Origin of the sequence: Ancylobacter sp. Lp-2 (genome assembly GCF_020523795.1) — a bacterium.
In the GTDB taxonomy this organism is placed as follows: domain Bacteria; phylum Pseudomonadota; class Alphaproteobacteria; order Rhizobiales; family Xanthobacteraceae; genus Ancylobacter.
The window spans coordinates 57,508-114,151 of sequence record NZ_JAJALI010000004.1; the positions used below are offsets into that span (position 1 = coordinate 57,508).

General features: G+C 68.8%; 52 protein-coding genes (1 of these 52 cut by a window edge). 22 read left to right on the plus strand and 30 right to left on the minus strand.

Translation table 11 applies throughout. The features are described 5' to 3' along the window. The first annotated feature begins 174 nt into the window (after window positions 1-174). From LGR54_RS11675 to LGR54_RS11690, 4 genes are all read left to right on the plus strand, one after another. The gene (locus LGR54_RS11675) at window positions 175-753 is read left to right on the plus strand and encodes a CvpA family protein (RefSeq protein ID WP_230362488.1); all 579 of its coding nucleotides are present in this window, start codon (window positions 175-177) and stop codon (window positions 751-753) included. 169 nt (window positions 754-922) lie between these two features. Next, the gene (gene purF / locus LGR54_RS11680; protein WP_230362141.1) at window positions 923-2,434 is read left to right on the plus strand and encodes an amidophosphoribosyltransferase; all 1,512 of its coding nucleotides are present in this window, start codon (window positions 923-925) and stop codon (window positions 2,432-2,434) included. 220 nt (window positions 2,435-2,654) lie between these two features. Next, complete coding sequence (locus LGR54_RS11685) at window positions 2,655-3,074, plus strand: VOC family protein (protein ID WP_230362142.1); 420 nt, start codon at window positions 2,655-2,657, stop codon at window positions 3,072-3,074. Window positions 3,075-3,226: 152 nt separating this feature from the next. Next, entirely contained in the window at window positions 3,227-3,982 is a 756-nt protein-coding gene (locus LGR54_RS11690; RefSeq protein WP_230362143.1) for an SDR family NAD(P)-dependent oxidoreductase, read from the plus strand. On the opposite strand, the gene LGR54_RS11695 is transcribed toward LGR54_RS11690, so the two are convergent. Beyond that, entirely contained in the window at window positions 3,957-4,904 is a 948-nt protein-coding gene (locus tag LGR54_RS11695) for a DMT family transporter (RefSeq protein WP_230362144.1), read from the minus strand. The genes LGR54_RS11690 and LGR54_RS11695 overlap by 26 nt on opposite strands. 115 nt (window positions 4,905-5,019) lie before the next feature. Here LGR54_RS11695 and LGR54_RS11700 point away from each other — a divergent pair, with 115 nt between their 5' ends. After that, the gene (locus LGR54_RS11700) at window positions 5,020-5,481 is read left to right on the plus strand and encodes an Lrp/AsnC family transcriptional regulator (RefSeq protein ID WP_230362145.1); all 462 of its coding nucleotides are present in this window, start codon (window positions 5,020-5,022) and stop codon (window positions 5,479-5,481) included. A 474-nt stretch (window positions 5,482-5,955) separates the two neighbouring features. Here LGR54_RS11700 and der read toward each other — a convergent pair whose 3' ends face one another. The 5 genes from der to LGR54_RS11725 all read right to left on the minus strand — a co-directional run bounded on the left by der (window position 5,956) and on the right by LGR54_RS11725 (window position 10,008). Beyond that, entirely contained in the window at window positions 5,956-7,305 is a 1,350-nt protein-coding gene (der, locus tag LGR54_RS11705) for a ribosome biogenesis GTPase Der (RefSeq protein ID WP_230362146.1), read from the minus strand. A gap of 73 nt (window positions 7,306-7,378) precedes the next feature. Further along, window positions 7,379-7,696, minus strand: a complete 318-nt coding sequence (locus tag LGR54_RS11710; protein WP_230362147.1) for a hypothetical protein — start codon at window positions 7,694-7,696, stop codon at window positions 7,379-7,381. Window positions 7,697-7,710: 14 nt separating this feature from the next. Next, complete coding sequence (locus LGR54_RS11715; protein WP_230362148.1) at window positions 7,711-8,421, minus strand: tetratricopeptide repeat protein; 711 nt, start codon at window positions 8,419-8,421, stop codon at window positions 7,711-7,713. A gap of 146 nt (window positions 8,422-8,567) precedes the next feature. Continuing rightward, window positions 8,568-9,389 carry a 3-methyl-2-oxobutanoate hydroxymethyltransferase gene (gene panB / locus LGR54_RS11720; protein WP_230362149.1) on the minus strand — a complete coding sequence of 274 codons (822 nt, stop codon included), beginning with the start codon at window positions 9,387-9,389 and terminating at the stop codon, window positions 8,568-8,570. 46 nt (window positions 9,390-9,435) lie between these two features. Further along, window positions 9,436-10,008: an NnrU family protein gene (locus LGR54_RS11725; RefSeq protein ID WP_230362150.1), complete on the minus strand. Its 573-nt coding sequence runs from the start codon at window positions 10,006-10,008 to the stop codon at window positions 9,436-9,438. 636 nt (window positions 10,009-10,644) lie between these two features. Between LGR54_RS11725 and LGR54_RS11730 the strand changes: the two genes are divergently transcribed. The 3 genes from LGR54_RS11730 to LGR54_RS11740 all read left to right on the plus strand — a co-directional run bounded on the left by LGR54_RS11730 (window position 10,645) and on the right by LGR54_RS11740 (window position 15,085). Further along, a complete protein-coding gene (locus LGR54_RS11730) occupies window positions 10,645-13,104 on the plus strand; it encodes a tetratricopeptide repeat protein (RefSeq protein WP_230362151.1) in 2,460 nt (819 codons plus the stop codon). 141 nt (window positions 13,105-13,245) lie between these two features. Beyond that, the gene (locus LGR54_RS11735) at window positions 13,246-13,683 is read left to right on the plus strand and encodes a L,D-transpeptidase (RefSeq protein WP_230362152.1); all 438 of its coding nucleotides are present in this window, start codon (window positions 13,246-13,248) and stop codon (window positions 13,681-13,683) included. Between the two features lie 208 nt (window positions 13,684-13,891). Next, window positions 13,892-15,085 (plus strand): diguanylate cyclase, encoded by a 1,194-nt coding sequence (locus LGR54_RS11740; RefSeq protein WP_230362153.1) that lies wholly within the window; start codon window positions 13,892-13,894, stop codon window positions 15,083-15,085. On the opposite strand, the gene LGR54_RS11745 is transcribed toward LGR54_RS11740, so the two are convergent. From LGR54_RS11745 to LGR54_RS11765, 5 genes are all read right to left on the minus strand, one after another. Continuing rightward, on the minus strand, window positions 15,057-16,667 hold the full coding sequence (locus tag LGR54_RS11745; protein WP_230362154.1) for a peptide chain release factor 3: 1,611 nt from the start codon (window positions 16,665-16,667) through the stop codon (window positions 15,057-15,059). The two genes, LGR54_RS11740 and LGR54_RS11745, sit on opposite strands and share 29 nt — an antisense overlap. Window positions 16,668-16,777: 110 nt before the next feature. Beyond that, entirely contained in the window at window positions 16,778-17,128 is a 351-nt protein-coding gene (locus LGR54_RS11750) for an ArsC family reductase (protein ID WP_230362155.1), read from the minus strand. A gap of 32 nt (window positions 17,129-17,160) precedes the next feature. Next, window positions 17,161-17,967, minus strand: a complete 807-nt coding sequence (locus tag LGR54_RS11755) for a xanthine dehydrogenase family protein subunit M (RefSeq protein ID WP_230362156.1) — start codon at window positions 17,965-17,967, stop codon at window positions 17,161-17,163. 10 nt (window positions 17,968-17,977) lie between these two features. Then, window positions 17,978-18,475 (minus strand): (2Fe-2S)-binding protein, encoded by a 498-nt coding sequence (locus LGR54_RS11760; RefSeq protein WP_230362157.1) that lies wholly within the window; start codon window positions 18,473-18,475, stop codon window positions 17,978-17,980. Window positions 18,476-18,582: 107 nt separating this feature from the next. Next, a complete protein-coding gene (locus LGR54_RS11765) occupies window positions 18,583-19,059 on the minus strand; it encodes a CoxG family protein (RefSeq protein ID WP_230362158.1) in 477 nt (158 codons plus the stop codon). A gap of 429 nt (window positions 19,060-19,488) precedes the next feature. Here LGR54_RS11765 and LGR54_RS11770 point away from each other — a divergent pair, with 429 nt between their 5' ends. From LGR54_RS11770 to LGR54_RS11810, 9 genes are all read left to right on the plus strand, one after another. Continuing rightward, complete coding sequence (locus LGR54_RS11770; protein WP_230362159.1) at window positions 19,489-20,724, plus strand: amino acid ABC transporter substrate-binding protein; 1,236 nt, start codon at window positions 19,489-19,491, stop codon at window positions 20,722-20,724. Window positions 20,725-21,228: 504 nt separating this feature from the next. Then, entirely contained in the window at window positions 21,229-22,092 is an 864-nt protein-coding gene (locus tag LGR54_RS11775) for a branched-chain amino acid ABC transporter permease (protein ID WP_230362160.1), read from the plus strand. Beyond that, window positions 22,089-23,051, plus strand: coding sequence for a branched-chain amino acid ABC transporter permease (locus LGR54_RS11780; protein WP_230362161.1), 963 nt, complete (start codon window positions 22,089-22,091; stop codon window positions 23,049-23,051). Before LGR54_RS11775 ends, LGR54_RS11780 begins: the two co-directional genes overlap by 4 nt. Continuing rightward, window positions 23,048-23,806 carry an ABC transporter ATP-binding protein gene (locus LGR54_RS11785; RefSeq protein WP_230362162.1) on the plus strand — a complete coding sequence of 253 codons (759 nt, stop codon included), beginning with the start codon at window positions 23,048-23,050 and terminating at the stop codon, window positions 23,804-23,806. Before LGR54_RS11780 ends, LGR54_RS11785 begins: the two co-directional genes overlap by 4 nt. Then, window positions 23,799-24,515 carry an ABC transporter ATP-binding protein gene (locus LGR54_RS11790; RefSeq protein WP_230362163.1) on the plus strand — a complete coding sequence of 239 codons (717 nt, stop codon included), beginning with the start codon at window positions 23,799-23,801 and terminating at the stop codon, window positions 24,513-24,515. The genes LGR54_RS11785 and LGR54_RS11790 overlap by 8 nt, the downstream gene beginning before the upstream one ends. 101 nt (window positions 24,516-24,616) lie before the next feature. Continuing rightward, window positions 24,617-26,110 (plus strand): pyridoxal-phosphate dependent enzyme, encoded by a 1,494-nt coding sequence (locus tag LGR54_RS11795; protein WP_230362164.1) that lies wholly within the window; start codon window positions 24,617-24,619, stop codon window positions 26,108-26,110. 3 nt (window positions 26,111-26,113) lie between these two features. Then, a complete protein-coding gene (locus LGR54_RS11800; RefSeq protein WP_230362165.1) occupies window positions 26,114-27,091 on the plus strand; it encodes a CoA transferase subunit A in 978 nt (325 codons plus the stop codon). Next, window positions 27,081-27,893: a CoA-transferase subunit beta gene (locus LGR54_RS11805; RefSeq protein ID WP_230362166.1), complete on the plus strand. Its 813-nt coding sequence runs from the start codon at window positions 27,081-27,083 to the stop codon at window positions 27,891-27,893. The genes LGR54_RS11800 and LGR54_RS11805 overlap by 11 nt, the downstream gene beginning before the upstream one ends. Before the next feature lie 34 nt (window positions 27,894-27,927). Further along, a complete protein-coding gene (locus LGR54_RS11810) occupies window positions 27,928-28,872 on the plus strand; it encodes an LLM class flavin-dependent oxidoreductase (protein ID WP_230362167.1) in 945 nt (314 codons plus the stop codon). A 107-nt stretch (window positions 28,873-28,979) separates the two neighbouring features. On the opposite strand, the gene LGR54_RS11815 is transcribed toward LGR54_RS11810, so the two are convergent. After that, window positions 28,980-29,819, minus strand: a complete 840-nt coding sequence (locus LGR54_RS11815; RefSeq protein ID WP_230362168.1) for a Hint domain-containing protein — start codon at window positions 29,817-29,819, stop codon at window positions 28,980-28,982. A gap of 438 nt (window positions 29,820-30,257) precedes the next feature. On the opposite strand from LGR54_RS11815, the gene LGR54_RS11820 reads away from it, so the two are divergent. Further along, on the plus strand, window positions 30,258-30,647 hold the full coding sequence (locus LGR54_RS11820) for a hypothetical protein (RefSeq protein WP_230362169.1): 390 nt from the start codon (window positions 30,258-30,260) through the stop codon (window positions 30,645-30,647). Window positions 30,648-30,711: 64 nt separating this feature from the next. Here LGR54_RS11820 and cofH read toward each other — a convergent pair whose 3' ends face one another. Both cofH and LGR54_RS11830 read right to left on the minus strand, forming a co-directional pair. Beyond that, entirely contained in the window at window positions 30,712-33,171 is a 2,460-nt protein-coding gene (cofH, locus tag LGR54_RS11825; protein ID WP_230362170.1) for a 5-amino-6-(D-ribitylamino)uracil--L-tyrosine 4-hydroxyphenyl transferase CofH, read from the minus strand. Window positions 33,172-33,176: 5 nt separating this feature from the next. Beyond that, window positions 33,177-33,953 (minus strand): LamB/YcsF family protein, encoded by a 777-nt coding sequence (locus tag LGR54_RS11830; protein WP_230362171.1) that lies wholly within the window; start codon window positions 33,951-33,953, stop codon window positions 33,177-33,179. Between the two features lie 163 nt (window positions 33,954-34,116). Here LGR54_RS11830 and pxpB point away from each other — a divergent pair, with 163 nt between their 5' ends. From pxpB to LGR54_RS11845, 3 genes are all read left to right on the plus strand, one after another. Further along, window positions 34,117-34,875 (plus strand): 5-oxoprolinase subunit PxpB, encoded by a 759-nt coding sequence (gene pxpB, locus LGR54_RS11835; protein ID WP_255607561.1) that lies wholly within the window; start codon window positions 34,117-34,119, stop codon window positions 34,873-34,875. Then, window positions 34,872-35,912 (plus strand): biotin-dependent carboxyltransferase family protein, encoded by a 1,041-nt coding sequence (locus tag LGR54_RS11840; RefSeq protein ID WP_230362173.1) that lies wholly within the window; start codon window positions 34,872-34,874, stop codon window positions 35,910-35,912. Before pxpB ends, LGR54_RS11840 begins: the two co-directional genes overlap by 4 nt. Window positions 35,913-36,007: 95 nt before the next feature. Beyond that, window positions 36,008-36,760: a GntR family transcriptional regulator gene (locus LGR54_RS11845; protein ID WP_230362174.1), complete on the plus strand. Its 753-nt coding sequence runs from the start codon at window positions 36,008-36,010 to the stop codon at window positions 36,758-36,760. Window positions 36,761-36,800: 40 nt separating this feature from the next. Here LGR54_RS11845 and LGR54_RS11850 read toward each other — a convergent pair whose 3' ends face one another. The 3 genes from LGR54_RS11850 to LGR54_RS11860 are packed head-to-tail and all read right to left on the minus strand — an operon-like array spanning window position 36,801 to window position 41,184. After that, a complete protein-coding gene (locus tag LGR54_RS11850) occupies window positions 36,801-37,976 on the minus strand; it encodes a 2Fe-2S iron-sulfur cluster-binding protein (RefSeq protein ID WP_230362175.1) in 1,176 nt (391 codons plus the stop codon). Beyond that, a complete protein-coding gene (locus LGR54_RS11855; protein WP_230362176.1) occupies window positions 37,973-38,806 on the minus strand; it encodes an FAD binding domain-containing protein in 834 nt (277 codons plus the stop codon). Before LGR54_RS11855 ends, LGR54_RS11850 begins: the two co-directional genes overlap by 4 nt. Continuing rightward, window positions 38,803-41,184: a xanthine dehydrogenase family protein molybdopterin-binding subunit gene (locus LGR54_RS11860; RefSeq protein ID WP_230362489.1), complete on the minus strand. Its 2,382-nt coding sequence runs from the start codon at window positions 41,182-41,184 to the stop codon at window positions 38,803-38,805. Before LGR54_RS11860 ends, LGR54_RS11855 begins: the two co-directional genes overlap by 4 nt. A 168-nt stretch (window positions 41,185-41,352) precedes the next feature. Here LGR54_RS11860 and LGR54_RS11865 point away from each other — a divergent pair, with 168 nt between their 5' ends. After that, window positions 41,353-43,659 (plus strand): xanthine dehydrogenase family protein molybdopterin-binding subunit, encoded by a 2,307-nt coding sequence (locus LGR54_RS11865; RefSeq protein WP_230362177.1) that lies wholly within the window; start codon window positions 41,353-41,355, stop codon window positions 43,657-43,659. A gap of 198 nt (window positions 43,660-43,857) precedes the next feature. Here the strand turns inward: LGR54_RS11865 and LGR54_RS11870 are convergent, their stop codons facing one another. The 13 genes from LGR54_RS11870 to cofE all read right to left on the minus strand — a co-directional run. Beyond that, window positions 43,858-44,577 carry a phosphoribosyltransferase gene (locus tag LGR54_RS11870; protein ID WP_230362178.1) on the minus strand — a complete coding sequence of 240 codons (720 nt, stop codon included), beginning with the start codon at window positions 44,575-44,577 and terminating at the stop codon, window positions 43,858-43,860. Window positions 44,578-44,666: 89 nt separating this feature from the next. Continuing rightward, entirely contained in the window at window positions 44,667-46,229 is a 1,563-nt protein-coding gene (locus LGR54_RS11875; RefSeq protein WP_230362490.1) for a GMC family oxidoreductase, read from the minus strand. A 26-nt stretch (window positions 46,230-46,255) separates the two neighbouring features. Beyond that, window positions 46,256-46,759: a hypothetical protein gene (locus LGR54_RS11880; protein WP_230362179.1), complete on the minus strand. Its 504-nt coding sequence runs from the start codon at window positions 46,757-46,759 to the stop codon at window positions 46,256-46,258. A gap of 12 nt (window positions 46,760-46,771) precedes the next feature. Beyond that, a complete protein-coding gene (locus LGR54_RS11885; RefSeq protein ID WP_230362180.1) occupies window positions 46,772-47,938 on the minus strand; it encodes an LLM class flavin-dependent oxidoreductase in 1,167 nt (388 codons plus the stop codon). 11 nt (window positions 47,939-47,949) lie between these two features. After that, window positions 47,950-48,903 carry an acetamidase/formamidase family protein gene (locus LGR54_RS11890; RefSeq protein ID WP_230362181.1) on the minus strand — a complete coding sequence of 318 codons (954 nt, stop codon included), beginning with the start codon at window positions 48,901-48,903 and terminating at the stop codon, window positions 47,950-47,952. 12 nt (window positions 48,904-48,915) lie between these two features. Then, on the minus strand, window positions 48,916-49,752 hold the full coding sequence (locus LGR54_RS11895; RefSeq protein ID WP_230362182.1) for a carbohydrate ABC transporter permease: 837 nt from the start codon (window positions 49,750-49,752) through the stop codon (window positions 48,916-48,918). A 13-nt stretch (window positions 49,753-49,765) separates the two neighbouring features. Then, a complete protein-coding gene (locus LGR54_RS11900; protein WP_230362183.1) occupies window positions 49,766-50,689 on the minus strand; it encodes a carbohydrate ABC transporter permease in 924 nt (307 codons plus the stop codon). Between the two features lie 150 nt (window positions 50,690-50,839). Further along, on the minus strand, window positions 50,840-52,261 hold the full coding sequence (locus LGR54_RS11905) for an extracellular solute-binding protein (protein WP_230362184.1): 1,422 nt from the start codon (window positions 52,259-52,261) through the stop codon (window positions 50,840-50,842). Between the two features lie 50 nt (window positions 52,262-52,311). Next, window positions 52,312-53,469, minus strand: a complete 1,158-nt coding sequence (locus LGR54_RS11910; RefSeq protein WP_230362185.1) for an ABC transporter ATP-binding protein — start codon at window positions 53,467-53,469, stop codon at window positions 52,312-52,314. Continuing rightward, the gene (locus LGR54_RS11915) at window positions 53,466-54,563 is read right to left on the minus strand and encodes an ABC transporter ATP-binding protein (protein ID WP_230362186.1); all 1,098 of its coding nucleotides are present in this window, start codon (window positions 54,561-54,563) and stop codon (window positions 53,466-53,468) included. The genes LGR54_RS11910 and LGR54_RS11915 overlap by 4 nt, the downstream gene beginning before the upstream one ends. A 170-nt stretch (window positions 54,564-54,733) precedes the next feature. Beyond that, complete coding sequence (locus LGR54_RS11920; protein WP_230362187.1) at window positions 54,734-55,477, minus strand: alpha/beta fold hydrolase; 744 nt, start codon at window positions 55,475-55,477, stop codon at window positions 54,734-54,736. A gap of 14 nt (window positions 55,478-55,491) precedes the next feature. After that, a complete protein-coding gene (gene cofC / locus LGR54_RS11925) occupies window positions 55,492-56,187 on the minus strand; it encodes a 2-phospho-L-lactate guanylyltransferase (RefSeq protein ID WP_230362188.1) in 696 nt (231 codons plus the stop codon). After that, on the minus strand, window positions 56,184-56,644 hold the 3' portion of the coding sequence (cofE, locus tag LGR54_RS11930) for a coenzyme F420-0:L-glutamate ligase (protein WP_230362189.1). The gene runs 313 nt beyond the window's last position; the window shows 461 of its 774 coding nt (coding positions 314-774); the start codon falls outside the window, past its right edge — the gene reads right to left on this strand; it ends in the stop codon at window positions 56,184-56,186. Before cofE ends, cofC begins: the two co-directional genes overlap by 4 nt.

Here is a 56,644-nt window from a genome sequence, read left to right on the forward strand (position 1 = left end):
CGGGCGGGGCACCGCTGCGATGGCCGGGGACGACGCGTCGGTCCTTCCACCAACAGGGATGACGCGGCAGGCGGCTCGCGCTATACCTCGCCGGCCCGCGCAGGGTACCGACATTGCAGATTCGCCCCCGCGGTTTTGCCTGCGGGCCATCGCTTCGATCACGGTGTGCTAGATTTGACGCTGCTCGACATCATCCTCATCGCCGTGATGGTGGTCTCCGGCCTGCTGGCCATGGTCCGCGGCCTCGTGCGCGAGGTCTTCGCCATCGCGTCCTGGATCGCGGCGGCGGTGGTGACGCTGTACGGCTACCCGCACCTGCTGCCCCACGCCAAGCAGTACATAAGCAACGACACCTTCGCCATGGCGGCGACGGTGGGCGGCCTGTTCCTGGTGACGCTGCTGATCGTCTCGATCATCACCGTGCGCATCTCGGATGCGATCCTCGACAGCCGCATCGGCGCGCTCGACCGCACGCTGGGTTTCCTGTTCGGTCTCGCACGGGGATTCCTTATAATGGTGGTCGCCTTCCTGTTCTTCAACTGGCTGGTCCAGAACGAGCAGGGGCAGCCGGACTGGATTCGCAATGCGCATTCGCGGGTGGTCTTGCAAAGTGCGGGCGACTGGCTCATTTCCGTGTTGCCGGAAGATCCCGAGAAGCTGATACGCGACATTCGCAGCCCGAAGGACGCCGAACCGACCGAACCTCCCCCGGAGCCCGTGGCACCGGGACCGGCCGCTCCTCCGGCACAGTGAATTCGTACGCAGCGCCGGAACGGGATCGTTTCCGGCGCTGTGGCGTTCGGATCAAGACGCCGGAGCGTTTTGGCGAGCGGGAACCCGTTCCCGTTCAACAAAAAGTGCTTCGGAACACACCACGCGGATGCGTGCGCAGCCGGGACTGCGTGAAGCGGAGCAAGGTCACATGACCCATAGGACCCTTGAGAATTCGGCCATCGACCTCGCGGACAAGCGCGCGCCGGGAACCGACACTTTCGATCCCTATGGCGACACGCTGCGCGAGGAATGCGGCGTGTTCGGCGTGTTCGGCCACCCCGACGCCGCCGCCATCACCGCGCTCGGCCTGCACGCTTTGCAGCATCGCGGGCAGGAAGCCGCCGGCATCGTCACCTTCGACGGCCAGCGCTTCCATTCGGAACGCCGGCTCGGCCTGGTCGGCGACGCCTTCTCCGACGGCGAGGCGATCAAGCGCCTGCCGGGCCACATCGCGGTTGGCCATGTCCGCTATTCCACCACCGGCGAGACCATCCTGCGCAACGTGCAGCCGCTGTTCGCCGAGCTCGACGGCGGCGGCTTCGCCATCGCCCATAATGGCAACCTCACCAACGGCCTGACGCTGCGCCGGCAGATCATCCGCGACGGCGCCATCTGCCAGTCCACCTCCGACACCGAGGTGATGCTGCACCTCGTCGCCCGCTCCAAGCGCCCGCGCTTCACCGAGCGCTTCATCGACGCGCTGAAGCTGATCGAGGGCGCCTACGCCTTTGTCGGCCTCACCAACAAGAAGCTGGTCGGCGCGCGCGACCCACTCGGCATCCGCCCGCTGGTGCTCGGCGAGCTCGACGGCCACCCGATCCTCACCTCCGAGACCTGCGCTCTCGACATAATCGGTGCGCGTTTCGTGCGGGACGTCGAGCCCGGCGAGGTAATCGTGTTCTCCTCCGACAAGGTTGAGACGCTGCGCCCCTTCCCGGCAGTGGCGCCGCGCCCGGACATCTTCGAGTACATCTATTTCGCCCGACCGGATTCGTTCGTTGGCGGCCGTAGCGTCTACCAGGTGCGCAAGCAGCTCGGCCTGCAGCTGGCGCTGGAGTCGCCGGCCAATGCGGAAGTCGTGGTGCCGGTGCCGGATTCCGGCGTGCCCGCCGCCATCGGTTACGCGCAGGCCGCCGGCATCCCCTATGAGCTCGGCATCATCCGCAACCATTATGTCGGGCGCACCTTCATCCAGCCGACCCAATCGGTGCGCGACCAGGGCGTGCGCATGAAGCACTCGGCCAACCGCTCGGTGGTCGAGGGCAAGAGCATCGTGCTGCTCGATGACAGCCTCGTGCGGGGGACGACGTCGGTCAAAATCGTGCGCATGATGCGCGAGGCCGGGGCGCGCGAGGTGCATTTCCGCATCTCCTCGCCGCCGATAACCCATCCCGACTTCTACGGCATCGACACGCCGGACCGCGACAAGCTGCTCGCCGCCACCCACGACGTCGAGGGCATGCGCCGCTATATCGGTGCCGACAGCCTGTCCTTCTTGTCCATCGACGGCGTGTACCGCGCCATGGGCTATGAGGGCCGCGACCCGGTGACGCCGCAGTTCACCGACCACTGCTTCACCGGCGAATACCCCACCCCGCTGACCGACCGCACCGGCGAAGTGCCGTCGCGCCAGCTGTCGCTGCTGGCCGAGGCCAGCTGAGCGGGTGCTTCCTTCTCCCGAACCCAGCTGTAGCCGGGTTCGGATCCGACAGGGTCGAAGCCGGAAACATCCGGCTTCGACGGAGAAGTGGCCAGCGCAACGTGTCGAGTGAGGGGTGCAGAGGCTTCAAGGCCGGAGCGCAACGCCCCCTCACCCTCCCCTCTCCCCGTCGGGGAGCGGGAAACGCCCATCGTCCCCGTCGATTTCGAGGAGCCGGAACATGGTCGAGCTGAACCAGTGGCATCGCGGGCGGCTCATCGACCATGTCTCGCTGGTGGTCGCCGACTATGAGGGTTGCCGCCGCTTCTACAAGGCGGTGCTGGCGGTGATCGGCGTGCCCGTGGTCGAGGGCGAGGACTATTTCTACGCCGACGAGCTGTTCGTCTCGCCCGGCGAGCCGAAAACCGGGCGCGCCCACCTCGCCTTCCAGGCGGCGGACCGCGAGACCGTCGAGCGCTTCTACGAGGCGGCGCTTGCCAATGGCGGGCGCGACCATGGCGCGCCGGGCCCGCGCGACTATCATCCGGGCTATTATGCCGCCTTCGTCCTCGACCCCGAGGGTAATAATATCGAGGCCGTCACCCACGGCCCGGCCAAGCGCTCGGCACCTTCCGTGGTGCTGACCGACGACAGCCACTAGAGCATGTTCTCGTCGCGGAGGCCTTTCAGCCCTCGCGACGAGAACATGTTCCAGCCTATTGAAACGAGAGCACTTTCTTATCGATCAGGTGATTCCAGCTGATCGGAATGGGCTCTAACCCCTCCCGACAACGATCTGCCGAGGAAAGCCGGATGACCGACCCCCAAGCGCGGCCGCTGGAAGGCCGCCTCGCCCTCGTCACCGGCGCCACCCGCGGCATCGGCCGCGCCACCGCGCTGGCACTGGCCGCCGCCGGCGCGCATGTCGTCGCCACCGGCCGCACCCAGGGCGCGCTGGAGGAACTTGACGACGCCATCGTCGCCACCGGCTCCACCGCCACGCTGGTGCCGCTCGACATTCTCGACTTCGCCGGCATCGACCGCCTCGGCGGCGCGCTCTATGAGCGCTTCGGCAAGCTCGACATCCTCGTTGGCAATGCCGGCGTGCTCGGGCCGATGACGCCGCTCGCCCAGATCGATCCGAAGGATTTCGAGGGCCCGCTCAACGTCAACCTCACCGCCAATTGGCGGCTGATCCGCTCGATGGACCCGCTGCTGCGGCAGTCCGACGCCGGCCGCGCCGTGTTCGTCTCCTCCGGCGCCGCCCACAAGGCGCGCGCCTTCTGGGGGGTCTATGCGGTGACCAAGGCGGGGCTGGAGGTGCTGGCCCGCACCTGGGCGGCGGAGACCGCCAATGTCTCGGCGCTGAAGGTGAACCTGATCAATCCCGGCCCGATCCGCACCCGCATGCGCGCCCGGGCGTTCCCCAGCGAGGACCCGAACACCTTGCCGGCACCGGAAGAGGTGGCCCAGGCGATCCTCGCTCTGTGCCTGCCGAGCTTCACCGAGACCGGCAAGCTCTACGACTTCCCGACCCGCGCGCTCAAGGAATTCCCGGTTCCGGCGTGACCGGCCGGCCCGGCCCGGCGCGGCGGGCGAAGATCGCCACCGCCAGCGCCACACCGACCAGCTGAAGCAGCGTGCCGACCAGCTCGGGCGAGGTCGGCAGGCGGTGCTCATAGGCGAGGCCGTAGCCGAGGCCGAACACGGTCTCGGCGACGATGAGCTGGCCCGACAGCGCCAGCGGCAGCAGGCGCGACGCCACCACCCAGCAATAAGTGCCGAACCACGACACCACCGCGCCCATCACCAGCACCCAGGCGAGGAAGCGCAGTACGTCCTCCCCGCCCTCCGCCGGCGACGCGCCGGGCAGCATGAAGGGCAGCGCCAGCAGCGAGGCGGCGCCGGCGCCGAGGCCCTGCAGCCCGGTCCAGCGCAAGGCCGAGGGCGCGCGCTCGCCGCGCAGCACGGCGGCGTTGATTAGTCCGTACACCACCCAGATCGCGAGCGACGCCACCGCCAGGCCGATGCCGGCCAGCATCGCCCCGCTATCGGCCGAGCCGGCCTCGCCGAGCCCGGCGGCGTTCACCACCACCAGCCCGGCGGCGACGAGGCCGAGCGGCAGCAGCAGCCGGCGCCAGCGGACGGCGGGTTCGCGCAGATTGCCGACCACGGCGAGCACGACCGGCGCGGTGCCGGCGATCAGCGGCGGCACCACCGCCCCGGCCAGCAGCACGGCATAGGAGATGGCGAGGAAGTAGCCGAAATAGCCGAGCATCCCGAGCCCGAAGCCGGTCAGCAGCTGCCGGCGGGTGAGGCCGAGCGGCCGGAAGCGGGCATCCGCCATCAGCAGCACGCAGACCACGCCGAACAGCAGATAGCGGGCGACCGAGAGCTCCAGCGCGGAGAATGGCGCCACCGCCCGCGGCGCCACGAAGGACAGGCCCCACAGCGCGCCGGTGGCGAGCCCGGCGAGGATACCGATGAACATGTGTCGGAGGATCCGATTCGAGAGGCGGCGAGAATGCCACCCGCCTGCGTCGATTCGAATGGAGGATCGAAGGCAATTCGTCGAAGATGGCTCCGGTTCAAAGGAGAAACCGGCGATGCGGCTGCAACCCGCGGCTTCGGGGCTCGACGCGCTCGACGCCCGCATCCTGAGCGAGCTCGACCGCGACGCGCGCCTTCCGATGAGCGAGCTCGCCCGGCTGGTCGGCATGTCCGCCCCCGGTGTCGCCGAGCGCGTGCGACGGCTGGAGGTGGCGGGGGTGTTGAAGGGGTTTTCCGCCGAGATCGACCCGCGCGCGATCGGCTACGCCATCCGCGCCATGGTCCGCATCCGGCCGCTGCCCGGCAAGCTGCATCTGGTGGAACGGCTGATCGACGACTGCCCGCATATCGTCGAATGCCTGAAGATCACCGGCGACGACCCGTTCCTCGCGCAGCTGGTGGTGCGCGACGTCGAGGAGATGGACACCGTGCTGGAGGCGCTGGCCGAGCACGCCGTGACCTCGACGGCGGTGATCAAGTCGCAGGCGGTGCGCCGGCGATTGCCGCCGCTGCGCTGAGGGACGGGTCCGCGCTTTGCGCTGCTGCTCCTTAGGGAGAGGTGGCGGCGCGGGTGGGGCGGCAACGGATGCCGGAGCGCGGAGCCCCCCTCACCCCAGCCCTCTCCCTCTCGGGGAGAGGGGGCCTGGCGCGCCGGGTGGGCGGGAATCTTCGGTCTTCGTTGTCCAGCACGACAATGCGAGATCGCGCGCTTTCCCTCCCCAATCGGGACCGAGAGTCCGTCGTTCCAGCTACACGATTCTCGCGGCCATACGCCGCGAGCGGGGATGCACGCTCCCCCTCCTCGTTGGGGAGAGGTGGCCCGCGCGTTGGGTCGGTAAGGGGCGACGTCATTGGGAGCCGTGGAGCCCCCTCACCCCATCCCTCTCCCCCTCGGGGCGAGGGAGCGGCCTTCATCTGGCGGATCAGGACGTTCCGACTTCCCCATGGAGGAGGCACGCGGCCGGCAAGAGGACGTCACCGACGGGCGGTCCTTAGTCCTTGTCGGCGTAGGGGTTGTCCTTCTCGCGCAGCGTCAGCCGGATCGGCACGCCGGGCAGGTCGAAGGTGGCACGCAGCCCGTTCACCAGATAGCGGATATAGCTCTCCGGCAGCGCGTCGGCGCGCGAGCAGAACAGCACGAAGCTCGGCGGCCGGCTCTTGGGCTGGGTGATATAGCGCAGCTTGATGCGCCGACCCGACACCGCCGGCGGCGGATGGTCGGTGGTCGTCTCGATCAGCCAGCGATTGAGCGGGTTGGTGGCGACACGGCGGTTCCAAACCTCGTGCGCCTCGCTGATCGCCCGCACCAGCCGGTCGAGGCCCTCGCCGGTGAGGCCGGAGACCATCACCGCCGGCATGCCGCGCGCCTGCGGCAGCCAGTGATCGGCCTCCTCGCGCATCTTCTTGGCGATGCCGGCCTGATCCTTGACCAGGTCGCTCTTGGAAATCGCCAGCACCAGCGCCCGGCCCTCGCGCACCACCAGGTCGGCGATGCGCAGATCCTGCTCCTCGAAGGGATGGGTGGCGTCCATCATCACCACCACCACCTCGGCGAAGCGGGCGGCGCGCAGGCCGTCGGCGACGGAGAGCTTCTCCAGCTTGTCCTCGACGCGGGCGCGCTTGCGCATGCCGGCGGTGTCGAACAGCTTCAGCCGCACTCCGGCTCGCTCGACATCGACCGCGATGGAATCGCGGGTGATGCCGGCTTCCGGGCCGGTGAGCAGCCGGTCCTCGCCGAGCAGGGCGTTGATCAGCGTCGACTTGCCGGCATTGGGGCGGCCGAGCACGGCGACGCGGATGCGGCGATTGCCCTCCTCCGCTTCCGGCTCCTCCTCCTCGTCGGCGTCGTCGGGGAAGCACGGCATCAGCGCGCGCACCAATTCGCCCATGCCCTCGCCATGCTCGGCGGAGAGCTCCACCGGATCGCCGAGGCCGAGCGAATAGGCGTCAAGCGCGCCGGCGACGGCGTCGCGGCCCTCGCTCTTGTTGGCGACGAGGATGGTGTGCTTGCCGGAGCGGCGGGCAAGTTCGGCAAAGGCGCGGTCGGTCGGGGTGAGGCCGGCGCGGGCGTCGATGAGGAACAAGAGCACGTCGGCGTCGTCGATCGCCGCCTCGGTCTGGGCGCGCATGCGGCCCTCGAGGCTTTCCGCCTTCGCCTCTTCGAGGCCGGCGGTGTCGATGACGCGGAATTCGAGATGGCCGAGGCGCGCGTCGCCCTCGCGCCGGTCGCGGGTCACGCCCGGGCGGTCGTCGACCAGCGCGAGGCGCTTACCGACGAGGCGGTTGAACAGCGTCGACTTGCCCACATTCGGGCGGCCGACGATGGCGACGGTCATGGTCATATCGAGGCGCCCCCGCGCCGAGAGTTAGTGGCCGGCAGTTCGCCGGGGCGGCAAATCACTGGGCCGGCAAGCTTCACTGAGTGGGCTTGGCGGCGGACGTGCTGGTGGCCGTCTCGCCGGTGGCCGACGGGCTGGCCGCGGTCGAGGCGGAATAATCATAGCCGGAATTGGCCGGCTGCTGCGGCGCCGCGTTGTAGTCGACGCCCGGCACACCCTCCGGGAACACCGCCGAGCGCGCGCCCGGCAGCTTCTTTTCCCGCTCCTGGAACGGGTTCAGCTTGTCGATATCCATCGAGCCGCAGCCGGCGGTGGCGAGAGCGAGCGACAGCGCGGCAAGCGCCAGCGCGGCACGGCGGGCCTTGCGCCCGGAAACACGCGTCATGGACGACATCACGCCCCTCCTTCTCACTGCACGGCCGGCGCCGCCGGAGCGGCGGCGGGCGGCGTCGCGGCCGGGGCGGCCTCGGCGGGAGCGCTCGCGCTGGCGAGCTTCTGCATCAGATCGGCGCGCTGGCGCAGGCCCGGCGCCGCCTGCCCGTCCGAGAGGATGGACTCGAAGGTCTTGGCGGCGGCGGCATAGTCGCCCGCCTTGTACTGGGCGAGGCCGATGACCTCGCGCGCCGAGTTGCGGAACGGGCCGGCCGGATCGGTCAGCGGCTGCATGCGGGTGGTGATGTCGGCCAGCGGGGCGCTATCCACCAGCAGCAGGCCGGCGCGCAGCCGGGCGAGGTCGCGCATCAGCGGGCCGGTCCTGGTGTCGGCCGCCACGGCATCATAGGCGGCCACCGCTCCGGCGCGGTCGGTCGTCGCCAGCGTGGAGGCGGCGCGGAACCGCGCCAGCGTGGCGTAGCCGGCGGTGCCGTCCTTCTCCAGCGCGACGAAGGCACTCTCGGCCTCGCCGCTCTTGCCGTCGGCGGCCAGCTTCAGCGCGGCCTCGAAACGGACGCTGGATTCTTGCTGCTGCTGCAGGTTCCACCACTCGATGCCGCGCCAGACCGCGACACTGGCGACGATCAGCACCGCCACGGCGATGAGTAGCCAGCCATAGCGCTTCCACAGGCGGGAGAACCGCTCGCGACGCAGGTCCTCGTCGATTTCGTGGAAGATGTCAGCCATGTCGCGATCCGTGGGAAAAAGGTCGGGAAGCACCGGCAGCCGCGCGGGAAGCGGCGGCAATCCGGCACCTTGAGGAGGCCGCGTAAACTAGCGATGCGGCTGCAGCAAGGCAAATGCCGCACCAAAGCCGCGCGCCAGCCCGCCGGTCACACTTTCTTGGGGGCGTAGACGTGCTCGGCGGCCGGGAAGCTGCGGGCGCGCACCTCGCTGGCATAGGACTCCACCGCGGCACCGATGGCCGGGCCGATCTCGGCGAACTTCTTGACGAAGCGCGGCACGCGGTCCGACAGGCCGAGCATGTCCTCCAGCACCAGGATCTGGCCATCGCAGGCCGGCGAGCCACCAATGCCGATGGTCGGCGGGGCCACCTCTGCGGTGATCTGGCGGGCCAGCGGCTCGGAGATCGCCTCCAGCACCATGGCGAAGGCGCCGGCATCGGCGATGGAGCGGGCATCGTCGAGGATGAGCGCCGCGCTCGCCTCGTCGCGCCCCAGCGCCTTGAAGGAGCCGAGCGTGTTGATCGCCTGCGGGGTGAGACCGACATGGCCCATCACCGGCACGCCGCGATCGGCGAGGAAGCGCACCGTCTCGGCCATGCGGCGGCCCCCTTCCAGCTTGATCGCGCCGGCGCCGGTCTCCTTCAGCACCCGCGAGGCGGTGGCGAAGGCCTGCTGCGGCGAGCCCTCATAGGAGCCGAACGGCAGGTCGACCACGACCAGCGCGCGCGAGGAACCGCGCATCACCGCCTGGCCCTGCAGGATCATCATCTCGACGGTGACGGGAACCGTGGTCTCCATGCCGTGCATCACCATGCCAAGCGAATCGCCCACCAGCATGAAGTCGACATGCGGGTCGATCAGCCGGGCGGTGTGGGCGTGATAGGAGGTGAGCGAGACGATGGGGTCGCCGCCCTTGCGGGCGCGGATGTCGGGAGCGGTGAGCCGGCGGACGGCGGACTGGACGGACATCGGGCACTTCCTCGTTTCGGCCGGTTCTTGTCGCCCGGCGCGATTCTTAGGGCATCAGGACCGGCACCCCGACCACATAGGGGTGGAACCAGAGTGCGAGCGCCGCATAAAGCACGAGCCCGACCAGCACCGCAACGACGTCGCCGCCCCAGCCCTTCGGGGCCACCGGCAACGGCACGCCGCGCCGCTTCACCGCGATGCGGTCATAGACCGCCCAGGCCAGAATGCCGCCGGCCAGCGTCAGGGTGGCGGCATCGCCATTGGCGAGAATATGCGCCAGCGCCCAGATCTTCACGCCGACCAGCATCGGGTGCTTCAGCCAGGCCCGCAGGTGGCTCGGCACCAGATAGGCGCCGATGGCGATGGTGGAGAACAGCATCAGCGTCAGCACGATGTGCCGCATCGCCACCGGCGGCTCCCAGAGCTGCGCCGGGCCGGCGGCACGCCAGGCAGCGTAGCCATAGGCGATCATCAGCACCGCGGCGATCGAGACCAGCGAGTAGATCGCCCGGTAGGGCAGCAGCCCCAGCCGCGCCACCAGCCGCGCCCGCGCCTCGCGGAAAGTGGTGAACACGTGCACGGCGAGAAACAGCACCAGTCCGGCCAGCATCAGCAGCATGTCGCGATTTCCCCTCTTCATGCGAAGCGGCGCCACGCTAGAGCAAGCCCGATGAAATTTGAACGCCTCCAAGATGTGAGCCCACCACCAAGATGCGAAGCCCGCGCGGTCCGGATCGCGGCGACGGGCGCCGGCGGCGGGAGGCTTCGCCGGATGCCGGCATGAAAACCGGCCGGAGACGAACGCATAGGCATGGGCACGTCGATGCCGGCGGTCGGGCAAACAGCGAAGACCTCGATGCCGCGCAAATATTACACAATATTGCTTCGAAGCACGGCTTGCCGCCAAGGCAGCAGACAGGCGGCGCGACACGCCGGAGACGCATCGCCGCATACCGGCTTACATGCCTCACGCCCCTCCCCCGCGCCGATTATTGGAGCGATGCCGCAGCGCTTTGACCTTGAAACGCCACACTACACGGGTTAACCACGGAACTTCGTTGAAGCTGCCGTTGCCTGAGCGTCTCGAAGGGACACCGGAGCGTGCGCGCCAAGACCGACGCCCGACCGTGGCACGGATCAGCATCCCGGCAGGGGTGAGGCCGCGTCCGTCGTGGCGGGCGTGAACGCCCCTCCCGCCGGATGTGACAGCGCCGCGCGTGGCTTGCCGGCCCGAAACACCAGTGCAGGTGACCTGATGACGTCCGAGTCCACCGACCGGTTCAGCAAGGCCAAGGCGCTCGCCGCCTCTGGCAAGACCGAGCAAGCGGAAAAACTGCTGCGCCAGATCGTGGAATCCTCTCCCCGACGGGTCCATCCCCTGCTGCTCCTGGCCGATCTGCGGCGGAAGGCCGGTGCCCCCGACGAGGCCGTGTCGCTGCTCCGGCAGTTCTGGACGAACTCTCCCCAGCCCGCGGTCGGCATGCGGCTCGCCAGACTGCTCATCGCCACCAGGCAGTTGGAGGAGGCGGAGGCCGTCCTGCGGCAATTGCTCGACCTCTCGCCCGCCGATGCGGAGCTGCGCCTGCACCTGGTCGGATTGCGGCGGCGACAGCGCGACCTCGCGGATGTCGACGTGCTTCTCGAGCAGGGCTGGTCGCTGACCCCCGGCGACCCGCTGATCGGCCATGCCTTGGCCGAGCGCCTGCTGGCGAAGAAGCAGTGGCCGGAAGCCGAAGCGATACTGCGCCAGGCGCTGGAGAACGCCCCCGAACACGCCGAGATGCTGGCGAATCTCGCCGATCTTCGCCGGCGGCAGGGCGACCTTGCCGAGGCCGAGGCGCTGCTGCGTCGCGGCTGGACCGCCCAGCCGGCGAACGCCGCCATCGCCCTCGAGCTAGGACGGCTGCTTATCCGCAGCAAGCAGACGGAAGAGGCGGGAACGATTCTGCGGCAGGGCTTGCAGGCCGCCCCGGGCGAGATCGAGCTACGCCTACAGCTCGCCGACCTTCAGCGGCGGCAGGGCGAGATCGCGGAGGCCGAAACCCTGCTGAGGCAGGGCATCGTCCAGAATCCCGAGACCATCGCCCCGGTGCTCGCGCTTTCCCGGCTGCTCACCCTCGACGGACGGGCGGAACAGGCCGAGACGATCTTGAACGAGGCCATCAAGGCCTTTCCCGAGAACCCCGAGCTTCTGGTCGCACTCGGCCTGATGCATGCGGCCGGCGGGCGGGACGAGGCGGCCATCACATTCTTCGAGCAGGCCGTCGCGACACCGGACTCTCCCGCGGAAGCCTGGATCCAGCTGGCGCGTATCTCCGGCCGCTGGACCTCGGCCCGCCAGGCACTGGAGACGCTGGTGCGGGCGCTTTCCGCCCGAAAGGACGACCCGGCCATCCATTTCGCGCTCGGCAGCCATCTGCAGCTCATGGGGTACATCACGGAGGCCGAGCAGCTGGTCGCCGCCGCCGTCGGCCGGTTCTCCGGCGACGCCCCGCTCAAGAGCCTGCACGTCAAACTCCACATCATGGCCGGCCGCTATGACGATGCCCGCGCCACGGTCGCCGACATGCCGGCGAAGACCCGGCAGGAGCAGCGGCTGAAGGCGCAGATGGAAGCGAGCGTGCTGAAGGCCCAGTGGCGGGTCAACGAGGCGCTCGACATCTACCGGCAGCCCGACATGCCGGAACTGGACGGACAGGAATACCGGCTGCTCGCCGAGATCCAGCTGATGGCGCTCGATGTCGCCGGCGCCAGACAGAGCATCGGCAATGCCCATCAGCGCATCCGGCGGCTGCGCGGGGTCAACGTCTCGCAGGGCCTGACGGGCGAGATCGTCAACGATTTCTGGACCGATCCGCAGGCGCTGGCGGCGGGCCAGACCGCGCGGGTGCAGGGGTCGCTGCGCAACTGGGTCGCGACCGTCAACGCCAACCGGCACCATACCGGCTGCGCCCTCGGCTTCCTGATCCATCTGCGCGAAACCGGCCTGCTCGACGCCAAGCCGACGCGGCCGGGCCACCAGCCCATTCCCCGCCACATCCACCAGTTCTGGGACACGCCGGAGCTTCCCGACGACGTGGCCGCCCTGATGGGCAGCTGGCGGGGACGCAATCCCGAATGGGGCTATACCCGCCACACGCTCGCCTCCGCCCGCGAATGGCTCCGGCAGCATCCCGACGACCGCCTGCTGCGCGCCTTCCGCCACATGCCGGCCATCGCCGGCAAGGCCGACCTGCTGCGGCTCGCCATCCTTCATGCCGAGGGCGGCGTCTATGCCGATGCCGACGACCGCTGCCTCGCGCCGCTCGACACCTTCCTGGCCGGGCACGAGATGGTGTTGCGGCAGGAGCATTACGGCACCATCGGCAACAACTTCCTCGCCGCGCGCCCCCGCCATCCGCTCATCGGGCAGGCGCTCGACGAGGCGGTGACGGCGGTGCTGCGCGGCGACCGTGAATCCATCTGGCTGTCGAGCGGCCCGGGCCTCGTCACCCGCGTGCTGGCGTCCTACCTCGTCGACGACCCGCGCCGGCTGGCCACGCTCGGCAACGACATCATGGTGCTCGACCAGCCCGACATGGTGCGCTTCTGCGCCTCGGGCTGCCGGGCCTCCTATAAGAGCTCCGAGCGCTACTGGATGGCCGGCGAGTTCAGCAAGCTGCCGCAATTCGTGCGCGGCCGGCCCGCGACCACGCCCGCCGCCTCTTCCGTCTAGCGAGGGCACCGGAAACCGCGGGCGGGCTCCACGCGCGCCGTGAACCCCGCCCGCAAACCATGAGTAGCAACCACACTCCCGCTGCACGCGCGACCATGGCAGAGTGCCCTTCCAAGGCCGCCCGCCAGGGGATGGGGAGAGATGAAACCGCTGCTCGCCGCGCTGCTCGGCGCGCTGGCGCTGCAAATGGGCCTGCTGGCCCTGGCGCCGGCGGCGATGGCCAACGTCGTCGCCTATGTCGACATCGGCAGCCAGCGGATGGATGTCTGGGTGGAGGGAACGCGGCAATTCAGCTGGCCGGTCTCCACCGCCCGCAAGGGCTACCTCACCCCCACCGGCAGCTTCCGGCCGCAGCGCCTGCACCGCCGCTACTTCTCGCGAAAATACGACAATGCGCCGATGCCCTATGCGGTGTTCTTCCATCGCGGCTGGGCGATCCACGGCACCAATGATCTGAACCGGCTCGGCCGCCCAGCCTCGCATGGCTGCATCCGCCTCTCCCCCGGCCATGCCGCGATGTTCTATCGACTGATCGGCGCCCATGGCCGCACCGGCACGCGCATCGTCATCACCCGCTGAGAGCCGCTCCCGCGAAGGCGGCAGGACGCCGGCAGGGCAGCAGACATGTGCCGGGCCGATCGTATCCCGTTTCGATCGGCTGACAGCTCCCGATCGGAAAGAGCTCCGGGCCGAACCGCCCCATGATGCGCGCAATATCGTCCGATGATATGCATTGGCGGGAGCCATTCTGAAGATGACCGGCCGACCGTTCGGCCGGAGAGGTGTGATGCCGCTTGATTATCCCTCTCTGCTGATCGCCATCGGCTTTTCGGCCATCTGCCTGGCGGTGATCCTGTTCGCCAGCGGCGTGACGTCGCGGCGGGAGAACTTCCTATTGACCACCGCGACGGCGGCCATCGCCGTCGTCGGCAGCGTCTTCAGCTACAGCGTCCATGTCGCGCATCCCTCGCCGGTGCTGGTGTTCACCGCCTTCACCTTCCTGCTGACCGGCATGTCGATCCTGTTCGGCGCGGCCCGGCAGTTCCGCCTCGGCACCTCGCCGATCCCGCGCATCCTCGCCGCCGCCTCGATCGCCCTGCCGCTCGGCCTTGCACCGTTCATCCTCGGCTATGACGGCATCGGCTTCATCGTCGTCAACCTGCTCAGCGCCATCCTGCTCACGCTCACAGCCCAGGAATACTGGCGCGGACGCAGCGAGGCCCCGGTCGCCATCGCCAGCATGTGCGGTCTCTACCTGCTGGTCGGCTTTTCCTTCGCCTGCTGCGGCCTGGTGCTGCTCGCCAACGGCCAGTGGGTGCTCGACGCGCCGCCGGCGAACTGGGCGGAGCAGTTCAACGCCATCGTCGTCATCGCCGGCGTGGCCGGCATCGGCGCCCTCGCGCTCGCGCTCAACCAGAGCCGGCTCGCGCAGGCGCACAAGCACGACGCCATGACCGACCCGCTCACCGGCCTGCTCAACCGCCGGGCGCTGTTCGACATGATCGAGGCCATGGCGATGGGGCGCGAGATCGCCGTCATCGCCTTCGACATCGACCGCTTCAAGGTCGTCAACGACACCTACGGCCATGCGGTCGGCGACAGGGTGCTGGTGCATTTCGCCCGCGCGCTGCGCCAGCATCTGGGCAAGGGACAGCTGGCCGCCCGGCTCGGCGGCGAGGAATTCGCGCTGGTGCTGAGCGATACCGGGCCGGACACCGCGCTCGCCCATGCCGAGGCGGTGCGGGCGAGCTTCACGAAGTCGGTGCAGGCCGCGAAGGGGTTCACCTGCACGGTGAGCGCCGGCATCGCCTTTGGCCGCACCGACGCCGGTCCGTTCGAGGCGACGCTGAACGCCGCCGACCAGATGCTCTACCGCGCCAAGCGCGCAGGCCGCGACCGGGTGGTGGTCGACGGCCTCGACGCCGGCTGGCCGGAGTCGCAGCCGGCGCTGTTCACGCAGCCTTCTTCTTCACGTCCTTGATGTCGGTGAAGACGATGCCCGGCCAGCGGTCGCCGGTATAGCCGACCATGAAGGCGGACGAGGCGAGGAACACCGGGTCGCCGTCGAGGTCCTCCGCCATGGAGGAGCGGTTGGCGGTGGAGAAATCGTCGAGCTTCTTGGTCTCCTCGCACGACACCCAGCGCGCCAGCTGGAACTCCGACATGTCGAAGCCGACCTCGAGGCCGTATTCGGCCTCCAGCCGGTTCTTCAGCACGTCGAGCTGCAGCGGACCGACCACGCCGACCAGCGCCGGCGAACCGTCATGGGGACGGAACACCTGCACCACGCCTTCCTCGGCCATTTCCTGCAGCGCCTGCTTCAGCTTCTTGGCCTTCATGGCGTCGGGCAGCTTCACCCGGCGCAGGATTTCCGGCGCGAAGCTCGGCACGCCGACGAAGTTGAGCTCCTCGCCCTCGGTCAGCGTATCGCCGATGCGCAGATTGCCGTGGTTGGGGATGCCCACCACGTCGCCGGCATAGGCTTCTTCCGCCAGCTGGCGGTCCTGCGCGAAGAAGAATTGCGGCGTGGCGAGGCTCATCGGCTTGCCGGTGCGCACCAGCTTGGCCTTCATGCCGCGCGTCAGCTTGCCCGAGCACAGCCGGGCGAAGGCGATGCGGTCGCGATGGTTCGGGTCCATATTCGCCTGGATCTTGAACACGAAGGCCGACATGCGCGGCTCCTCGGCCTCGACCCGGCGCTTGTCGGCATCCTGCGCGCGCGGCGGCGGGGCATATTTGCCGAGGCCTTCCAGGAGGTCGCCGACACCGAAATTGCGCAGCGCCGAGCCGAAATAGACCGGCGTCAGATGGCCTTCGAGGAAGCTGTCGAGCTCGAACGGGTTGCAGCCCTCGCGCACCAGACCGAGTTCCTCGGCGAGCGCCGCCTCGTCGAGCGATTTGTTCAGCCCGGCGATCGCCGCCATGCTCATCTCGCGCAGGGGGCCAGTCTTGCCCTCGTCGCCGTCGAGCAGCCGCATGCCACCGGTGGCGATGTCCATGGTGCCGACGAAATCGCGCCCGCGCCCCACCGGCCAGGTCATCGGCGTGGTGTCGAGCGCCAGCGTCTTCTCGATCTCGTCGAGGATCTCGAACGGATCGCGGCTCTCGCGGTCCATCTTGTTGATGAAGGTGATGATCGGGATGTCGCGCAGCCGGCAGACTTCCAGCAGCTTGCGCGTGCGCGCCTCGATGCCCTTGGCGGCGTCGATCACCATCACCGCCGCGTCGACGGCGGTCAGCGTGCGGTAGGTGTCCTCCGAGAAGTCCTCATGGCCCGGCGTGTCCAACAGGTTGAACACATGGCCGTTGAACTCGAAGGTCATCACCGAGGTGGCGACCGAAATGCCGCGCTCGCGCTCGATGGCCATCCAGTCCGAGCGGGTCGAGCGGCGGTCCTTCTTGGCGCGCACCTGACCGGCGAGCTGGATCGCGCCGCCGAACAGCAGCAGCTTTTCGGTCAGCGTGGTCTTGCCGGCGTCCGGGTGCGAGATGATCGCGAAGGTGCGCCGGCGCGCGACTTCGAGCGCGATGGGCGAGGCGGCGGAGTTGGAGAGCGCGTTCATGGCCGCCGATGTGGCAGGGATGGCGCGGCTTATCAAGAGGCGCCGCGCCTCGCCGGCTCGTTCATCGAGCCGACGGGCCTGTTCCGGGGTGCCGACAGGGCTTCCGGCCGCTACTCGCCGAACTCGGCGGCGTAGATCTCCGGCTTGAAGCCGACGATCAGCTTGCCGCCGGCCTCCAGCACCGGGCGCTTGATCATCGAGGGCTGCGCCAGCATCAGCCCCATCGCCTTCGAGGCGTCGAGGCTCTGCTTGTCGGCGTCGGGAAGTGCGCGGAAGGTGGTGCCGGCGCGGTTGAGCAGCACCTCCCAGCCGAGCTCCTTCACCCAGCCGGCGAGCCGCTCGGGCTCGACGCCCACCGCCTTGTAGTCGTGGAAGCCATAGGCGACGCCGTGCGCCTCCAGCCAGGCGCGCGCCTTCTTCATGGTGTCGCAGTTCTTGATGCCGTAGATCATCGCGGCCATGGCGCGTTCCTCCTCGAATGATGCGAGGTGGTCTAGCGCGCCGTGGCCAGACCCGCCACCGCCCGCTTCGCCATCACCGCGACCAGTTGCGCGCGATAGGCGCCGGAGCCGTGGATGTCGGCGATCATGTCGTCGGCCTCCGGCCTGAGGCCGTCGAGCGCGCTGGGCGAGAACTCCGCCACCAGCGCCGCCTCGGCCTCCGCCCAGCGGAACACGCCGCCCTGGCTGGCGCCGGTGACGGCGACGCGCACTTCCTCGCCACCCCGCCAGACGAAGACGCCGGCCATGGCGTAGCGCGAGGCGGGGTTGGGGTATTTCTCGTAGATCCCCTCACCGCCGAGCGGGAAGCGCACGGCGGTGACGAGCTCGCCCGGCTCCAGCGCCGTCTCGAACAGGCCGGTGAAGAAATCGCCGGCCGGCACCTCGCGGCGGTCGGTGACGATGACGGCGTCGAGCGCCAGGCAGACGGCGGGGTAGTCGGCGGACGGATCGTTGTTGGCGACCGAGCCGCCGAGCGTGCCGCGATTGCGCACCGCCGGATCGCCGATCATCCCCGCCAGCGCTGCCAGCGCCGGCAGGTGGGCGGCGACCAGCGGCGAGGTCGCCACCTCGACGTGGCGGGTCATGGCGCCGATGGTGAGCGCGTCATCGGCGAGGGCGATGCCCCTGAGCGCGGCGAGGCGCGACAGGTCGACGAGATCGGACGGGCTGGCGAGGCGCTGCTTCAGCGTCGGGATCAGCGTCTGGCCGCCGGCGAGCGGCTTGGCTTCCTCGGAAGCCGCGAGCGTGGCCAGCGCCTCGGCGAGATCGGCGGGACGGCTATAGGCGAAGGCGAACATGACCCGCTCCTCACTCGGCCGCGACGGCGGGGGCCGTCACGCCGCCCATGGCGAGCGCGCCGGCCTGGATCGCCTTCACGATGTTGTGGTAGCCGGTGCAGCGGCAGAGATTGCCCTCCAGCTCGGCACGCACCGTCGCCTCGTCGAGTTGCGGGCCGAGGCGGCGCACCATGTCGATGCCGGCGACGATCATGCCGGGCGTACAGAAGCCGCATTGCAGGCCGTGATGCTCGCGGAACGCCGCCTGCATCGGGTGCAGCGCCTCGCCGGCCGCCAGCCCCTCGACGGTGACGACCTCAGTGCCCCCCGCCTGCACCGCCAGCACCGCGCAGGCCTTGATCGCCTCACCGTCGATGAGCACGGTGCAGGCGCCGCACTGGCTGGTGTCACAGCCGACATGGGTGCCGGTGAGCCGCAGGTCGTCGCGGATCAGCTGCACCAGCAAGGTGCGCTCGTCGACGGCGACGCGCACCGGCGCGCCGTTGATGGTCAAAGTCAGGTCTCGCATCGAACCTCTCCCGGATTCAGGCGACGCTGGCAGGCAGGCACGAACAGGCAGGCACGCGGAATTCGTAACCACGTAGAACTCGTGGGCGCACAGGTGGGCACGCAGGATCAGGCCTCGCTCGCCGCTCCCTCGGCGGGCTCGGCCTCCGGCGCCACCACCGCCGCGAAGGCGGTGAAGAACTCGCCGGTCAGCTTCTTCACCGTGCCGTCGATCAGCCGGGCACCGAGCTGGGCGATCTTGCCGCCGACCTTGGCCTCGGTCTGATAGGTCAGCACCGTCTCGTCGCCCTCCTCGTCGAGGCGCACCAGCGAGGAACCCTTGGCGAAGCCGGCCACCCCGCCCTGCCCCTCGCCGACGATGCGGCAGGAGGCCGGCGGGTCGAGCTCGGTCAGCGTCACATTGCCGGCGAAGGAGACCTTCATCGGCCCGATCTTCAGCACCATCTTGGCGGTGAACTCGGTCGGCGAGACCTGCACCACCTCCTGGCAGCCGGGCGTGCACCGGCGCAGCACCTCGGGATCGTTGAGCGCCGCCCAGATGGCGCTGCGGGGGGCCTTGATGCGGTGCGAGCCGGAAAATTCCATGAAGTCACCTGAAACCGAGTCACCTGAAGACGAAGTCACCTGAGACGAGAGCACCGGCCGCGAGGCCGGCGAAAGGCAGGACGTGCCGCGCGTCCGGTCGGATCGGCGCGGCGGCGGCGCCGGCGCTCCGGCGAGCAACGACCATGCCATGCCCGCGACGACGCCGTCCATGGCGGGACAGGCCGGGCCGGCAGCGGGGAACTGCCGTCAGGACAGGCAGCGGTCGCATAAAATTCGCGCACACTTAAGTTACGTTACGGATTGAGGAATCCACCTCGATTGGTATGGTCACATAGCACACCATACCATCAGGTCGGAAGCCAGCTTTTCCTCCGATCGCGCCGCGCATGAATGCCCGCCGATCCGGGCACGGCCCCGCAGGCCCACGCCGTCCAGAGAACTCACGGTCCAGAGCACAGGAACAGGCACATGTTCGAACGAGCCTCCCGCCGCACCTCCTCTCCGAGCCGCAGCGGCCTTCTCGCCGCGGCGCTGCTCGCCGCGCTGGCCGGCACCACCGCCGCCCCGGCGCTGGCCCAGGAGACGATCAAGATCGGCGCGCCGCTGGCGCTGACCGGCGGCCTCGCCGACGAGGGCCACAAGCAGGACCTCGTCTGGAAGATGTGGGTCGAGAAGGTGAACGCCGCCGGCGGGCTGAAGGTCGGCGACAAGACCATGAAGGTCGAGCTGATCGAGTACGACTACCAGTCGGAAGGCCAGCGCGCCTCGCAACTGGCCGAGAAGCTGATCAACGACGACAAGGTGCAGTTCCTGTTCGCGCCGTTCGGCTCGGGCCACACCAAGATCGTCGGCGGCGTCGGCGAGCGCTACCAGGTGCCGACGATCGCCTGCGTCGCCTCCTCCGAGAGCGTGTTCGACCAGAGCCTGAAGCATCTGTTCGGCACCCTCTCCCCCAATGGCGGCATGACCACCGCCATGGTGAAGATGTTCAAGGAGAAGTTCCCGGAGACCAAGACCATCGCCGTGCTGGGCCGCGACGACGTGTTCCCCAAGTCGATGGCCGAGGGCATCGCCAAGGCGGCGGAGGCGCAGGGCCTGACCGTTGCCTATAAGGAGCTCTATCCGGTCGGCACCATGGACCACGCCGCGGCGCTGTCCTCGATCAAGGCGGCCAAGCCCGACTGGATCTACGTCACCGGCTACACCCAGGACCTGATCCTCGCCCGTAAGCAGATGCAGGACCTCGGCGTCACCGCGCCGATCGTCACCATGGTCACCGGCCCGTCCTACAAGGAATACACCGAGGGCCTCGGCAAGCTGGCCAACGGCATCACCTCGTCGAGCTGGTGGCACCACGCCACCAACTACACCGGCCAGGGCGTGTGGCCGGCGACGGCGGATTTCTACAAGGACTTCCAGGCCAAGACCAACGGCGCCGACCCGGACTATGTGCACGGCTCCTGCGCCGCCGCCGGCGAGGTGATCGCCGACGCGCTGGCCCGCACCGGCTCGCTCGACAAGGCCAAGCTGCGCGACGCCATCGCGAGCACCGACATCCAGACCTTCTACGGCCCGATCAAGTTCGGCCCGACCGGCATGAACCTGCCGCGCGAGCTGCCGATCATCCAGGTGCAGGACGAGACCATCAAGGTGCTCGCCCCGGCGGACATCAAGAACGCCGACCTCATCGCCATGCCGAAGTGACGCACGGACGCGAAAGCCTTCCGACACGCGGCCCCCGCTCCGCGTGAAGAGGCCGGCGGGCGCTCACAGACCCCCCTCTGGTCCGCCGGCCAACTTCGCTCTGCTTCGCCGGAATCGCCGCTTCATGCCGGCGCGACCGGCGAAGTCTTCCTTCTCCCTCTCCCCGCACTGAACTCGGCTGTTGCCGAGTTCAGCGTTCAGAGCGGTCCACATCGGATGCATCCGATGTGGACGGAGAGGGGCGGGGTGAGGGGGATCGACGTTCCAGGGCTCCGTAGCCACGCCCCCCTCAGCGACCCGCTCCGCGGGCCACCTCTCCGTCGAAGCCGGATGTTTCCGGCTTCGACACACCGGACCCGAACCCGGCAACAGCCGAGTTCGGACGGGGAGAGGAAAGAAAAGCCAAGTCCCTAAGGAGAGCACCATGCAGCGGGTCCAACCGGACGCCATCCGTCGAGGAGGTCTGTTGAACATCGCCTCCCCAACGCGGCGGGCAGCCTGACCATGGCCATCTATTCGCAGATCCTCGCCAACGGGCTGATGCTGGGCGCGCTCTATGCCTGCCTCGCCGTCGGCTTCTCGCTGGTGTGGGGCGTGCTGAACGTGATCAACATGCTCCACGGCTCCTTCATCATCCTCGGCGGCTACCTCACCTGGTTCGCCTGGCACGGCTGGGGCATCCACCCCGTGGTGATGCTGCCGGTGGTCGGCGCCTTCATGTTCGCACTCGGCTACGCGCTGCAGAAGACGGTGATCAACCGCGTGGTCAGCGCCCCCGTGCTCACCACGCTGACGCTGACCTTCGGCCTCGACATGATCCTCTACAACGTCATGACCTACTGGTTCACGGCGACGCCGCGCCGAGTGCAGCTCGACCTCGGCTCGGTGAGCCTCGGGCCGGTGACGCTGCCGGTCGACCGCCTGGTCGGCACCGGGCTGGCGCTGGTCCTGACGCTGATGCTGTATCTGGTCATGCGCGGCTCCAATATCGGCCGCGCCATCGTCGCGGTGCGCATGGACCGCTCCGCCGCCGAGCTGATGGGCATTCGCACCGAGCGCATCTACGCCATCACCTTCGGCATCGGCGCGCTGATGGCCGGCGTCGCCGGCGTGGTGTTCGCCTCGGTGTTCCCGATCACCACCAACGTCACCGGCACCTATCTCGGCAAGGCCTTCGTGGTCTGCGTCGTCGGCGGCCTCGGCTCGGTGCCGGGCGCGCTGGTCGGCGGGCTGGTGCTCGGCCTCGTCGAAAGCCTCGCCGGCCACTGGTTCGGCCCACAGCAGGCGATCACCGCCGGCTTCGTGCTGATGCTGGTGATCCTGCTTACCCGTCCCACCGGCCTCGTCGGCGTCAGGGGGTATGAATGAAATCCGGTCCCCTCGCCTACGCGCTCCTCGCCGCCGGCCTCCTCGTGCTGGCCTCGACGCCGCTCTGGGCCGACAACTACGTGGTGCGCACCGCCGCCATCGTCGCCATGTACGGCGCGCTCGCCACCTCCTGGAACTTCATCGGCGGCTTTACCGGCTATCCGTCCTTCTCCACCGCCGCCTTCTTCGGGCTCGGCTGCTATGTCGGCGCCATCTGCCAGCACGCCGGCGTGCCGATGATGCTGGCCTGGCTGGTCGCCACGCTGATGGTCGGCGCCTTCGCCTGCCTGCTCGGGGCGATCATCCTGCGGCTGCGTGGGCATTATTTCGCCATCGGCTCCATCGCGGTGGTCGAGGTGTGCCGGCTCGTCGTCTCGTCCTGGTCGAGCCTGACCGGCGGAGGCGACGGGCTCAACCTGCCGCTGCTCACCTGGGCGCCGGAACAGGTGATGCGGTTCTTCCTGTTCGTGATGCTCGGCATCCTCGTCCTCAGCCTGATCGCCACCGCGCTGGTCGATCGCGCGCGGCTCGGCTTCGGGCTGCGCTGCATCCACCAGAACGAGGACGCCGCCGCCATGGTCGGCATCAACACCACGCTCTACAAGGTGGCGGCCTACACGCTGTCGGCGGTGTTCTGCGCCGCCGCCGGGGCGGCCTATGCCTCGTGGACCGGCTATATCGACCCGACCGAATCCTTCCAGATCCTGATGACGGTGAAGGTGCCGGTGATGGCGATGCTCGGCGGCGCCGGCACGCTGGCCGGCCCCTTCCTCGGCGCGGCGGCTTTCGTGCTGCTCGAAGAGGTGTTCTGGGCCAATTTCCTCGACTGGAACCGCGCCATTCTCGGCGTCGTCATCGTGCTCTTGGTGTTCTTCCTGCCGGGCGGGCTGCTCAGCCTCGCAAGGAAGGCGAAGGCCAAGGCGAACTCGGCGAACTCGGGCTCGGGAGGCGCGGCATGAGCGAACCCATCCTCAGGCTGGAAGGCGTCTCCAAGACCTTCGGCGGGCTGAAGGCGCTCACCGACGTCTCCTTCGCGCTGGAGCCCGGCGAGGTGGTGGGGCTGATCGGCCCGAACGGCGCCGGCAAGACCACGCTGGTCAACGTCGTCACCGGCAACCTGCCTCCGTCCTCGGGCAGCATCCTGTTCGAGGGCAAGGACGTGGCGACGCAGAAGCCCTATGAGGCAGCGCGGCGCGGCCTCGCCCGCACCTTCCAGATCGTCCAGCCCTTCCCGCAGATGACGGTTCTGGAGAACGTCACCGCCGGCGCGCTGTTCGGCGGCGGCGCGGGATCGGTGGGCGATGCCCGCGACATGGCGCGCGAGAGCCTGGAGTTCGTCGGCCTCGCCCCGCTCGCCGACCGGCCGGCGGCGCAGCTGGCGCTCGCCGCCCGCAAGCGGCTGGAACTGGCGAAGAGCCTCGCCATGGACCCGAAGGTGCTGATGCTCGACGAGGTGAATGCCGGCCTCAACTCCTCGGAGATCGACGGCGCGCTGGCGCTGATCCGCAGGATCGCCGAGCGCGGCGTCACCGTGCTGATCATCGAGCACCTGATGAAGGTGGTGCTGTCGCTGTCGAAGCGCCTCTTGGTGCTGCACCACGGCCGACTGATCGCCGACGGGCCGAGCGCCGAGATCGTCGCCGACGAGCGGGTCATCGAGGCCTATCTCGGACACAAATTCGCGGCGCGCCTGAAGGAGCGGCACCATGGCTGAACCGCTGCTGGAACTTTCCGGTGTCACCTCCGGCTACGGCCAGATCCAGGTGCTGTGGGGCATGGACCTGGCGGTGCGCACCGGCGAGGTCGTCGCCCTCGTCGGCTCCAACGGCGCCGGCAAGTCGACGCTGCTCAGGACCATCTCGGGGCAATTGGCACCGCGCGCGGGCACCATCCGCTTCGACGGCCGCGATATTGGCGGGGCGAGGCCCGATGCGGTGCTCACCGCCGGCATCGCCCATGTGCCGGAAGGGCGCCGGCTGTTCCGCGGCCTCACCGTGCGCGACAACCTGCTGCTCGGCGCCTATCTGCGCTCCGACAAGGACGACATCGCCCGCGACCTCGCCTTCGTGTTCGAGCTGTTCCCCATCCTCGCCGAACGCCAGCGCCAGGACGCCACCACCCTGTCCGGCGGCGAGCAGCAGATGTGCGCGGTCGGGCGCGGAATCATGTCGCGGCCGAAGCTGCTGTTGATCGACGAACTGTCGCTCGGCCTCTCCCCGCGCATGGTCGAGCATCTCGGCGAGGCGCTGGTGCAGCTCAACAAGGCCGGCCAGACCATTCTGCTCGTCGAACAGGACGTGATGACGGCGTTCGAACTCTCGCACCGGGCCTACATCGTCGAGAACGGCCGGGTCGCCCGCGCCGGCGCTTCCGCCGAACTGATGGCCGACCCGACGGTAGGTGAGGCCTACCTGTCGATTTAATGACCCTGATCTAAAGAAGAATTTGCCAAAGTGATACTATCATTAGTATCATGGAAAATATGGTGATGGCGCCCGGCGCCGGCCCCAACCAGGTCGTGAGAATGAACCCCTTCGAGCTTCCGTCCGCCGTCGTCGATTCCGGCGTCTATGCCCGCACCGTCACGCATCTGCGCGAGCGCGGCATCGTGCTGCCGCGCTTCTCCGAGCTCGCGGCGCCCGAGACCATCCCCGCCGCCACCCGCGCGGCGGCCGACGCCGCCGACAAGGACGCCCCGGACGCGCGCAACCTGTTCGGCGTGCACTGGTACAACAATGCCCGCGACCTTAGCGGGTTAAGCGTGCCGGACTTCATCGAGCTGCCCAGCGCGGTCACCGGCGTGCCGGCCCGCATCGTGGTGATGCTCGGCCGGCACTTCCCGATGATCCACGCGCACAAGGTGCTGGCGGCCTATGCGTGCCTCGCGCCGCGCCTCGCCACCGGCGCCTTCGACCCGACGCATCACCGCGCCGTGTGGCCCTCCACCGGCAATTACTGCCGTGGCGGCGTCGCCATCTCGCGCATTCTCGGCTGCCACGGCGTCGCGGTGCTGCCGGGCGGCATGAGCGCCGAGCGCTTCAACTGGCTGGAGCAGTGGGTCACCGACCCGTCCGACATCGTGCGCACGCCGGGCACCGAGTCGAACGTCAAGGAGATCTACGACGCCTGCGCCGAGATGGCGAAGGACCCCGGCAACTTCATCCTCAACCAGTTCTCCGAGTTCCCGAACTATCTCGGCCACTACGCCGTGACCGGCGCGGCCGCCGCGAAGCTGTTCGAGGGGCTGAACACATCCGGCAAGCTGAACCTCGCTGCCTTCGTCGCCGGCACCGGCTCGGCCGGCACGCTGGGTGCCGGCGACAGGCTGAAGGAAGAGTTCGGCGCCCGCATCGTCGCCATGGAGCCGGTCGAGTGCCCGACGCTGCTCTATAACGGCTTCGGCGAGCACAACATCCAGGGCATCGGCGACAAGCACGTGCCGTTGATCCACAACGTCACCAACACCGACATCGTCGCCGGCGTCTCCGACAAGGCGTCGGACGACCTCGCGCTGCTGTTCGGCTCCGACGAAGGCCGCGCCTATCTCGCGGGGCGGCGCGGGCTCGACGCCGCGACCATCAAGGGGCTGGCCTCGCTTGGCCTGTCCGGCATCAGCAATGTGCTGGCCGCGATCAAGACCGCGCGCCGGCTCGACCTCTCCGAGGACGACGTCATCATCACCGTCGCGACCGACGGCTCGGAGCTCTATCCGAGCGAGCTCGCCGGCCATCTCGCCCGCAAGGGTGGCCGCTTCGACCAGGTCGACGCGGCGGAAGCCTTCGGCCAGCACCTGCTCGGCGCCGACGCCGACCATGTGCTGGAGCTGGACCACCGCGACCGCCAGCGCGTGTTCAACCTCGGCTACTACACCTGGGTCGAGCAGCAGGGCGTCTCGGTGGAGGATTTCGAGCGCCGCCGCCACCAGTCGTTCTGGAAGGGGCTGCGCGACCACCTCGCCGGCTTCGACGAGCTGATCGCCCGCCTGAACCGCGATGTCGGCATCGCCCAGGCCGCTTGAGAAATGCCGCGTGAGGAGAGCGAAGGCGTGACCCAGTCCTATCTCGACCTGCGGCAGAAGACCCGCGAGCGCGACCGCAGCCTGCGCGACAAGGTGATGTCGCTCGAGGAAGCCGCGAAGCTGGTGGACAATGGCGCCTCGGTGGCGCTGGGCGGCTGCACCGCCTCGCGCACCCCGATGGCGATGCTGTGGGCGCTGATCCGCGCCCGCAAGACCGGCCTCACCGTCTCCCGCTCGATCATGTCGACCGAGGGGGACCTGCTCTACGCCTCCGGCCTGTCGACGCACATCCAGACGAGCTGGTTCAGCCAGGGCATCGTCTGGGGCGTGTCGAAGGTGATGCGCGCCTATACTGAGTCGAAGCGCGCCACCTTCGAGGAATGGAGCCACATGGCGATGGGCCTGCGCTACCGCGCCGGCGCCATGGGCGTGCCGTTCATGCCGATGCGCTCGATGATGGGCTCTGGCGTGGTCGACCGGGCGCCGGGCGCCAGGACCATGGAGTGCCCGTTCACCGGCGAGACGCTGCTGCTGGTGCCGGCGCTGAATCCCGACGTGGCGCTGATCCATGTCCAGCGCTGCGACGCCTATGGCAATGCCCAGCTCGACGGCCTGACCTTCATGGACATCGACATCGCCATGGCGGCGAACAAGGTGATCCTGACCACCGAGCGCATCGTCTCCAACGACCAGATCCGCCGCCACCCCGACCAGACCAAGATCGGCTTCTTCACCGTCGACGCGGTTGTGGAAGTGCCGTTCGGCTCGGCGCCGCACGAATGCTACGGGCTCTACGAGCCGTTCTACTCGCATATGGACCTCTATGCGCAGATGACCGCCAAGGACCCGGACAAGGGCGCGGCGGATTATCTCGAGCGCTTCCACTACGAGCCGAAGGACTGGGCGGACTATCTCAGCCGCATCGGCATGGCCGAATTGCTCGACGCCCAGCGTCGCGGGAGTGGCATCTATGACGACTGAATCCACCCGCGCGACGCTGACGGAAAGCCCGCTCAAGGCTGTGCCCGCCTACACGGCCTCCGAACTGCTGGGCGTGATGAGCGCCCGCCTGCTCAGGGACGGCCAGACGGTGTTCGCCGGCGTCGGCATCCCGCTGCTCGCCGCCATCCTCGCGCAGAAGACCCACGCGCCCGGCCTCACCATCCTGTTCGAGGGCGGGGTGATCGGCCCCTTCGTCGAGGCCGGCAAGCTGCCGCCCTCCACCAACGAACAGCGCTGCACCCGGCGCGCCAACATGCTGGTGTCGATCACCGAGGTGCTGCTGATGCTGCAGCGCGGCTATGTCGATGTCGGCTTCATGGGCGGGGCGCAGATCGACCGCTATGGCAACCTCAACTCGTCCTTCATCGGCGACGCCGACAACCCGAAGATCCGCCTGCCCGGCACCGGCGGCGGCAACGACATCGCCTCGCTGGCCGACATGATCGTCGCCATGAAGCACGAGAAGCGCCGCTTCGTGGAGAAGGTGGACTTCATCACCTCGCCGGGCTTCATCGAGGGCGGCGACAGCCGCGCCAAGGCCGGGCTGCCGGCGGGCGGCATGTTCCGCGTCGTCACAGATCTCGGCATCATGGGCTTCGACGAGGCGACGAAGGCGATGACGGTGGTGGCGCTGCATCCCGGCGTCACGCCGCAGGCGATCAAGGACAATACCGGCTTCGAACTGCCGGTGCCGGCCGATGTGCCGGTGACCGAACAGCCGAGCGACGTCGAGCTCGCCATCCTGCGCGAGCTCGACCCCCAGCGCCTCTACACGGCGTGAACTCCCTTCCGACGCGTTCCCAGCGGAGACTGACATGACCGGCCCGGCTTATGGCATCGCCATGCGCAACTTCACCCGCTTCCCCGAGCTGCCGGACGCGCCGGCGCTGGTGGATTACGGGGTGCGGATGGAGGAGCTCGGCTTCGAGTCGCTCTGGGTGTGGGATCACATCCTGCTCGGCACCGACCCGCATTTCCCGATCATCGACTCGCTGACCCTGCTCACCGCAGTCGCGGCGCGCACCAAGACCATCAAGATCGGCACCGGCGTGCTGGTGCTGCCGCTGCGCAATCCCGTCGTGCTGGCCAAGCAGCTCGCCTCGATGGACCTCCTGTCGAACGGACGGCTGATGCTCGGCGCGGCGGTCGGCTGGTACAAGCGGGAATTCGACGCCATCGGCATCGCCCATGACCGCCGCGGCAAGATCATGGACCGCAACCTCGACATCATCAAACGGCTGTGGACCGAGGACAGCGTCACCGGCGAGTGGGACGAGCTGAGCCTGCGCAAGGCGGTGATGTTCCCCAAGCCCGTGCAGCGGCCGCATCCCCCGATCCTGATCGGCGGCTATGTCGACGCGGTGCTGAAGCGGGTCGCCAAGCGCGGCGATGGCTGGCTGACCTATTTCTACACGCCGGAAGGCTATAACGAGGCCTGGGCCAAGATCTCCGCCTTCGCAGAGGAGGAAGGTCGCGATCCGGCCTCGCTCTACAGCCTCAACCAGCTGCCGATCTATATCGGCCCGCGCGAGGTCGGCCTGCCGAAGATGAACGAGTGGCTCAACTCGGAATGGGACCTGTCCAAGGGCTCGCTCTCCACCTTCGACAGCGCCATCGTCGGCACCCCCGCCGAATGCGCCGAGCAGATCGCCCGCCACATCGAGACCGGCGTGAAGAAGATCGTCTTCGTGCCGTGGCGCTATGAGAAGGAGCAGATCGACCTGCTCGCCCATGAAGTGCTGCCGCTGCTGCGGAAGTGAGCCGGCGAATGATCCGAAGTTGAGCCCTTACGTCGGGCTCGGCTGCGTCGATGGAGAACAACAACGGCCCGCCCCTCTCGCGAAGGGCGGGCCGTCGCGTTTATCGATCAGGCGGCGCGGATAGCGGGCACGCCGGGCGCGCGCGCAGCGATGCGACGACGGATGCCGTCCGGCAGTTGGCGGGCCGACTTGACGCGCGGCAGGTCGAGTTCCGCGATCGCGGCCTCGGGCGCCTCGTGCCAATTGTCGAAGCGGCGGCGGGTGACGTTGTCGACGAAGGTTTCCGCCGCGACGCCCTCGGCGAGCACCAGCGAATGGTCGGCCAGCTCGACATGATAATAGGCGAAGCGCGCCGGCATGTCGGTGCGGCGCACGATGCTGGTGCCGTTCACCAGCGCGCCGGCCTGTACCAGCAGGCCCTCGACCAGCAGGGCGTGGTCGACCGAGACGTGGAGATCGCGCGCCGGCAGGCCCTCGCCCAGCGCGCCGGCGCGGATCAGCACCGGCACCACCTTGAAGGGATCGGCGAAGGCGGTGGCGACCGTCTGCCGCGCCAGCCAGCGGACCGGCTTCGCCGCGCCGGCGGCGGTCAGCACGAGATCGCCGGCCTTCAGCGTCTCGATAGCCACCTCGCCATCGGGGGTCGCGATCATCGTGCCGGCGAGGAAGCACAGGATGAGCGGATCCTCGGAATTGATGGTGAAGGGCGGCAGATCATTCGAGATCGGATCCGACGACATCAGGAAATAGGTGCCCGAGGGCGAGAGCACGACATAGCCGCCCTCGGTGTAGCCGAGATAGGTCATCGTCGGGCCGTCGATATAGGGCGAGTAATAGAGTGTTTCGCCGGCGGTGAAGAAATCCGTCCCGTTCTCATTGGCGGCGTCGGTCGTGCCGGACGCCTGTCCATAGAGCGTGTAGGTCCCAGTATCCGCGTCATAATTCAAAAATGCATAATAATTCGAAGTATATACCGCCACTTTCTACCCCTATCGACCATCCACCGTCCAACCAGACTGGATAGAAGAACAAACATCTGGTGGTTACAATATAAAATGATACCGCCGACGCATGGTTCTACGACAAGGCCGACGACCGTTCGATGAACGGCCTCCCTTACGCGATGCCAGCCGGACAATGATCCACGGCGCAGCGCCCATCCCCGCTTGCCCGCACCTCGTGCCAGCGCATCTTATCGGCGGCGCCCGGCATGCGCTCCGCGTCCGTCCGCCCAACCGACAGTTGCCGCCTGCAAGTTCCCGGAAAGTATGTCGGCTATTTTGTGACGGTCGTGGCGCGCGACGGCGCTCTCCCGCTCGACTCCCGGCTATGCGCTGTTACGTTGCGGCGCCGGGAATTCGACTATCGCCCCAGGAGAGCCTGCCGTGAAACTGTCTTCGATCGCCGTGCTGGCGCTGGTCAGCATCACCGCCGCCGGCTGCGTGACCGCCACGCAGGACAAGGAGAACATGCTCTCCGCTGCCGGCTTCCGCATGCGCCTCGCCGACACGCCGGACAAGGTCGCCTCGCTGAAGACCCTGCCGCCGCACAAATTCACCGTGCAGAACCAGAACGGCCAGCCGGTCTATCTCTATGCCGACCCGACCGTCTGCGGCTGCATCTATTACGGCACCCAGGACAATTTCCAGGCCTATCAGCAGATGCAGTACCAGCAGCGGCTGGCGAACGAGCAGCAGATGACGGCCATGATGAACCAGCAGGCCGCCGATTCCTTCGACTTCGGCCCCTGGGGACCGATGATGCCGATGTACTGACCGTCGGCTGTACTGACCGCGAACTCTATTGACCGTCGGCGCGGCGGCCGCTTCGCGCGGCCGCTCAGCCCCGCCTTGCGGCGAAGCTCCCCACCTTGGCGAACTTGCCCGCCGCCGCCTCGACGCGCGGGGTGAGCGCATTCGCGGCATAGGAACGCTGCTTTTGCCGCGACGGGGCGTCCGTGTAGGTGGTGGTACGCTGGCGGGCGAGGCGTCCGCTCGCGCGCACCGCCGCCTCCATCCGGTCGGGCGGGAATTCCTGCCCATGCATGCCGCCGGCGGCGCGGCTGATCGATTCATCCATCAGTGTGCCGCCGATGTCGTTGGCACCGGATTTGAGCGCAGCGACGATGCCGCCCTCGCCGAGCTTCACCCAGCTCGCCTGCACGTTCGGGATCACCGGATGCAAGGCGAGCCGCCCCACCGCGTGCATCAAGAGCGCCTCGCGCCGCGACGGCCCCTGCCGCGTGCCGCCCTTGAGGTAGAGCGGCGCCTCCATGTGCAGGAAGGGTAGCGGCACCAGTTCGGTGATGCCGCCGGTCTCCTCCTGCAGATGCCGCAGCCGGATGAGGTGCCGCGCCCAGTGCCGGTAATGGTCGACATGGCCGAACATGATGGTCGAGGTGGTCTTCAGCCCGACGCGATGGGCGGCGCCGATCGTATCGAGCCATTCGGCGGTGTTCAGCTTGTCCGGGCAGATGATCGCCCGAATTTCGTCGTCGAGGATCTCCGCTGCCGTGCCGGGCAGCGTGCCGAGGCCGGCCTCCTTCAACGCGATCAGGAACTCCGTCACCGACAGGCCGAGCGTCGACGCGCCGTGCCGCACCTCCAGCGACGAGAAGGCGTGGACATGCATGTCCGGCACCGCCTGCTTCACCGCGCGGACAATGGAGAGATAGGTCTCGCCGGAGAAATCCGGGTGGATGCCGCCCTGCATGCACACTTCGGTGGCGCCGCGCTCCCATGCCTCGACGGTGCGGCGCTGGATCTCGCCGAGGTCGAGCTCATAGGGTTTTCCGCGCAGATGCTCGTTGTGCCGGCCCTTGGAAAAGGCACAGAAGCCGCAGCGATAGGAGCAGACATTGGTGTAGTTGATGTTGCGGGTGACGACATAGGAGACGGTGTCGCCCACCGCCTCGCGCCGCAGCGCATCCGCCGCCTCCGCCACGCGCTGTGCCTCGTGCCCGCGCGCGTCGAACAGCCGGACGATCTCGGCCTCCTCCAGCCCGCGCCCAGCGAACGCCTTGTCGAACAGGGCGTCGAGGTCGCGCGCCTCACCTGCAATCGCAGGACTGGCGGGCCATTCGACGACGGTGCTGTCGAAGCTCTCGCCCTCGCCGACCCGCCAGCCGCTTTCATGGGCGAGGCCGCCGGCATCGGCGCGCCGCAGCACGAAGGGCGTCACCGCCTTGTCGAGCCAGCGCGGCGCGTCGAACAGATAGGTCGGATAGACCGCGAGACGCGGGCTCAGCACCTTGCCGGCCTTGGCGGTGGCATTGGCGAGCGCGGCGAGCGCCGGCCACGGCGCTTCCGGGTTCACATGATCAGGCGTCACCGGCGACACGCCGCCCCAGTCATTGATGCCGGCGGCGATCAGCGGCGCCAGCTCGTCGGCGCGCAAATTCGGCGGGGCCTGGATCGAGATCGACGGGCCGAGGATCAGCCGGGCGAGCGCGATGGTCCACAGATGCTCGTCGAGGCTCGGCTCCGGCGCCTCGGCCATCCGCGTGCCGGCCTTGGCGCGGAAGTTCTGGATGATGACTTCCTGCACATGACCGTGGCGGGCATGCGAAGCGCGGATGGAGAGCAGCGCCTCCACCCGCTCGGTCCGCGTCTCGCCGATACCGATCAGCAGGCCGGTGGTGAACGGCACCTGCGCCTCGCCGGCCGCCTCCAGCGTGGCGAGGCGGGCGGCCGGCAGCTTGTCCGGCGAGCCGAAATGCGGGCCGCCGCGCGCCGACAGACGCTCGGAGGTGGTCTCGATCATCATGCCCTGCGAGGCGGAAACCTTGCGCAGCATGCTGAGATCATCGACCGTCAACACGCCGGCATTGAGGTGCGGCAGCAGGCCGGTTTCCCTCAGCACCAGTTCGGCCATGGCTTTGAGGTAGTCGAGCGTCGTGGCGTAGCCGAGCGCCGCCAGTTCCTCGCGCACCACCTTGTAGCGCAGCTCCGGCTTGTCGCCGAGGGTGAACAGCGCCTCGTCGCAGCCGACGCGGGCGCCGGCGCGGGCGATCTCCAGCACCTCCCCGGGGGTGAGGAAGGCACGCTGTCCCCTGCGCGGCGGATGCGCGAAGGTGCAGTAATGGCAGACGTCGCGGCACAGCTGGGTGAGCGGGATGAACACCTTGCGCGACACGGTGACCACGCTGCCGAAGCCGGCATCGCGCACCGAAGCCGCCGCGCGCATCAGCCCGGCGGTGTCGCCCTCCCCCGCCAGCACCAGCGCGGCGTCGCGGTCGAGGCCGCCTGTCCCCAGCACCTGCCGGGCAAGTTCGTCCCACCGCGCCGCCGCGTCGTCCATGATCGTCAGCCTTCCATCACTTCCGGCAGGGTGAGCAGTTCCACCCCCGCCGCCTTCAGCGCATCGCGCACCGCGCCGGCCACCACGATCGCGGTCGGCTCGTCACCATGTACGCACAGCGAATCGAATTTCGTCGGCATCTTCTTGCCGTTTACCGAAATGATTTCGCCGTCGAGCACCATGCGCACCGTGCGTTCGGCCGCCACCTTCGGGTCCTTGATCACCGCGCGCGGGTCGGTGCGGGTAAGCAGGTTGCCCTCGTCGTCATAGAGCCGGTCGATGAACGCCTCGCGCGACAGCGGAACGTCGAGCGCCAGCGCCGCCTTCTCCATCTCGGAATTGGACAGCGCGAGATAGTACAGGCTGGGATCGACGGTCTTGATCGCCCGGCCGATGGCCAGCGCGTAGTCCTTGTCGATGGCGGCCATGTTGTTGAGCGCGCCATGCGGCTTCACATGCGTCACCTTCGCCCCGGCATAGGCCGCCATGCCGGCGAGCGCGCCGAGCTGGTAGGCGACGAGATATTCGAGGTCGTTGGCGTTCATGCGAATCTGTCGGCGGCCGAAGCCCCAGATGTCGTTGAAGCCGGGATGCGCGCCGATGGAGACGCCGTTCTCCTTCGCCTTCAGGCAGACGTCGCGCATCACCGTGGCGTCGCCGGCATGCAGGCCGCAGGCGACATTCACGCTCTGCACGATCTTGAGGATGGCGGCGTCGTTGCCGATGTCATAGTGGCCGTAGCCTTCGCCCATGTCGGCGTTGATGTTGATGCGGGTAGCCAAAGACGCCTCCTCAATCGGTTGAGCCCATGGAGAGCCCCTGCCCTCTCGACAGCTACGTTATTAAGGCATTAAATAATCATGCCTTTCAAGCTGAAACATACTAACATTAGGATGATTGCCGCAAGGCGACGTCCTTAGCTGACGCCCGTAGCATCGGAGTGCCATGGTGGCGACCCCCTCGCCGGATCAGAACCGTCTCGGCCTTCTCGCCCGCTTCCTCGGCGTCGGCGACACCGCCTTCGCCATCGAGTTCGGCACCGGCATCGACCCGGTGCTGAACGCCCGGGTGCATCGCGCCGCGGCGCTGATCCGCGAGGCGGCGTTCCCCGGCGTGGTCGAGACGGTGCCGAGCTTCCGCTCGCTGCTGGTGCATTACGACCCGCTCGCGACCGGCGCCACCGCGCTGCAGGAGGCGATGGCCGGCCTCGACCTCGGCGAGGCGGTGGCGAGCGCGCCGGAACGAGTATGGGTCATCCCCACGCTTTATGGCGGCGAGGCCGGACCGGACCTCGACGAGGTCGCCCGCGCCACCGGCCTGTCGCCGGCGGAAGTAGTCGCCCTCCATGCCGGCACGCTGTTCCGCGTCTATGTGCAGGGCTTCCTGCCCGGCTTCGCCTATCTCGGCGTGCTGCCGCCCGAACTGGAACTGCCGCGCCTCACCACCCCGCGCGTGCGGGTGCCGGCCGGCTCGGTCGCCATCGCCCAGAGCATGAGCGGCGTTTATCCGGTGGAATCGCCCGGCGGCTGGCGGCTTATCGGCAACACGCCGCTGCGCTTCTTCAATCACGAGACCACGCCGCCCACCCTGTTCGCCCCCGGCGACGGAGTGCGCTTCCGCCCGGTCGAGGCCGACGAGCACGCCGCCATCCGCGCGGCGGTCGCGCGCGGCGACTATGCGCCCGAGCAGGAGGCCGGCCGATGAGCGCCCGCCTCCTCGTCACCCAGCCCGGCCCGCAGACCACGGTGCAGGATCTCGGCCGCGTCGGCGCGCAGGCCTATGGCGTGCCGGTCTGCGGCGCGCTCGACATGGTCGCGCTGCGCCTCGCCAATGCGCTGGTAGGCAACGCGCCGGGCGCCGCCGCGCTCGAATGCCGCCTCATCGGCCCCGCCTTCACCGTCGAGGGCGGGCCGGTGCGCCTGGCGCTGACCGGCGCCGAGGCAACGATCGAGATCACGCGCGGCGACGAGACCCGCTCCTACCCCGCCTGGCGCGCCATCGACGTGCCGGAGGGCGCCGGGGTGCGCATCGGCGCGCTGCGCGGCAGCGGCGCGGCGGTGCTGGCGGTGGCCGGCGGGCTCGATGTTCCCCTCGTGCTCAATTCCCGAGCCACCGACCTCAAGGGCGGCTTCGGCGGGCTGGACGGACGGGCGCTGAAGGCGGGCGACCGGCTCCCCATCGGCGCCGGCGCACTGGGGGGCCCCTGCCTCGAACTGCCGCGCCCGCCGTCGCTCGCGTTTGACGGCGTGCTGCGCGTGGTGCCCGGCCCGCAGGACGATGCCTTCACGCAGGAGGGGATGGCGAGTTTCCTCGGCACCGCCTATCGCGTCTCGCGCGAGGCGGACCGCATGGGCATCCGCCTCGAGGGCGCGCCGCTCGCCTTCCGCACCTCGGCCGACATCACCTCGGACGGCATCGCCACCGGCGCCATCCAGGTGCCGGGCTCGGGGCTGCCCATCGTGCTGCTCGCCGATCACCAGACGGTCGGCGGCTACGCCAAGATCGCCACGGTGATCTCCGCCGACCTGCCGCGCGCCGGCCGGCTCACTCCCGGCGCCCAGCTGCGCTTCAGGGCGGTGAGCGTCCCGGAAGCGGAGGAGGCGCGCCGGGCGTTGGAGCGCGAGATCACCGCGCTCGTCGCCTCGCTGACCCCGGTGCGCGCCGCCGCCGAAATCGATCTCGCGGCGCTTTACGCGGCCAATCTCATTTCCGGGGTGGTGACGGCGTGCGATCCCGAGTAACAGGCGTGCGAATAAGTTTATGTGATACTGAAGATAAGATCATTCTTTGATTCTGCCGCAGGTTGAAGCGGCCGCGATGGGTACGACACGAGCCGATGCTGAAGGACAACGCGGCCGCGCTGGCCAATCCCGATTATCGCCGCAGCCCGGTGCCGCGATACCTTCAGATCGCCGGCGTGATCCGCCGCCGCATCGAGGACGGCGTCTGGGGGCCGAACGAGAAGATCTCCACGCTGCAGGAACTGGAGGCCGAGTTCCAGGTCGCCCGCGTCACAGTCCGCCAGGCGGTGGAAGTGCTGCAGGGCGAGGGGCTGGTCCGCCGCATCCAGGGCAAGGGCACCTTCGTCTCCGGCGCGGTGGAAGAGAAGCGCTGGCTGAAGCTCGACCTGAAATGGCACTCCATCGCCGGCATCATCGGCGCCAACGTGCCGCGCTTCGTCACCGGCGCCGCCCCGGCCGGGCCGCCGCAGATCCGCCCGGAGGACGGCACGCCGGCGACGCACTACCGCTATCTGGAGAGCGTGCAGTCGCGGCGCGGCCAGCCCTATTCTTTCGCGCGGGTGCATTTCGACGCCGAGCTCTACGACCTCGCCCCCGCCCGCTTCGACCGCGAGCCGACCATCAGCGTCATCAGCACGCTGGAAGGACTGAAGGTGAAGAAGGCGCGCCAGTCCTTCATTGTCGGCACGGTGGAGCCGCGCGTCGCCAATTTGCTCGCCATCGGCATCGGCTTCCCAACGGTGGAGGCGCATCTCGTCGTCACCGACGACCGTGACACGGTAATCTACGTCGCCGACATCATCTATCGCGGTGACTGCGTGCAGCTGGACGTGGATCTGCTGCGCTGAGGCGCCCAGCCCCGCGCGGAGCGCGGGAAGATCCTCGCCCTCAGCCGCGCCCGAACAGCCGGGCCAGCCAGCCCTTCACCAGGCTCCACGCCAGCGCGCCGGCATCGAGCGAGGCGGCCGACGCCGCCGGCGCCTCGCCCCGGATCCGCGCCGCGAGATTGGCGGCGAAATTCTGCGTCAGCCGCGCCGCCACTTCGCGGGCGATGGCGCCCCGGCTCATCTGTGCCAGCGGCCCTTGCAGCACATAGGCGACGTCGACGCTCACCCGCGTCACCGCCCCGTCCGCGCTCTCGACGAGGCGATAGGCGAGCCGCGCCCGCACCTGGGTGGCGCTGCGAGCGTCGACGCCGCGCCCGTCGATGGTGCCGGACCAATCCGCCGGGTTCGGGATGATCAGCCCGGTGCCGCCGAACGCCGCCTGCATCGGCCCGAGCTTCACCACCATCTCGGCGGCGAGCGAGCGCCCGTCGCTCGGCGCGGTCAGCCGCGCGCCCGGCAGGCAGGCGATCACCTGCTCCGGCGACTGGAACAGCGCCCACACAGCGTCGCGCGGCGCCGGCACCTCGAAGCTCTCGCGGATCTCGACCGGATTGCGCAGCGGCTCGTCATCGGCGACCGCCTCCACGGCAACCGCTGCCGCCGGCAGCGGCACCGGCGCCACTTCCACCGCCACCCGCGCCGGCGACACCGGCAAGGCGAGCGGCGAGGCATAGGCGGGCGGCGCCAGCGCCGTGCCGCGCGTCACCACCGCGCCCTCGCGCTCGGCGGCCACCTTCCGGATCGCGCGGATGATGCCGACATAGCCGGTGCAGCGGCAGAGATTTCCCGCCAGTTCGTGGCGGATGGTGTCCTCGTCGGCATGCGGGTGGCGCAGCACGATGTCGCGCGCCATCACCAGCATGCCGGGGGTACAGAAGCCGCATTGCAGGCCGTGCTCGTCCATGAAGGCCTCGCGCAGCTCGCCGGCCACCGCGTCGTCGGCCAGTCCCTCGACGGTGGTGATGCGGGCGCCGTCCAGCATCACCGGAAAGGCGATGCAGGAGCGCGCCGGCGCGCCGTCGATCAGCACCGTGCAGGCACCGCACACGCCGTGCTCGCAGCCCAGATGGGTGGCGGTGAGCAGCATCTCCTCGCGCAGGAAATCGGCGAGGTGCGTGCGCGGCTCGACGCTGGCCTCGAGGACGCGACCGTTCACTTCGAGCTTGATCGGGATCATGCGGGCAGGCTTTCAGAATTCAGCGCGTCAATCGCGATCTGGGCGATGGCCTCGCGGATGACTTTCCGGTGCAGACGCAGCGTGGCGGGCTCGGCATCGAACCCGGCGGCGGCCAGCCTTGCGTCGAGCCGCGACGGGTCGGCGAGGACGGCCTTCGCCTCGGTGACGACGATGTGCCGCCCCTCGGTGGCGCCGATGACGAGGCGGTGCACACCTCTCCCGTCATCCGCCAGCACCGCGCACATAGCTTCAGCGAACTCGCCGACCTTGCGGCAGGACTTGCGGTAGCCGAAACGCGCCCCCGCAGAGCAGCGCGGCACGAAGACGCCGGTGACGATCTCGCCCTCCTCCAGCGCGGTGGAGAACGCCCCGAGCAGGAAATCCTCCAGCGCCAGCTCGCGCGTGCCCTGCGGCCCGGCCAGCACCACGCGGGCGCCGAGCGCGGTCAGCGTCGTCGGCCAGTCGGCGGCGGGATCGGCATGGACGAGGCTGCCACCCACCGTGCCGCGATTGCGCACCGCGCGATAGGCGATGCCGTGCGCGACCCGCGCGAGGAAGCCTGGCGTCGGGTCCGGCACCGCGCCGTCCTCGAACTCGGCATGGGTGATGGCGGCGCCATAGAGCACGCCGTCCGCCCGTTCCTCGACCCGGCGCAGCTCGGGGATTTTGGCAACGTCGACGAGGCAGGAAGGCCGGGCGAGGCGCAGATTGAGCATTGGCCCGAGGCTTTGGCCGCCGGCCACCGGCTTGGCGCCGTGATCCCCGCCGAGCGCCGCCACCGCCGCCGCCACCGTGGCGGGACGCTGATAATCGAAACGCGCCGCCTTCACGACACCGCCTCCCCCGCCTGCATCACCTGCGCCTGCGTCACGGCCTGCCGCACCCGGCGCGGCGTCATCGGCGACATGGAGAGCTCGACGCCCATCCCCTTCAACGCGTCGTTGATGGCGTTGCCGAGCGCCGCCGGCGGCGCGATGGCGCCGCCCTCGCCGATGCCCTTCTGGCCGAAGCGGGTGTTGGGCGAGGGCGTCTGGATGTGGTCGATGCGCACGGTCGGCATCTCGCCGGCACCGGGCAGCAAATAGTCGGCGAGCGTCGAGGCCAAGGGCTGGCCGTGCTCGTCATAGGTCATCTCTTCATAGAGTGCGGTGCCGATGCCCTGCGCGGTGCCGCCATAGATCTGGCCATCCACCACCATCGGGTTGAGCAGCACGCCGCCATCCTCGACGATGACGTAATCGAGGATCTCCACCTCGCCGGTCTCCGGCTCCACCGCGATCACGGCGGCATGCGAAGCATAGGAGAAGGTGCCGGTGTCGACGGTCGGCTTGTAGCCGGCGACGAGGTCGAGCCCGTCCGGGTGGATGTCGGCCGGCAGGTTCTGCGGCGCGAGGTACCAGGTTTTCGCCACCTCGGCGAAGCTCACCGAGCCGTGCGGCCCCACCACCTGCGCGTCGCGGATCGCCACCGCCTCCTCCGGCGCCTGCAGCAGATGCGCGCCGATGCGCTTGATGCGCTCGCCGAGCCGCTCGCAGGCGCTGGCCACCGCGCCGCCGGACATCACCGCCGAGCGCGAGCCCCAGGTGCCGGTGGAATAGGGCGTCAGCGCCGTGTCGCCATGCACGACATTCACCAGTTCCGGGTCGATGCCCAGCACCTCGCAGGCGACCTGCGCCATGGTGGTCTCCATGGACTGGCCGTGGCTCTGCGCGCCGATGCGCACCTCCAGCGTGCCGTCCGGGGTCAGGCGGGCGCCGCAGCTCTCGATGCCCGGCACCATTGGAATGCCCCAGCCGTGATAGACCGAGGTGCCGTGCGCGCCCTGCTCGCAATAGGTGGCGTAGCCGAGGCCGATCTTCCGGCCGTCCTTCTCGCCGGCCTGCTGGCGCGCCCGCACCGCGTCATGGCCGATCATCTCCCGCACCCGCCTGAGGCTCTCGGGATAGTCGCCCATGTCGAAATCCTTGCCGGTGATCGAAGTGAACGGCATCTGATCCGGGCGGACGAGGTTGCGCATGCGCACGTCGTAGGGGTCGAGCCCCGCCTCGCGGGCCACCGCGTCGATCATCAGCTCCATTGCCGTGCACACGCCGGTGCGGGCGACGCCGCGATAGGGCACGATGGGCGGCTTGTTCGAGCACACCGAATAGGTGCGGCAGCGATAAGCCGGCAAATTATACGGCCCCGGCAGGTTGGAGACCACCTGCGCGCCTTCGAGGCAGGCGGAGAACGGGTAGACCGAATAGGCGCCGGCATCGACATGCGCCACCGCCTCGAAGCCGAGCAGCGTGCCATCCGTGTCCGCATAAGCGGTCATCACATAGTGATGCTCGCGGCAATTGGCGGCGGCGATCAGGTGCTCGCGGCGGTCCTCCAGCCACTTGATCGGCCGGTCGAGCTTGAGTGCCGCCCAGGCGCAGCACACCTCCTCCGGCTGCAGCAGCCCCTTCCAGCCGAAGCCGCCACCGACATCCGGCGCCACCACGCGGATCTTGCGGGTATCGAGCCCGAGGCATTCGGCGAGGCCGGAGCGCACGATGTGCGGCATCTGCGTCGCCGTCCACAAGGTGAGCTGTTCGAGATAGCGCTCAAACACCGCGATGCAGCCCTTGCCCTCCAAGGGCGACATGCATTGCCGGCTGGTGCGCACCTCGCGCGTCACCTTCACCGGAGCGCTCGCGAGCTTCTCGGCGTCGAAGAACTTGTCGGTCTGCGAGACCAGGAACACATTGTCCGGCCACTCGTCATGCACCAGCGCGGCGCCGGGCTGAGCGGCGCGCAGCATGTCGTGATTGGCCGGGAGTTCCTCGTAGTCGACGCGGATCTCCTCGCAGAGGTCCTCGGCTTGCGCGCGGGTCTCGGCCAGCACCATCACCACCGGCTCGCCGGCAAAGCGCACCTTGCCGCTGGCCAGCGAAGGCTGGGCGGAGACGCGGAAGCCCGGCAGGCCGGTCTTGGCGAGAATGTCCTTCACGCCGACCATGTCGGCATGGGTGAAGGCACGGCCCTTCAGGTGCTCGGGGATATGGATCGCCCGGATCCGCGCATGGGCGAGCGGCGCGCGCAGGAAAGCGGCTTCGAGCTGGCCGGGGAAGCGCATGTCGCCGACGAACCGCCCGCGGCCGGCGAGCAGCCGCGCATCCTCCTTGCGGCGCACCGAGGCGCCGACCCCGCGCCCCTCCCGCGCCCCATGGCTCGATTCCTGCATGTTCACCGCCGACCAATCCCCTGACGCACGCACCCTTCTCGGTGCACTATCCTATTCGATTATCGAGATTATCACACGAGATGTGCTGATCTTTGCACAAACAGTATCATTGGCAAGAGCGCAGAGGCGTTCTAAGCTGGATCGACGCGACAGAAGGGGATCAGCGCGATGAAATTCGGTGTGGGCCAGCCGTTCCGGCGCGTCGAGGACCAGCGCTTCATCACCGGCACCGGCCGCTACACCGACGACATCCATTATGACGGCGAGGCCTATGGCTTCGTGGTGCGCGCCCCGGTCGCCCACGGCATCCTCAACGGCGTCGACGCCGAGGCGGCGCGCGAGATGCCCGGCGTACTCGCCGTCTATACCGGCGCGGATCTCGCCGCCGACAAGATCGGCACGCTGCCCGCCGTCATCGTGCTCGACAATGTCGAGGGTGGACGCATGCCGACCCCGCCCTATCACCCGCTGGCGCAGGGCAAGGTCACCTATCTCGGCCAGCCGGTCGCCTTCGTGGTGGCGGAGACCGCCATCGAGGCGCTGGAAGCCGCCGAGGCGGTGCTGCTCGACATCGAGGACCTGCCGGCGGTGGTCGATCCCGTGGCCGCCTTCGCCGCTGACGCGCCGCAGCTTCACCCCGAGGCGCCCGGCAATATCGCGCTGCACTGGGCGCATGGCGACGTCGCCGCCACCGAAGCGGCGCTCGCAGCCTCGCACCGCGTCGTCGAGCTGGAAGTGGTCAACAACCGCATCGTCGTCGCCTCGATGGAGCCGCGCAACGCCATCGGTCTCTATGATGCGGAAGCGGACAGCTTCACCCTCGTCACCGGCTCGCAGGGCAGCCACATGATCCGCGGCTGGCTGTTCGAGCAGCTATTCGGCGAGCCGGCGACCAAGCTGCGCGTCATCACCCCGGATGTCGGCGGCGGCTTCGGCATGAAGGCGATCCCCTATCCCGAGCAGGGCCTGGTGCTCTACGCCGCGCGCAAGCTCGGCCGTCCCGTACGCTGGCAGTCGAGCCGCACCGAGGCCTTCCTCTCCGACACGCAGGGCCGCGACAATCTCTCGCGCGCCCGGCTCGGCCTCGACGCCGACAACCGCTTCACCGCGCTGCTGGTGGAGACCATGGCGCCCTGCGGCGGCGCGCTGTCGGCCTTCGGCGTCTACTGCCCGACGCTGTCCGGCCCGCCCATGGCGCCGGGCGTCTACCGCATCCCCGTCGTCGCCACCGATGTGCGCATCGCCTACACCAACACCGCGCCGATGGACGCCTATCGCGGCGCCGGCCGGCCGGAAGCCGCCTATCTCATCGAGCGCATCGTCGACAAGGCCGCGCGCGAACTGGGTCTCGCCCCGGAAGTGCTGCGCGAGCTCAACATGATCGCCGCCGAGGAGATGCCGCACACCACCGGCGCCGGAGTCACCTATGATTCCGGCGACTTCGCCGCGGTGATGAAGACCGGCATGCGGGCCGCCGACTGGGCCGGCTTCCCCGCCCGCCGGGCGCAGGCCGACGGGCTGATGCGCGGCATCGGCCTCGGCTATTACATCGAGCGCACCGGCGTGCCCGGCAAGGAAGGCGCTGTCGTCGAGATCTCACCCGAAGGCGCGGTGACCGTGCATGTCGGCACCCAGTCCACCGGCCAGGGCCACGAGACCACCTATGTGCAGATGACCGCCGAGGCGCTGGGCCTCGATGTCGAGCGCATCACCGTGAAGACCGGCGACACCGACCAGCCGCTGCCCTCGGCCGGCGGCACGGTGGCCTCGCGCTCCATGGTGCATGGCGGCGGCGCGCTGCGCCTCGCCAATGGCGACCTCATCGGCAAGGCGCATGAGCAGGCGGCGAAGCTGCTCGACAGCGACATGCGCGAGGTGGAATTCGAGGACGGCGCCTTCCACGTGCCCGGCACCAACCGCCATGTTGGCCTTCTGGAGGTGGCGGCGAAGGCCGGTGGCCTCACCGGCGTCGGCGATTTCGAGCAGATGATCGGCACTTTCCCCAATGGCGCGCATATCTGCGAGGTGACTGTTGATCCCGACACCGGCTCGATCAAGGTCGAGCGCTATACGGTGGTCGACGATTTCGGCCGCACCCTCAACCCGCTGGTGCTGTCCGGCCAGGTGCATGGCGGCATCGCGCAGGGGCTCGGCCAGGCGATGCTGGAGCGCGTGGTCTACGATCCCGACACCGGCCAGCTGCTGTCCGGCTCCTTCATGGATTACGGCATTCCGCGCGCCGAGGACGTGCCGTTCTTCGACGTCTCCACGCAGAACGTGCCCTGCACCACCAACCCGCTCGGCATCAAGGGCGCGGGCGAGGCCGGCGCCATCGGCGCCCCGCCGGCCTTCATGAACGCGGTGATCGACGCGCTGAGCCCGCTCGGCATCACCGAGCTCGACATGCCGCTCACCCCGTTCCGTGTGTGGGAGGCCATCGAGGCGGCGAAGGCGGGAACGAGCGCGGCGGCGTGAGCGGCCAGCTCCCGTCTTCCGTCAGCAAGCCGTTTTCGGACCTTCCCGGTTCGGGAAGCTCCCTCTCCCCGAGGGGAAGAGGGGTCTTCTTCGCTTCCCGATGTCGCTCCCCCTCACCCGCCGCGACGCGGCGACCTCTTCCCCACGGGGAGAGGTGGAATCAGCGGCACCGCCGTGACTTGGCCGAAGCAGAATGCGCTACGGCACCGCCGGCAGCGTGCCCTCCACCGGCCACCAGCCGTCCTCCCCGCGCGCGAAGAGCGGGCAGCCATAGGCCGCCCTCACCCGTTCCGCCGGCAGCACGGCCGCCACCGCCTCGACCCAGCGATTGGTCTGCTTCATCGCCACCGCCATGCCGGCGATCTCCGCCCCGGCGCGAGCGAGCAGCCGGCAGGCTGCCACCGCCGTGGCGCCGGAGGAAATGGCGTCGTCCACCAGCAGCACCCGCCGGCCCTCGACCAGCGGCAACAGGTTGGGATCGAGCCGCAGCCTTTTCCCGGCCTCCGGCGTGGTGATGGAGGACACCGGCTCGGAGAGCTCGTCGCGGTACCAGAACTTCCGGGAATAGCCGAGCGGCACATAGCGCGCCCGCCCCAGCCGCTCCGCCACCAGCGCCGCGAAGGCAAGGCCGAGCGTCGGCAGGCCCGCCACCACCTCCGCGTCGAGGTCGCGCGCGGCCTCCGCCATCGCGTCCGCCAGCGCCTGCACCACCGCATGCGACGCCTGGTTGGCGATCAGCGAGGCCACGGCGTGCGCGCCGTCCGGCAGCGCGCGCAGCGGCAGCACCAGCACGCGGCCATCGGCGAGGCGCACCGGATAGCCGAAGCGATGCGGCGGCGGCGCCGAGAAGCGCGGCGGCACCGCCTCCGTCAGTTCCTGCCAGTAATCCAGCGTCGGCTCAGTGAAGGTCTCGGACACGTCGCGCCTCATGCAAACGGCCCCGGCTGCGTGCCGGGGCCGTGGGTCTCATTACATTGTCGCCGGCCGCAGGGCCGCCGCCCGGCGCCTCACAACTCGCCGGCCGCCATCTGCTTCGCCATGAAATCCGCCTGGCGGATCGCCAGCGCCACGATGGTCAGCGTCGGGTTGCAGGCGCCGCCGGTGGAGAAGGTCGAGCCGTCGGCGATGAACAGGTTCGGCACCTCCCACGCCCGGCCATTGGCGTCCAGCACGCCGTCCTCGGCCTTGGCCGCCATGCGGTTGGAGCCGAGATTGTGGCTCGCCGGATAGGACGGCGCCTCGATGGAGCGCTTCGCGCCCGCCGCCGCGTGGATGGCGGAGAGCGTCTTGTAGCCGTGCGAGCGCAGCTTCAGATCGTTGGGGTGGTCGTCATAATGGATGTTGGCGACGGGCACGCCGAAGGCGTCGAGCTCGTCGGTCAGCGTGATGCGGTTGCCGGGCTGCGGCATGTCCTCGCCGGACATGAAGATGCCCGCCATGTTGCGGTATTGCTCGATCACCGAGACGAAGTCGCGGCCCCACCAGCCGGGCTCCAGGAAGGCGGCGGTGGTCGGCAGGCCCATCGAGTTCATCTCGATATAGTAGCCGGCGGCGAAGCCGCGCGCGGGGTCGTGGCGTACAAAGTCGTCGATCATGCCGGCCATGATCTCGCCCCGGTGCATGTGCACCGGCTTGTCGAAGATCGACCACACGGTCTGGATGATGTGGCGCAGATAGTGCCGGCCGACATGGCCCCAACCATTGGCGAGGCCGTCGGGGAAGCGCGCGCTCTTCGAGTGCAGCAGCAGCCGCGAGCTCTCCACGCAATTGCCCGCCACCACCACCGCGCGCGCCTTCTGGCGATGCGTCACACCGGCGGCGTCGACATAAACGACGGCGGACGCCTTGCCGGCATCGTCATGCTCGATGAAGGTCACGCGCGATTGTGGGCGCAACTCCAGCTTGCCGGTGGCCAGCGCGCGCGGGATCTCGACATTCAGCGTCGACCAGCGCGAGCCGGTCTTGTCGCCGGTGATGGTGAAGCCGTCCTGGATGGTGGCCGGGCGGCCGTCATAGGGGATGGAGTTGATGGCGTGCCGGCCGGTGGAGACGTTGAGCCCCAGCGCCTTGGCGCCGGCATACATCACCTTGAAATTGTTGTTGGCCGGCAGGCCGGGCAGGCCGTTGGTGCGCGTCACCCCCATCTTCGCCTCGGCGAGCTCGTAATAGGGCTCGATGTCGGCGACGGTGAACGGCCAGTCGATCAGGCTGGTGCCGGGAAGCTCGCCATAGAGGGTCTTGGCGCGGAACTCGTCCTCGATGAAGCGGTAGCAGCAGGCCGACCAATGGCTGGTGGTGCCGCCCACCACCTGGCAGCTCCAGCTCGGCGACAGCGGATGGTCCTTGGCGGCGCGCCAGGTGCCGGAGGCGGTGCGCTTGTCGAGCCAGGACAGCATCTCGTAGCCGCCCCATTCGTCATTGACGAAATCGTCCGGGGTGAGGTGCTTGCCGGCCTCCAGCAGCACCACCTTGATGCCGCGCTTGGTCAATTCGTGCGCCAGCGTGCCGCCGCCGGCGCCGGAACCGACGATCACCACCACGCCGGAATCATCGAGCTCATACTGTGTCATCATGCGTACCTGTGTGCGGTGAGCCGTCAGATGCCGGGAGGCGGTTCGGGCAGCCAGTCGAGATCGTTGAAGCCGCGATTGATGTAGCCGCCGAGTTGCACGGCGGCGCCCTCGTAGCCGAAGGCCTGCCACACCTCGAGGTCGTCATAGAGGAAGCGCACCGTGGAGCGTTGCACCAGCCGGAAGGCCGGCGTCGCCTCGATGGCCTTCAGCGTGTTGACGCGGTAGCTCTCGGACAGATCGCGGAACGGCACCGGCATGGCGCCGTCGACCAGATCGACGAATTCGGCGAAACCCTGCGCCACCGCCGGCAGCTTGGCCGCCAGCGCGTCGAAGGCGAAAACCGTGCGGCGATAGACCCGCTCCGGCAGCGTCTGGTGCGGGTAGAGCGTGTGCGCGGCGGTCACCAGCGTCTCGGCGGCATGGGCGTCGAACACCTTGAGCACGCCCACCCATTCCGGCCCCTCCGGCAGGTCGACCGGCGGCGGCATCTTCGGGTCCTTGTAGGCCGTGATTGCGGTATCGGTCATCGGCACGGTTCCTCAGTTCGCCGGCAGCTGCTCGCCCGGCGGCAGCCAGGCATTGATGGCGGCGGCATTCTTGACGAGATCGGCGGCGTGGCTGGCGCGCGAGCGCCCTTCCGCGATCAGCAGCCGCTCGCGGGTCGGCTGGAAGTGCGGGATGACGTGGCGGGCGAACAGCTCGTAATGGCGCAGCGTCGCCTCGCGATTGGCCCAGTCATGCGCCAGCATCAGGAAGCAGCCGAACTCTCCGGCGCGCCCGGCGAGGCGCTTGAGGAACGCGACCGCGTCGTCCGGCGTGCCGATGACGCCGATGCCGGTCTCGTTCATCCAGGCGATGCGTTCCTCGAACGTATCGCCCACCGCGGTGATCGAGGGCATGGCGATGGTCTTCTGGGTGTACTCGCAGAAGGCGTCGAAGCCGTGCCGCATGTCGGCGACCGCCTGCTCGCGGGTCTCGGCGACATGCACATTGACCACCAGCCGCCAGCGCGACGGGTCCGGCACATGGCCGTGCTTGATCGCCTCCTCGGCATACACATCCCAGTGCAGCGGCGGGGCGGGCATGCCCTCCTTCGGCGAGATCACGCCGGTGGAGAGCAGGCCCAGCCCGTGCTTGCCGGCGATGCGCGGCCCCGCCTCCGAGCGGGTGGCGGCGACGCAGACGTCGAACATCGGATCGGAATAGGGCGCCACCTGGCAGAAGGCATCGACCAGCTTGTAGCGGTCGGTCTCGGCGCTCACCGGCTCCATGGTGGTGAGCAGTTTCATCAGCACGCCGAGATCGTGGTCGAGCGCCGGGCGCAGCTGGCGCGGGTCGAGCCCGAACATCGAGGCGTCGCTCGGCAGGCCGCCCGGCCCGAAGCCGGCCATGAAGCGCCCGCGCAGCAGGTGATCCATCAGGATCATGCGGTCGGCGACATGGTAGGGGTTGTGATAGGGCAGCGGCACGATGCCGGTGCCGAGCTTGATGGTCTTGGTCAGCGCCCCGACATGGGCGAGGAACACCATCGGGTCGGCGATGATCTCGCTGCCGGCGGAATGGTGCTCGCCGACCCACGCCTCCTCATAGCCGAGCGCGTCGATCCACTGGATCGTCTCCATGTTGCGCTGGAGCGAGGTGGTGATGTTCTGTGTCGGCGGCGAGTTCCACGGCGGCATGAAGATGCCGAAGCGCGTCTTCTTCATCGGTCGGCTCCTCAGCGGCGCGCGGGAAGGAATTTCTTGGGCAGCACGCAATGGATGCCCTTGTTGCCGTCCACCGTCTGGGTGACGCGCAGATCGGCGCAGAGCGAGCACAGCGTGTAGGCGTCCTGCGCCGACAGCCCGGAATGCTCGGAGATCAGCACGATCATGTCGCGCAGCGCTTCCTTCACCGCGTCGTCGAGATCGGGATCGAAACCCATGGTGATCCACTCGTCGGCCTTTTCCGCGCGCGGCGTGGTGAGCTTCATGTCCTTGCGGACGTGGAACTCGAAGGTGCCGGTGAGCGCGGTCTCGATGGCGGTGATGCACACCTCGCCGTCGCCCTGCCGCCCATGGCCGTCACCGGCCGAGAACAGCGCGCCGGGCGCGAAGACCGGGAAATAGGTGGTGGTGCCCACCCCCAATTCCTTGTTGTCCATGTTGCCGCCGAACACCCGCGGCTCGGTGGAGGACAGCCGGCCCCATTCCGGCTTCGGCGCCACGCCGAAATTGCCGAAGAACGGCTCCAGCGGCAGTTCCTGCCCCCATGGCAGGGTGGCGATGTTGCGGGCCCGGTCGAGCGGGATGTGCAGGCGCCGCAGCTCGGGGAAATCCTCCGGCAGCGTGCCGAGGAACGGCAACTGGATGTTCCAGCCCCAGTCCGCGCGGAACTTGATGTCCAGCAGCCGCACCTCCAGCACGTCGCCCGGCTCGGCGCCCTCGACGAAGATCGGCCCGGTGAGCAGATGCGGCCCCGGCCCGCGATGGATGCTCGCCATCACCTCGGCGTGCCCCGGCACCGGGGTGAAGCCGGTAGCGGCGAAGTCGGGCAGGTCCTCCGGCTCGCCGGACAGCGTGTCGACCACCACCCGGTCGCCCGATTTGATGGTCAGCGCCGGCGGCAGGGTGGCGTCCCACTTGCCCCAGTTCACGGTTCCCGGCTGTGCCGGCAGATGATGCTCCGCCATCGTTTTTTTTCCTCAGCCCTTGACGGCGCCGAGCGTCAGCCCGCGCACGATGTGACGTTGCAGCACGAACACCACGGCGAGGACGGGGATGAGCGCGGTCATGCCGACGACCGCCATCTCGCCCCAGCGCACGCCCTGGCTGGTGATGAGTTTGGGAATGGAGACCGGCAGCGTCGTCACCGCCTTGCCGCCGAGCATGAAGGCGAACAGGAACTCGTTCCACGCGAAGATGAAGCACAGCACGCTGGTGGCGACGATCCCGTTGCGCAGCAGCGGGAACACCACCCGGCGGAAGATCTGCACCTTCGACCAGCCCTCCAGCGCCGCCGCCTCCTCCAGCTCCACCGGCAGGTCGCGGCAGAAGGAGCGCAGCACCCACACGTAGAAGGACAGGTTGAAGGTCATGTAGGCGAGCGTCAGCCCGAGGAAGCTGTCGAGCAGCCCGACCCTGGCGTAGATCAGGTAGAACGGGATGACGAGGCACACCGGCGGCGCCATGCGCGAGCCGAGGATGAACAGGAACAAATCGTCCTTGCCCTTCATCTCGAAGCGCGCGAACGCGTAGGCGGCCGGCGTGCCGATGATCACGACGAGCGCCGTCGACACCGTGCACAGCACGAAGGAGGTGAGCAGGCTCCAGTGGAAGCCCTGCTCGATCACATAGGAGAAGTGGTCGAGCGTCGGCACGAACAGCCACTGCGTCGGGCGGGCGAACATGGCGTCGTTCGGCTTCACCATCATCGACGCCATCCAGAAGATCGGGAACAGCATGATGGCGGCGTAGACGATGACCAGTGTGGTCCAGAACAGACCGCGCGATCCTTCGGGGCGGCTTGCGGCGTCGGCCATGGTGAAACTCCCCTCAGAACGCGTTCAGGCGCTTCTTGGCGACCTGGTAGAAAATCGAGCAGAAGGCGAAGAAGGCGATCCACACCAGCACCGCCAGCGCCGAGGCCTCGCCGATGTTCCAGAACTCGAAGGTCATCTTGTTGGCGAGGATCGAGGGGGTCTCGGTCGAGATGCCCGGCCCGCCATTGGTGAGGATGTAGATGGTGTCGAACACCTTGAAGGCGTCGATGAAGCGCAGGAGGCCGATCACCGCCAGCAGCGGCGTCATCATCGGCAGGGTGATGTGGAAGAACATCTGCACCGGGTTGGCCCCATCCACCGCGGCGGCGCGGTAGGGGCCGAGCGGCAGCGCCTGCAGGCCGGCGAAGAAGGCCAGCATCATGAACGGCGTCCACTGCCAGATGTCGACGAAGATCAGCGCGTAGAGCGCGAGGTCGGGCGAGGCGAAGATCGAGGTCTCGCCGAGAATGTTGAAGCGCTCCAGCACGTTGTAGGAAAAGAACCCCCACGAGCCGGCGAGCATGATCTTCCACAGAAGGCCGACGACGATCGGCGCCATCATGGTCGGCATGAACAAAAGCGGGATGAGGATGGAGCGCCCGCGCACATTCTGGTTCAGCACCAGCGCGCCGATCAGGCCCAGCATGAACTCGATCGGCACCGCGATGAACACGAAGGTGGTGGCGACGCCGATGGAGTTCCAGAACCGCTCATCGGTGAGCAGCGTCATGTAGTTGTCGAAGCCGACGAAGTCGCGCACCCGGCCGAACTTCGCCTCGTGGAAGCTCAGGTAGATGGCGTAGATGAACGGCGCCAGCGACACCACCACCAGGGTGATCATCGAGGGCGCGATCAGCAGGTAGGGGTACCAGGCGCGCTCGCGCATCCCCGCGCCCTGTGGGCCGGCCGCCGTCATCGTCTCGCTTGCGCTCGCCATCCTGCCTGTCCGTCTTTCTGCGTGGTCATGCCTGTCGGGAAGAAGGGCCGGGACGCGGGGGCACGCGTCCCGGCAGGCGGCCGGCTGATCGGTTGGGGGCGCCGGCCGTAGCGGGGCGCCGGAAGCACGGGGCTCCCGGCGCGCACGAGATCACAGCGTGCAGGACTTGCCGCCGCAGAGCTTCACCAGGATGGCCTGGCCTTCCTTGGCGCCCTGCTCGGGGGTCATCTTGCCGAGGCCGACCTGCTGCGCGATGCCGCTCATGGCATCGAACATCTCCGGGTACTTCTCCATCTTCGGCCGTGCGGTGGCGACATCGAGCGAGGACTTCATCGCCGCGAACAGCGTCGGGTTGGTGCTGCCGGTGATCGCCGGCGCCGCCCACGAGCTCTCGCGGATCGGCACGCCGCCCTGGCCGATCTCGATCAGCTTGTCCTGCTGCTTCTTGTCGGCCAGCCACTGCAGGAACAGGAAGGTCGGCTCGGGGTTCTTCGAGGCGGCGCTGATCACGGTGACCGACGGCTCGGCGTCGGCATGGCGGTGCGCCTCGTTGCCGGCCTTGGCCGGGATCGGGGCATAGACGAACTTGCCGGCGTAGGGCGACACGCCGGGCTTGTCGATGCCGAGCACGAAGTCCGACCAGGCCAGCGACTGGGCGGCGATGCCGTTGCCCATCACGGTGGGAACGTCGACCAGCGAATATTCGGCGATGCCGGGCGGGGCGAAGGTCCACAGCTCGCGCCACATCTTCAGCGCGGCGACGGTCTGCGGGCTGTCGAAGGTCGGCTTGCCGTCCTTGTCGAGCAGGTCGCCGCCATAGTTCTCGATGAAGTTCACCCACAGGTTCGAGAAGGTAGAGCCGCCCTTGATGCCTTCGAGAACGATGCCGTAGAAATCGCTGGTCAGCGGCTGGCCGGCCAGCGTCGAACCCTTCTTGCGGGTGAAGAACTCGGCGATGTCGCGCATCTGCTCGATGGTCTTGGCCGGGGCGAGCTCATAGCCGTACTTGGCCTTGAACGCCGCCTTCTCCTCCGGGTTGTTCAGCAGGTCGGCGCGCGCCCAGTAAACGTGGTTGTAGTTCCAGTTGATGAAGCCGTACTGCTTGCCGTCGCTGAAGGCGGTGGTCTTGTACGGCGCCTGGATGAAGTCGGCGGCGTTGAGGCCGGGGTCCGACAGCTTGGGATCGGCGACGAACTTGTCGAGCGGCATGATCACGCCGGCCGACAGCATCGGGCCGAGCTGGGCGCCGTGCAGCATGATGGCGTCGTAGTGGCCACGGCCGGACAGCATGTCGGCCTGGCCCTTGTTGATCACCTCGAAATGGTTGAGCAGCTCCCACTCGACCTTGATCCCGGTCTCCTTCTCGAAGTCCGGCACGATCTTGGACAGCGTCTCCTGCAGCGGCGTGATCTCGTCGAGCACGCGGATGGTGGTGCCCTTGTAGGGCGCGCCCGCCTTCGCATAGAAGCCGGCATCCTGCGCCAGGACGGGCTGGGCGGAGGAGACCACCATCGGCACGGTGAGTGCCGTGGTTGCCGCCAAGGCGGCGGCGAAGCACCAGATTTTACGCATTGTCGCTCTTTCCCTCTGTTTTGCCGTTAGCGGCTTATGCAGGTTCGTCGTCAGTCGCCGGAAAGCGCCCGGCCCGTCGCCCCGTCGAAGAGCACCATCCCTTCGACCGGAAATGTGAGGCCGACGCTCCGGCCGATGCCGCCATCCGCGCCGAGGGCCTCGGATTGCGCCATCGAGGTCTTCACCTTGGCGAGCAGGCTGCCGAGATCGATGGTGACGATCGCGTGCTTGCCGAACGGCTCGTTGGAATAGACCTCGGCCGGCACCGCATCCGGCGCGTCCGGCGCGGCGAAGCCGATGGCGTCGGGGCGCACGCCGAGCGTCACCCCTGCCCCGCTGGCGCGCTCCGCCGCCCGCGCCAGCGCGCCGGTCAGCGTCACCTTGAGCGCCCGGCGGGTGAAGACGACGGCACCGTTCTCGCGGCTCAGCTCGCCGTCGATCAGGTTCATCGGCGGGTCGCCGAGCAGCTTGGCCACCCGCGTGCTCGCCGGACGCAGCCAGATCTCCTCCGGCGTGCCGAGCTGTTCGAGGCGGCCATGGTCGATCACCGCCACCCGGTCGCCGACCGACAGCGCCTCCATGCCGTCCGGCGTCGACCAGATGGTCGGCACCGGCAGGCCGGAGAGCCGGCGGCGGATCTCGCCGCGCAGCTTGTGGCGCAGCTTGGCGTCGAGATGCGAGATCGGCTCGTCGAGCAAATAGAGCGAGGGCGACTGCACCAGCAGGCGGGCCAGCGCCACGCGCTGCTTCTGCCCGCCGGACAGCGCGCCGGGCAGCCGCTCATGCAAATGGCGGATCTCCAGGAGCTCCAGCACCTCGTCGACGCGCTTGTCGGCATCGGCGGGCGAGAGCCGGCCGCCCGGCGCCTGCAAGGGCGACAGCGCGTTGCCGCGTACGGTGAGGTGCGGATAGAGCGCGTAGCTCTCGAACATCAGCGCCACCCCGCGCTGGCCGGCCGGCACCTCGGCCATGGCGCGTCCGCCGAGCTCGACCGCTCCGGCGTCCGGGCGCTCCAGCCCGGCGAGGATGCGGCAGAAGGTGGTCTTGCCAGCACCGGAAGGGCCGGTCAGCGCCAGCAGCTCGCCCGGCTTCACCTCGATACCGATCTCGGCCAGCACCTTGTGCGGCTGGCCCTTGGAGGAAAAGCTCTTGGAAATGCCGCGGGCGATCAGCCCGTTATGGGTGGACATCCGCACAGGAGCGTTCACGGCGCCACCTCCAGGTTCTTCTGGCTCGCGGCATCGAAGACCAGCAGCCGGCCGACATCGAGCCCGACCGCCACCTTGTCGCCCGCCCGCCAGTCCGACGGCCCGGCGATCTCCGCCACCAGCTTGCCGCCGGCGCCGGTACCGGCATCGAGCACCACGGTGAGCACGTCGGCATCGCCGCGCGGCTCGCGATAGATGATGGTGCCGCGCGCCGCCGCGCTCCCCGCCGCGTCCGGCGGCAGCAGCGTCACATGCTCGGGACGGATGCCGGCGACGATGGCGCCGTCGGGCAGCTTGACCCGCCGCGCGGTGCTCAGCGTCACCTCCCAGCCCTCGCCGACGATGCGGTTGGCGGCATAGGCCGCCTTCATCAGGTTCATCGGCGGCTCGCCGATGAAATTAGCGACGAACAGATTGGCCGGGCGCTCATAGAGGTCCTGCGGCGCCCCCACCTGCTGCAAAACGCCGTGATTCATCACCGCCACCCGGTCGGCCATGGCGATGGCCTCGGTCTGGTCATGGGTGACGAGGATGGAGGTCACCTGCCGCAGCTTCTGCAGCCGCTTGATCTCGGCGCGCAGCTGCACCTTCTGGTCGGCGTCGAGATGCGACAGCGGCTCGTCGAACAGGATCACTTCGGGGTCGCGCACCAGCGCCCGGCCGATGGACACGCGCTGCATCGCCCCGCCCGACAGGCCGCGCACCGGCTGGTCGGCCATCTGCCTGAGGCCGAGCAGCTGCAGCACCTCGCCGATGCGGGCGGAGGCCGGCTGGCCGGTGATGCCGCGCACCTTCAGCGGGAAGCCGACATTCTCCCACACCGTCATGTTCGGGTAGAGCGCGTAATCCTCGAACACCATGGCGATGTTGCGCTCGCCCGGCGCGAGGCGCGACACCGGCTTGTCGCCGAACCAGATCTCGCCGGAGGACACGCTCTCGATGCCCGCCGCCATCTTCAGCGTCGTCGACTTGCCGCAGCCCGAAGGCCCCAGCAAGGCGAGCATCTCGCCGGCGCCGCAGGCGAGGTTGAGTTCCTTTACGGCATCAACCTCCCCGTAACGCTTGAAGACCGACTCAAAGGCGATGGACGACATCCGGCACTCCACTGGCTATGCCGATGAACAATCCAAGTTCTGTGCCAAAGTGTGCTGGTGTATAGACACTCTAGCCGACAGGGCCGTGGACCCCCCTCTCGCCGCTAAACATCTGCTTAAAAAAGCGGCCGGGAGGCACCCTTTGCCGCCAGAATGTGCGCCGCGCGCGCCTAGGCGCCCGTCCGCGCGACAACCTCGTCGATGATCCCGGCGAGCGCCGCCGGCGCCGAGAGGAAGGGCGAGTGGTCGCCCTCGAGGGTGAACACTTCCTCGCAGGGCGTCTCGGCGGTCATGGCGCGCTGATAAGCGAGCGACACCGCCTTGTCGGCCGTACCCTCGACATAGAAGCGCCGCACCCGGCCGAAGCCCGCCGCGCTCAGTTCCAGCCGGTCGGTATAGACCTTCATCCGCTGCGGCGTGAGCCGCCCGGCCGCCCAGGCGGCGTCCTCCGGCGCGCAGCTATTGTAGAACACCTCGGGCGCCGCCTCGGCCGGGAAGGTGGCGGTCAGCCCGTCCGCCGCCACCTGCATGTTCTTCAGCACCAGGTCCTCGACGCCGAGATCGGCATGCGCGTCGAGAAAGCTGACCAGGCTCGCCCCATCGGTAAGCAGCAGTCCGTTGATGTAGACGCAACCCGCCAGCCGATGGGCGCGGCGCTCGCTCGCCTGCGCGCTGACGATGCCGCCCATGGAGTGGCCGATCAGCAGCACATCGTCCGGCATCTGGTCGATCGCCCAGCAGATGCGCGTCACATAGCTGTCGAGATCGGCGGTCGCCGGCGGGGCGTCGTCGCCGCCGCTCGCCGGCAAATCGGGCGCCAGCACGGCGTGGCCGCGCGCCTCCAGCAGCGGCAGCAGTTTCTGCCAGCACCAGGCGCCATGAAACGATCCATGCACGAGAACGATATTCGCCATGGCCCCAATCCCGTCTATGCCCCGCCGGGCGGCGAGGCACCGGCGGCCAGCGCCGCGCGCGTATGCGAGGGACCCGACAGGCCGCCGAGCCGGGCGAGGTCGTCCGGCGCGTCGACGTCGAAGCCGATCCCCGGCAGCGCGCCGGCTTCATGCACGAACGCGGCCATGCCGGCCGCCCGCGCCGCTGCCCGATGCGCGGCGAGGCTGCCGGGCCCAAAAGAAAAACCGATGGCATCCGGCGGCGTCGCCAGCAGCGCATTGGTGCCCTGCCCGTCATGGGCGGCGACGAGGCTGACGGCGCGACCGGCGGGATGGGCGCCGATCAGCCGCACCACTTCCGACCCGGACAGGCCGGGCAGGTCGCCCGGCAGCACCAGCAGGCCGGCGGCGCCGCGCCCCATGAGGTGTTGCGCCGCCCGCTCCAGCGCCGCGTTGAGCCCGATGGCCTCGGCTTCGGCGAGCCGTTCGGCGCCGAATGCGCGGGCGAGTTCTTCGGTCGCCGGTTCGGCCGAGACGATCAGCGTTCCCGCCAGTGCGTCGGAATGTTGCCGTGCCTGTCGCAGCGCCGCCAGCACGTCCTCCAGCATCGCCCGCGCCAGCCGGGCCCGCGCCTCGGCGCCCAGTGCCGGCGCCAGCCTCTGTTTGGCGAGGCCGAACGGCTTCACCGGCACCACCGCCCAGATGCCGCCGGCTCCCCGCCCGACGGTCACCGGAACAGGTCCTCCTCCGGCGCACGGATCAGCGTCGCCGCCGGGTTGTCGGGCGCCGTCCATGCCAGCCCGCGCAGGAGCACCACCGGCGTCGCCTCGGTGGATTGCCCCATCACCAGCGAGGCGGAGGCCGCGATCTCGTCGGCATAGGCGATCATAGTGGCGCGCAGCGTGCGGCCGAACAGATCCGTCTCGCCGCGCCGGTCGATTATGGCGGGCAGGCCGGCGGCGCCGATGGCGATACCGGTGGTGCCGCGCCGCCACGGCCGACCGAAGCTGTCATTGATCACGATCCCCGGCGCCACGCCGCTGCGCCGCGCGATCTCCTCGCGCAGCCGCGCCGCGCTGGCATCGGGGTCGAGCGGCAGCAGCAGCGCCGCCTCGCCATCCGCATGGCGCACATTGGACTGGTCAATGCCGGCATTGGCCATGGTCAGCCCCAGCCGGTGCTCGACGA

Bases quoted from the DNA above. Each gene is read 5' to 3' on its own strand.
- purF (WP_230362141.1), top strand. From the start codon at position 923: ATGACCCATAGGACCCTTGAGAATTCGGCCATCGACCTCGCGGACAAG.
- LGR54_RS11685 (WP_230362142.1), top strand. From the start codon at position 2,655: ATGGTCGAGCTGAACCAGTGGCATCGCGGGCGGCTCATCGACCATGTC.
- LGR54_RS11690 (WP_230362143.1), top strand. From the start codon at position 3,227: ATGACCGACCCCCAAGCGCGGCCGCTGGAAGGCCGCCTCGCCCTCGTC.
- LGR54_RS11695 (WP_230362144.1), bottom strand. From the start codon at position 4,904: ATGTTCATCGGTATCCTCGCCGGGCTCGCCACCGGCGCGCTGTGGGGC.
- LGR54_RS11700 (WP_230362145.1), top strand. From the start codon at position 5,020: ATGCGGCTGCAACCCGCGGCTTCGGGGCTCGACGCGCTCGACGCCCGC.
- der (WP_230362146.1), bottom strand. From the start codon at position 7,305: ATGACCATGACCGTCGCCATCGTCGGCCGCCCGAATGTGGGCAAGTCG.
- LGR54_RS11710 (WP_230362147.1), bottom strand. From the start codon at position 7,696: ATGTCGTCCATGACGCGTGTTTCCGGGCGCAAGGCCCGCCGTGCCGCG.
- LGR54_RS11715 (WP_230362148.1), bottom strand. From the start codon at position 8,421: ATGGCTGACATCTTCCACGAAATCGACGAGGACCTGCGTCGCGAGCGG.
- panB (WP_230362149.1), bottom strand. From the start codon at position 9,389: ATGTCCGTCCAGTCCGCCGTCCGCCGGCTCACCGCTCCCGACATCCGC.
- LGR54_RS11725 (WP_230362150.1), bottom strand. From the start codon at position 10,008: ATGCTGCTGATGCTGGCCGGACTGGTGCTGTTTCTCGCCGTGCACGTG.
- LGR54_RS11730 (WP_230362151.1), top strand. From the start codon at position 10,645: ATGACGTCCGAGTCCACCGACCGGTTCAGCAAGGCCAAGGCGCTCGCC.
- LGR54_RS11735 (WP_230362152.1), top strand. From the start codon at position 13,246: ATGAAACCGCTGCTCGCCGCGCTGCTCGGCGCGCTGGCGCTGCAAATG.
- LGR54_RS11740 (WP_230362153.1), top strand. From the start codon at position 13,892: ATGCCGCTTGATTATCCCTCTCTGCTGATCGCCATCGGCTTTTCGGCC.
- LGR54_RS11745 (WP_230362154.1), bottom strand. From the start codon at position 16,667: ATGAACGCGCTCTCCAACTCCGCCGCCTCGCCCATCGCGCTCGAAGTC.
- LGR54_RS11750 (WP_230362155.1), bottom strand. From the start codon at position 17,128: ATGGCCGCGATGATCTACGGCATCAAGAACTGCGACACCATGAAGAAG.
- LGR54_RS11755 (WP_230362156.1), bottom strand. From the start codon at position 17,967: ATGTTCGCCTTCGCCTATAGCCGTCCCGCCGATCTCGCCGAGGCGCTG.
- LGR54_RS11760 (WP_230362157.1), bottom strand. From the start codon at position 18,475: ATGCGAGACCTGACTTTGACCATCAACGGCGCGCCGGTGCGCGTCGCC.
- LGR54_RS11765 (WP_230362158.1), bottom strand. From the start codon at position 19,059: ATGGAATTTTCCGGCTCGCACCGCATCAAGGCCCCCCGCAGCGCCATC.
- LGR54_RS11770 (WP_230362159.1), top strand. From the start codon at position 19,489: ATGTTCGAACGAGCCTCCCGCCGCACCTCCTCTCCGAGCCGCAGCGGC.
- LGR54_RS11775 (WP_230362160.1), top strand. From the start codon at position 21,229: ATGGCCATCTATTCGCAGATCCTCGCCAACGGGCTGATGCTGGGCGCG.
- LGR54_RS11780 (WP_230362161.1), top strand. From the start codon at position 22,089: ATGAAATCCGGTCCCCTCGCCTACGCGCTCCTCGCCGCCGGCCTCCTC.
- LGR54_RS11785 (WP_230362162.1), top strand. From the start codon at position 23,048: ATGAGCGAACCCATCCTCAGGCTGGAAGGCGTCTCCAAGACCTTCGGC.
- LGR54_RS11790 (WP_230362163.1), top strand. From the start codon at position 23,799: ATGGCTGAACCGCTGCTGGAACTTTCCGGTGTCACCTCCGGCTACGGC.
- LGR54_RS11795 (WP_230362164.1), top strand. From the start codon at position 24,617: ATGAACCCCTTCGAGCTTCCGTCCGCCGTCGTCGATTCCGGCGTCTAT.
- LGR54_RS11800 (WP_230362165.1), top strand. From the start codon at position 26,114: ATGCCGCGTGAGGAGAGCGAAGGCGTGACCCAGTCCTATCTCGACCTG.
- LGR54_RS11805 (WP_230362166.1), top strand. From the start codon at position 27,081: ATGACGACTGAATCCACCCGCGCGACGCTGACGGAAAGCCCGCTCAAG.
- LGR54_RS11810 (WP_230362167.1), top strand. From the start codon at position 27,928: ATGACCGGCCCGGCTTATGGCATCGCCATGCGCAACTTCACCCGCTTC.
- cofH (WP_230362170.1), bottom strand. From the start codon at position 33,171: ATGGACGACGCGGCGGCGCGGTGGGACGAACTTGCCCGGCAGGTGCTG.
- pxpB (WP_255607561.1), top strand. From the start codon at position 34,117: ATGGTGGCGACCCCCTCGCCGGATCAGAACCGTCTCGGCCTTCTCGCC.
- LGR54_RS11840 (WP_230362173.1), top strand. From the start codon at position 34,872: ATGAGCGCCCGCCTCCTCGTCACCCAGCCCGGCCCGCAGACCACGGTG.
- LGR54_RS11845 (WP_230362174.1), top strand. From the start codon at position 36,008: ATGCTGAAGGACAACGCGGCCGCGCTGGCCAATCCCGATTATCGCCGC.
- LGR54_RS11850 (WP_230362175.1), bottom strand. From the start codon at position 37,976: ATGATCCCGATCAAGCTCGAAGTGAACGGTCGCGTCCTCGAGGCCAGC.
- LGR54_RS11860 (WP_230362489.1), bottom strand. From the start codon at position 41,184: ATGCAGGAATCGAGCCATGGGGCGCGGGAGGGGCGCGGGGTCGGCGCC.
- LGR54_RS11865 (WP_230362177.1), top strand. From the start codon at position 41,353: ATGAAATTCGGTGTGGGCCAGCCGTTCCGGCGCGTCGAGGACCAGCGC.
- LGR54_RS11875 (WP_230362490.1), bottom strand. From the start codon at position 46,229: ATGACACAGTATGAGCTCGATGATTCCGGCGTGGTGGTGATCGTCGGT.
- LGR54_RS11880 (WP_230362179.1), bottom strand. From the start codon at position 46,759: ATGACCGATACCGCAATCACGGCCTACAAGGACCCGAAGATGCCGCCG.
- LGR54_RS11885 (WP_230362180.1), bottom strand. From the start codon at position 47,938: ATGAAGAAGACGCGCTTCGGCATCTTCATGCCGCCGTGGAACTCGCCG.
- LGR54_RS11890 (WP_230362181.1), bottom strand. From the start codon at position 48,903: ATGGCGGAGCATCATCTGCCGGCACAGCCGGGAACCGTGAACTGGGGC.
- LGR54_RS11895 (WP_230362182.1), bottom strand. From the start codon at position 49,752: ATGGCCGACGCCGCAAGCCGCCCCGAAGGATCGCGCGGTCTGTTCTGG.
- LGR54_RS11900 (WP_230362183.1), bottom strand. From the start codon at position 50,689: ATGGCGAGCGCAAGCGAGACGATGACGGCGGCCGGCCCACAGGGCGCG.
- LGR54_RS11905 (WP_230362184.1), bottom strand. From the start codon at position 52,261: ATGCGTAAAATCTGGTGCTTCGCCGCCGCCTTGGCGGCAACCACGGCA.
- LGR54_RS11915 (WP_230362186.1), bottom strand. From the start codon at position 54,563: ATGTCGTCCATCGCCTTTGAGTCGGTCTTCAAGCGTTACGGGGAGGTT.
- LGR54_RS11920 (WP_230362187.1), bottom strand. From the start codon at position 55,477: ATGGCGAATATCGTTCTCGTGCATGGATCGTTTCATGGCGCCTGGTGC.